The sequence below is a fragment of the Micromonospora sp. SD19 genome (assembly GCF_054462275.1).
Genome location: NZ_JBTLMN010000001.1, coordinates 914,166 through 970,875, shown reverse-complemented (window position 1 = coordinate 970,875; position 56,710 = coordinate 914,166). Strand labels below are relative to the sequence as shown.

Sequence of the window (56,710 nt, the reverse complement as noted above, 5' to 3'; positions counted from 1 at the left end):
ATGACGTCCCGGTAGGTCCACGGGGTGGTCAGGTCGTTGACCCGGACCACCCGGGTCTTTCCGGCCCAGTCACCCTCGTTGAGCGCGGCCACGATGTTCTTGCGCGCGTCCGGCTTGGCCAGCGGGGCGACGGCGTCCTCCAGGTCGAGGAAGACCTGGTCGGCCGGGAGCCCCTGGGCCTTGCCGAGCATCTTCACGCTGGAACCCGGTACGGCGAGGCAGGACCTGCGGGGGCGACCGACTGCGGCCATGGATGCGCTCCTTCCAGCGTCCGGCGGGCACGCCGACGCCACCTGACGACAGATCCGAAACCTTAACGATCCCAAAGGTCGTTGTGACGCCACGGTAACCTCGCGCCATGACCGGGGTGAATGGACCTGTGGAAGATCTCACTGGGCGTCGACTGGTGGTGGTGACCGGGGCCAGCTCCGGCATCGGGTTGGCCGCCGCCGTGCACCTCGCCTGCCGTGGCGACCAGGTGGTGCTGGTCGGGCGGGACCCGGCCCGGCTGCAGGCGGCGGCCGAACGGGTCCGGGAGACCTCCGGCGAGCGGCCGGAGCTGTTCCGGGCCGACTTCGCGGTCCTCGACGACGTACGCCGACTGGCCGCCCAGCTCCGGGCCGCGTACGACCGGATCGACGTGCTCGCCAACAACGCCGGCGCGATCGCGCTGCAACCACTGAGCACCGTCGACGGCTTCGAGATGTCGATCCAGGCCAACCACCTGGCCCCGTTCCTGCTGACCAGTCTGCTCGCCGACCGGGTGGGCCGGGTGGTGGTGACCGCCTCCGGCGCGCACCGCTTCGGCGCACTGGACCCGGACGACCTCAACAGGCCGCTGCGTGACTACCGGCCGATGGGCGCGTACGGCACCAGCAAGCAGGCGAACATCCTGTTCACCGCCGAGGCCGCCCGGCGCTGGCCGGACATCTCCGCGTACTGCTTCCACCCCGGGGTGGTTCGCACCCGGTTCGCCAACGACAGCAGGCTGGTCGCGTTCGGCATGCGTTTCATGCCCTTCCGCAGCCCGGAGAAGGGCGCCGAGACGCTGGTGTGGCTGGCCAACCAGGACCGCTCCCGGCTCATCAACGGGGGTTACTACGTCGACCGCCGGCCGCGTCGGCCCCTGCGGAAGGCGGCCGATCCACAGCTCGCCTCCCGGCTGTGGGCGGCGAGCGCCAAGGCCGTCGGTCTGGACACCTGAGGTGGCCGGCCGGCTGACACTCGTCGCGGTCGTTGAGTTCACCGTCGGGGCGGAGGCCGCCGGGCGGCGTTACGAGGATGCCGTGCTGGCCCTGCTGGGGCGGCACGGCGGTTGGTTGGAGCGGCGACTGCGCGGCACCGACGGCCAGACCGAGGTGCACGTGATCCGGTTCGACTCCCGGGCCGGGTACGAGTCGTTCCTCGTCGACCCGGACCGGGCGGCCCTGCGCGGCGAGCTGGGTGAGGCCGCCCCGACGACCCGGGTCATTGAGGTGCGGGAGGGCTAGCCAACCGCGCGGGAGACGCGCCCCGGCGCGCGGCCCGACCGCCGCCCAGCACCACCACCGCCACACCGGCCAGCAGCAACGCCATCCCGAGCAGCGCGTACGGGCGGGGCACCTGACCCAACCAGGCCCAGCCGAGCAGTGCGGCGCCGGGCGCTTCCAGCAGGATCAGCACGCTCACCGTGGTCGCCGGGATCTTCCGCAGGGCGTAGTTGAACATCGAGTGCCCGAGCAGTTGGGCACCGGCCACCAGAGCCAGGATGGCCAGCCAGGTACGCCCGTCGAACCCGGTCAGTCGTACGCCACCGACCAGGCACAGGGCCAGCAGGATCAGCGCGCAGATCCCGTAGCAGATGGTGGTGTAGGTGGTGGTGCTGATGCTGGTCCGGGCCCGTTCGCCGAAGGCGGTGTAGACGGCGGCGAACATGGCGCCGGTCAGCGCCAGCACGTCGCCGAGGACGGCCCGGCCGGAGACACCCACGTCCACACCGGTGGCGATCGCCGCGCCGCCGACCGCCACCGCGATGCCGACCCACACCACCCGGGGCAGCGGTCGCCCCTGAGCGCGGGCGATCAGCCCCTGCCAGACCGGCTGGGTGGCGACCAGCGCGGTGGACGTGGCGACCGTGGTGAGCTGGGCGCTCGGCACCCAGGTCGCGAAGTGCCCGGCCAACGCGACCCCGGACAGGACGCAGAACAGTCCCTCCCGTCGGCCCGCGCCCACCGCCAACCGGCGGAACTCGGCACGACGCCGGGCCAGCGCGACAGGGCTCAGTACGGCCACCGCGAGCAGGTTGCGCCAGAACGCGATGGCCAGGGCGGGGGCAGCGGCGTACGCGATCAGCGGCGCTGACGACGACACGGCGACCACGGCCAGTCCGACCGCGCCGGTGGTCAACGGATCCACTGTCGGTCGAGGTGAAGGTGGGGGCACGGGACGTAATCCTCACACGTATGACGGTCGACACGGAGGGTCATCACTCCGTTACGATCACGCGGGTCCGCGCCGGCGACCCTCGACCGCCCGGAGGCGTTCCCCCATGTCCAGCTACCAGGCGGTGCTGTTCGACTTCTTCGGCACCCTGACCCGTTCGGTGCAACGCGGTGCCGCGCACGCCGGCACCGCCGAGCTGCTCGGGTGCCCCACCGACGCGTTGTCCGAGGTGCTGAACCGCACCTACTACGAGCGGGCCAGTGGCCGGTTCGGCAACGCGGAGGCGACCCTGCGCTGGGTGTGCGCCCAGGTCGGCGTACACCCCAGTGACCAGGCGGTGCGGGCGGCCGTGGCGTCCCGGCACCTGGCGGTCCGCGCGGACACCTGGCTGCGGGCCGACGCGGTGCCGGTGCTGGCGGCCCTGCGCCAGCGCGGCCTGCGCACCGGCGTGATCAGCGACTGTACGCACGAACTGCCGGCCTTCCTGCCGCAGCTGGCGGTCGCCCCGCTGCTCGACGTACAGGTCTTCTCGGTGCAGCTCGGGCGGTGCAAGCCGGACCCGACGCTCTACCTGACCGCCTGCCAGCGGCTCGGGCTCACCCCGGGCGACTGTCTCTACGTCGGCGACGGTGGCAGCCAGGAGTTGACCGGCGCCGAGCGGGCCGGGATGACAGCCGTCCGGCTCGCCGCACCGGATCTGGCCACTCACATGGTGTTCAACGCCGACCGGGACTGGCGCGGCCCGACGCTCGGGACCCTGGGTGAGGTGCTCGCCCTGGTCGACCACGACGCGGCGGTGGCGGGCGTCGGCGGTCGGGCGGACTGATCCGTTGATCAGCGGCGGCGGACCCGGTGCAGCCGGAACGGCTTACGGGTGGCCCGCACCGCCGGAGTCGCCCGGGGCGGCTCGGCCTGCGCGTCGGCCGGCAACTCCGCGCCAGCCAGCGGTGTACCGGCCGGGACGAGGCGGTTCACCGCGCAACCGTCGGCGGCCCAGCGGGCCACCAGGTCGGCGGTCGGTCCGGGCGCGTTGAGACGCTTCGCCGCCACCAGCGGGGCGGTGGTGTCCCACGCCTCGGTGCCCGGCTGCAACCGGCTCACCCGGGCCGGCCAGGTGACGATCCGACCGCCGTGGTCGCCGCGCAGGGTGACCTGGGCCTCGGTCGCGTCGGCCAGACCCGGCGCGGCCTGCTCACCCGGCCCGCTGACCACCAGGAGCGCGCCCTCCAGCGGGGCGCACCAGAGCGCGAGCGCCGGCCCACCGGCAACGCTGACCCAGGCCACGGCGGCCTTCTTCATCGCCTCGTCGACCAGTGGGGTGCCCCCGGGGGCGTCCTTGTCCGTCACACCCGCATCCTCCCGCATCGGCGCCTGCGCTCAGCCCACGAACGGCGGCACGGCGATCTCGCCGCGGGCCACCGGCATCACCTGACCGGTGACCGTCGCACCGACCGCCGCGCCGTCCGCCGCGGTGACCGTGCAGGCCAACGCGGACGGGCGGTTCATCTCCACGCCCTGGCGGACCGCGTACTCCGACCGCCCCTCGCCGGGCAGCAGACCACTCGCCACCAGCCAGACACCCAGGCCGAGCGCCGCCGAACCGGTCGCCGGGTCCTCCGGAACGCCCATCCCCGGCACGAAGACCCGGGCGTGCACGGTTTGCGCTGCCGCGTCCCAGGAGAAGACGCTGACGTGCGACACCCCGTACCGTTCCGCCGCCGCCGCGTTCACCCGGGCGCGGGCCACCGACTCCGGCCGCACCGGCAGGTACGGAAACTCCAGCCCGCAGCCGGCGACCCGGGGCGCGGGCCCGACGTGGTCGTCGGCGGCCAGCCCGGCGATCTCCAGCAACGGCTCCGGATCCAGCTCCGGCCCGAGGGTCGGGGTGCCACCGGTCAACGTCGCCCCGGACGCGGTCACCTCGATCGGCAGCACACCGGCCCCGCATTCCTGGGTGACCTGCCCCACACCGAACATCCCCCGCCGGCACGCGGTGACCGCCGCGCCGACGCTGGGGTGCCCGGCGAACGGCAACTCCTCCACCGGGGTGAAGATCCTGGCGCGGTAGGTGGCGCCGACCTGGGTCGGTGGCAGCACGAACACCGTCTCGGAAAGGTTGAACTCCAGCGCGAGCGCCTGCATCTGCTCGGTGGCCAGCGCCTCCGCGCCGAACACCACCGCCAGCGGGTTGCCGGCGAAGGGGCGATCGGTGAAGACGTCCACGATCTCGTAGGCCAAGGTCGACATGTTGATAAACAGTAGGCGCTTAGGCTGGTGCGCGTGAGCACGCCGACCCGGGTCTACATCGCCCGTCTCGCCGGAGTCGCCGTCTTCGACCCGAACGGTGACCAGGTGGGACGGGTCCGTGACGCCGTGGCACGGCTCCGGGCAACCAAGCGTCCACCGGAGGTGGTGGGGCTGGTCGCCGAGATGCCGATGCGTCGTCGGATCTTCCTGTCCATCAACCGGATCACCTCCATCGACGCGGACGCCGTCGTGCTCGGCTCCGGCACCCTCAACCTGCGCCGGTTCGAGAAGCGACCGAACGAGCTGCTGGTGCTCCAGGAACTGCTCGACCGGCGGGTGCAACTGGACCCGGGCGGCCAGCCGGGCGCGGTCGTGGACGTCGCCATGGAGTGCACCAGGGGTGGCGAATGGTCACTGACCCGCGTCGCCGTCCGCGAGCAGACCGGTCGGCTCAGCCGCCGCGGCCACCTGCACCAGGTCGAGTGGGACCGGGTGCGCGGGCTCAGCGGCATCGCCGACAACCGGGGTACGGCGAACCTGCTCGCCGTACTGGAGGACATGCGCCCCGCCGACCTGGCCAACGCGTTGCAGGACCTGCCCGACGCGCGGCGCAACGAGGTCGCGGCCGCGTTGAACGACGAGCGACTGGCCGACGTGCTCAGCGAACTGCCCGAACACGACCAGGTGGAGATCCTCGCCGCCCTCGACCGGGAGCGGGCCGCCGACGTCCTGGAGGAGATGGACCCGGACGACGCCGCGGACCTGCTCAACGAACTGCCCCCACCCGAGCAGGACGTGCTGCTGGACCTGATGGAGCCGGACGAGGCCGACCCGGTACGTCAGCTGCTGAAGTACACCCCCGGCACGGCGGGCAGTGTGATGACCTCGGAGCCGGTCATCCTGCCGCCGGACGCCACCGTCGCCGAGGCACTGGCCCGGATCCGGGAGCCCCAGCTCTCCCCCGCCGTCGCCGCGCAGGTCTTCGTGACCCGGGCGCCGCAGAACACCCCGACCGGCCGCTACCTGGGCATGGTGCACTTCCAGGCGCTACTGCGCGAACCGCCGGCCGACCTGCTGGGCAAGGTGGTGGTCAACGACATCGACCCACTTCGTCCCACCACCCCGCTGCCGGAGATCACCCGTCGGATGGCCACCTACGACCTGGTCGCCATGCCGGTGATCGACCGCAACAATCGGCTGGTCGGCGCCGTGACTGTCGACGACGTGCTGGACCACTCGCTACCCCGCGACTGGCGGGACCGTGACGCGCTGACCGCCTCGGGCAGCACCGACACCGCGCTGGACGGCACAGATGGCTGACCAGCGGCGGACGGAGCGTCTCGACCAGCCACGCGAGCCCCGGGGTGTCAAGCTGCCCCGGTTCGACGCGGAGGCGTTCGGCCGGTGGTCCGAGGGCATCGCCCGGGGCATGGGCACGGCGAACTTCATCGTCGTGATGACCGTGGTGATCACGATCTGGTTCGTCTGGAACACCCTCGCCCCGGCGGACCTGCGCTTCGACCCGTACACCTTCACCTTCCTGACCCTGGTGCTGTCGTTGCAGGCCAGTTACGCGGCCCCGCTGATCCTGCTGGCCCAGAACCGGCAGGCCGACCGGGACCGGGTGGCCCTGGAGGAGGACCGGCGGCGGGCCACCGCGCAGAAGGCGGACACCGAGTACCTGGCCCGGGAGATCGCGGCCCTGCGGATCGCCCTGGGTGAGGTCGCCACCCGCGACTTCCTCCGCTCCGAGCTGGCCCGGCTGGCCGAGGAGCTGGACGAGATGGGCCAACGCCGGCAGCGCCTGGAGCGCCGCCAACAGGAGAAGGACAACCGGCAGGAGCGGCGTGCGCACCGCCCGAACGACGGTGTCGGCCTGGACGAACCCCGCGACGACCTGGACGGCGACCTCACCCGGGACGCCCGGCCGGACGGCACCGCCCCGCGCCGGTCGGAGGGCTGACCAACGGGTCATCGATTGGCTCACACCGCCCCGGGCAGCGGCGGCAACGGATGCCCCTCGACGTAGCATTGCGGGCATGTCAGCACCCGTGAGCACCGTCGAGGACGCGATCCAGGCCGCCCTGGCCACCGTCAACGACCCGGAGATCCGCCGGCCCATCACCGAGCTGGGCATGGTCCGCTCCGCCACGATCGGCGCCAGCGGTGTCGTACGCGTCGAACTGCTGCTCACCGTCGCCGGCTGCCCGCTGAAGGACAAGCTGCGGACCGACATCACCGCCGCCGTCGCCGCGGTGCCCGGCGTCACCGGCGTGGAGATCGACTTCGGTGTGATGACCCCGGAGCAGCGGCAGTCGTTGCAGTCGCAGCTGCGTGGCGGCGGCGCCACCGAGGAGCCCGTCATCCCGTTCGCCCAGCCCGGGTCGCGCACCCGCGTGTACGCGGTGGCCAGCGGCAAGGGTGGCGTCGGCAAGTCCAGCGTGACTGTCAACCTGGCGGCGGCGCTCGCCGCCCGGGGGCTCTCCGTCGGGGTGGTCGACGCGGACATCTACGGCCACTCGGTGCCCCGGATGCTCGGTGCGGACGGCCGACCCACCCGGGTCGAAGACATGATCATGCCGCCGCAGTCGCACGGCGTGAAGGTCATCTCCATCGGCATGTTCACCTCCGGCAACGCCGCCGTCGTGTGGCGCGGCCCGATGCTGCACCGGGCGCTGCAGCAGTTCCTGGCCGACGTCTACTGGGGCGACCTGGACGTGCTCCTGCTCGACCTGCCGCCGGGCACCGGTGACGTGGCCATCTCGTTGGCCCAGCTGCTGCCCAACTCGGAGATCCTGATCGTCACCACCCCGCAGACCGCCGCCGCCGAGGTGGCGGAACGGGCCGGGGCGATCGCCCTGCAGACCCACCAGCGGGTGGTCGGCGTCATCGAGAACATGTCCTGGCTGGAGCTGCCGGACGGTTCGCGGATGGAGATCTTCGGCGCCGGCGGTGGTGCGGCGGTGTCCGAGTCGCTGAGCCGGACCATCGGCGCGCAGGTGCCGCTGCTCGGTCAGATTCCGCTGGACACCCGGGTCCGCGAGGCCGGCGACGCCGGCAACCCGGTCGTGCTGGCCGAGCCGGAGTCCCCGGCCGCGCAGGCACTCGGCGCGATCGCCGACCGGCTCGCCGTGCGCCGCGAGTCGCTGCTCGGCAAGCCCCTCGGCCTCAAGCCCGCCGGTCGCTGACCAACCACGACCACCGCCAGCCCGTCGGCCGCTGTTGGCCGGCGGGCTGAGTCGTCTCCACGGACATGGCCAGCGGGGCAGCCGGCGGCGGGCGGCCGGCGGGCCGGGGGCGCACATGATCGACTCGGTTTTCCGGAAGTCGCGGTATCCGGCGCCGGTTGACGGGCCGACTTCCGGAAAACCGAGTTGATCAGAGCAGCTGTCCGGCCCGGGCGGACATCAGCCGGCCGAGCCCTGGCAGCGCGGGTACCAGCCGGTCAGGTGGCGTCGTCGTAGCTGACGCGGGGGGCCGGCGCGGAGGGGCTGCTGGTGGCCGTGCCGGAGCGGGACCCGTCGGACCGCAGGTCGGCGGCGTTGGCCACGTCCTTCAGGTCGTCGTGTACGCCGCTGACGTCCGCGCGCAGGTTGTCGTAAACGCCCTGCAGCGGCTTGCGGATGGCCGCCTCGTCCTCCTCGCTGAGGAGGTGCTTGCGGATGAACGCCTTCGGGTGCAGGTCTTCCAGCTGGATGTCGGTGCCCAGCTCACGGCTCAGGTCGCCGGTGGCGTTGCGGGCCATGTTGCGCAGGTTGCGCACCAACCGCAGGCCGTCGGTGATCACGGCGGGGAGCCGGTCGCCGAAGATCAAGAGCGCCAGGAGCAGCAGCGCACCGATCTCCCACCAGTTCAGGTTGTCGAGCATCCCGCGGGCCTCCTCACGGCGTCAGCAGCAAGACTACGCACGCCAGACGGCTTTCGGGCAAGGGGTACACCGCTGTTCACTTCGCATCCGCAGCGAGAGTTACCGAGGTGTTCTGCCGGGCGGAGCCCCGCCGATACTCGACCGTCACGACCGATCCCGGCGCGTACTTGCGGACCAACGCGGTCAGGTCCGTCGGCTCGGTCATCGGCCGTCCGTTGATCTTGAGGATCACGTCGCCGACCTTCAAGCCGGCACCGTCCGCTGGCCCGGACGGCTCCACCTCGGCCAGCCGCAGGCCACCCCCGACGACCCCGGTCGGGCCGTCCGCCCGGGCGCCGATCACCGTACGGCGGGCCTTGCCGGTGCCGATGATGTCCTGGGTCACCCGCTTGGCCTGGTTGATCGGGATGGCGAAGGCGAGCCCGATGTTGCCCGCCTCCTGCCCCTCGGCGACGAGCGACTTGATGGTGGAGTTCACCCCGACCACCCGGCCCGCGCCGTCGACGAGTGGGCCGCCCGAGTTGCCGTGGTTGACGGCGGCGTCGGTCTGGATGGCGGCGTAGTAACGCACCGGCCCGCCCGGCTCGCCGGCCTGCATCGTCCGGTCCAGGGCGCTCACGATGCCGGCGGTCACCGTGTTGGCCAGCGACAACGGCGAACCGATGGCGAGCACGGGGTCGCCGACCGCCAGCGCGTCGGAGTCGCCGAACTCCACGGGCCGCAACCCGGGACGACTCACCTTGATCACGGCGATGTCCGACTCCGCGTCCTGCCCCACGATGGTCGCCGGCGCGGTGCTGCCGTCGTTGAAGACCACCGAGGCCTTGCCGGTGCCGCCGGCCACCACGTGGTCGTTCGTGATCACATGGCCGTCGGCGGTGGCGATGAATCCGGAGCCCTCACTGGTCCCGCCGAGGCTGCTCACCCGTACGGTCACGACGCTGGGCAGGACCCGTTCGGCGACCCCGGCCAGCGACTCCGGTTTGCGCTGCGCCAGTGCCGGCGCCTCGGCGGGCGCAGCACCGAGAACCGCGGCACCGGCGCCGCCGCGCACCGCGAACGCGTAGCCCAGCGCACCGCCGAGGGTGCCGGCCAGGAGCGCGGTTATCACGGGAATGAGCAGCAGCTGGCGCACCGTCGGCCGGCCCGGCGCATCGGGGTCGGTGACCGGCTCGGGCTCGGTGCCGGGGGCGACCATTCCGGGCACCACCACAGCTGTCGGTGCCGCCGGGTCGCGCCACGGGTCGGCGAGGGCGTCGGACCACCAGGGCGACGCGTCGGCCGGGTTGGGCCCGCCCGCAGCCGGTGCCGGCCAGCCCGGTGCCGGTCCGACCGAGGCCGCCGGCACCGCAGAAGACGCCGGCCAACCCGCAGCCGGTCCAGCCGAGGACGCCGGCCCCACGGGAGCGGGTGACCAGCCCGGTGCCGGCCCCACGGGAGCCGCCGGCCAGCCCGGTGCCGGCCCCACGGGAGCCCCCGGCCAGCCCGGTGCCGGCCCCACGGGAGCCCCCGGCCAGCCCGGTGCCGGCCCACCTCCCGGCGAGGCGAGGGGCGCGCGGTCAGCCCCCGGCATGGTCGGCCCCACCGGCGGGGCTCCTGCCCCGGGCGGTCGCGCCGGATCCGGAGTCTCACCGCCCCGGCGCCAGTCCCAGCCGTCGGTCACGTCGGTGCCTCCCAGTCCGTCCCCGGATCCCGCGCCGCGTCGCCCGGCCACGGGCCGGTCTGGTCGCGGCTGACGGGATACCGCCTCCAGGATTGCACGGATGGGCGCGGTGCAGTCAGCGGTTGCCCCGGTGATCGCTTCCGGCGGAGGCGCGGCTGCGCCCCACGACGGTCGCCTCTACGCTCACAGTGCCAACCCGCCCTCGCACCACGCACCGCCCCCGGAGGTGCCCCATCGCCACGGTCGCCGGTTCCGGCAGTTCGACGACGCACGCTCAGCAGTTCGCGGAGTCGTACGTCACCGAGGATCTCGTCCTGCGTACCGCCCGCAGCCTGGCCCGGGAAGTGGGCCTCGACGCGGTCACCCCCGGCGCAGGAGCGGCGTTGCGGCTGCTGGCCGCCGCCGGCAATGCCCGTGCGGTGGTGGAGATCGGCACCGGTACCGGGGTGAGCGGCGTCTGGTTGCTACGCGGCATGCGTGCCGACGGCGTGCTCACCACGATCGACGTCGAGGTGGAGCACCAGCGGATCGCCCGGCGCATCTTCGCCGAGGCGGGCTTCGCGGCCGGGCGTACGCGGATCATCACCGGTCGCGCGCTGGACGTGCTGCCCCGGCTCGCCGACGGCGCGTACGACCTGGTCTTCGTGGACGCGGAGGCGACCGGCTTCCACGCCTGCGTGGAGGCGGCGCTGCGGCTGTTGCGGCCGGGGGGCGTGCTGGCGCTCAACGGCGTGCTGGCCAGCGACCGGATCGGCGACCCGGCCGCCCGGGACGCGGAGACGGTGACGGTTCGCGAGACGATCAAGGCGGTCCGGGAGTCGGAGCACTGGATCCCCGCGTTGCTTCCGGTCGGGCACGGGCTGCTCGCCGCGGTGAAGTGCTGACCCAGGCCCGCGCCGGATCGAGCCGGGTCTCCGACCTCACGCCCTAGGGCCTGTTTCATAAGGACTGGCCGGCCTGCGGCGGGCCCGGACGACGACCGGCGGCGTTGCGGTTTCGTCTGGATACGACACCGGTATCCGGACGAAACCGCGCCTTGCCGGATCGCCGCCCGGACTCCGCCTCGGCTCGGCCGCCCTTATGAAACAGGCCCTAGTTGACGTCGGCGAGCCAGCGCAGCAGCGACCGGACGCCCCAGCCGGTGGCGCCGCGGCTGACCTCGGCCTGGTCGCCGTCGGCCCAGGACGGGGCCGACATGTCCAGGTGCAGCCAGCGGTCGCGGAGCTCGCCGGTGAACTCGCGCAGGTAGAGCGCGGCCAGCACCGAGCCGGCACCCTGTGCCGGTGCGCTGTACAGGTCGGCGATCTCGCTGCCGAGGTACTCGACGTAGTCGGTGTGCAGCGGCATCCGCCACGCCGATTCGCCGGCCGCCTCGGCCGCCGCCAGCACGCCGGCGGCCAGCTCGTCGTTCTCGCTGTACAGGGCGGCGGTGCGCTTGCCCAGCGCCACCGAGTTAGCGCCGGTGAGCGTGGCCAGGTCGAGCAGCAGGTCCGGTTTGAACTGCTGCACCGCGTACGCCAGCGCGTCGGCGAGGACCAGTCGACCCTCGGCGTCGGAGTTGGTCGTCTCGCTGGTCGTGCCGCCGTAGTGCCGGATGACGTCCCCCGGGCGGAACGCCGAGCCGCTGACCATGTTCTCGGCGAGCGGGGCCAACGTGGTGACCCGGACCGGCAGTCGCAGCGCGGCGGCACCCAGGGTGGCGGCGACGACAGCGGCCGCGCCGGCCATGTCCTTGCGCATCAGCTTCATCGACGCGACCGGCTTGATCGAGATGCCGCCGGTGTCGAAGGTGATGCCCTTGCCGATCAGCACCACGTGCGTACGCGCGTTGGCGGGGTGCCAGTCCAGTTCGACGAGCCGGGGTCCGCTGGCGGAGCCACCGCCGACGGCGAGGATCCCGCCGAAGCCCTCGGTGGTCAGCTCGGCCGGGCCACGGACCCGCAACCGCAGATCCGGAAGATCGGCCGCGGCGGAGGCCACCTGGTCGGCGAACCACTGCGGGGTCTTCACCGAGGAGGGGGTGTTGGTCAGGTCCCGGGCGAGATGGGTCATCGCGGCGGTGGTCCGGGCCGTGGCGACGCTGTCCTCGTACCGGGTCGGATCGCTGACCAGCAGGTCGACGCCGGTGAGCGCCGGCCGGTCGCCGGCCTCGGTGAGCCGGAACCGGTACGCGGCGAGCAGCAGACCCTCGGCCAGTCCGCGCACGGCGGCCTGGGTCACCTCGGCCGGCAGCGCGATGGTGATATGCGTCTCAGCCGAGGCGGCGCGGGCCACTGTCGCGCCGGCCGTCCGCCAGGCCGCCTCGTCCCCACCACCGATGCCGAGCAGCACCAGCCGGCCGGGGGTACGCCCGGGGCGCAGCTGGGTGTGAATCTCGCCGGCTCGGCCCGTCAGTCGGGCCGCTGGCGCCAGCGCGGCGGCCTCCTCGGCAGTGCCGTCCGGGGGTGCCACGGCGGTCGACAGAGGCGCGGCCGAGGTGTCACCGCCCGCCGTCGAGTCGGCGGGTCGGACAGGCAGGACGAGAGCGTCGAGCCGGTCCGGCTCGGCGATCAGACGGATGGCGAGCACGCGGAACCGAACCTCCAGGAAAATGTCGCGGACCGGAAGCGAACCCACCTGCCCGCAGCGTTGAAGACCCTGAGCCACCGGCGATTCCGGTGGCTCAGGGTCCGAAGAACGGTCCGGGCGGCTCACGCCGCCCGGAGCACTCCTTACTCAGCCGGCCGCTGCCTTCAGTGCGTCACCGAGCGCGTTGGCCTCGTCGGGAGTCATCTCGACGACGAGCCGGCCACCGCCCTCCAGCGGGACCCGCATGACGATGCCCCGCCCCTCCTTGGTGACTTCCAGCGGACCGTCGCCCGTCCGCGGCTTCATCGCCGCCATGTTGTCTCCCCTCAGACCTACACCAGGGTCGGTGGGTTGCCCCACAGCCACTTCGTCACGACCACCCGCAACGGTCACGGGGGTGTCGACAAACGATTTTCCCTGATGAACACCGCCGGACCCAAACCGGAGCAGCATTGATGTAACAGCATCTAGCTTATCTTGAGAAGGCCTGTCACAATGTGCGGTCATGCAGGCACGGTCGGCACTCTTCGACCTGTACGGCGACCACCTCCGTCCCAGGGGTGGCCGGGCACCGGTTGCTGCCCTGGTCAAGCTGCTGGCGCCGCTGGGAATCGCGCCGCCGGCAGTTCGCACCGCCGTGTCCCGGATGGTGCGCCAGGGTTGGCTCGAGCCACTCCGGTTGGTCTCCGGTCCGGGATATTCGATCACACCGAAAGCCGCCCGGCGACTCGACGAGGCAGCCGCCCGGATCTACCGGACCGGCCGGGTCACCTGGGACGGCCGGTTCGATCTGCTGGTGTTGGAGGCCCCAGGCTCCCGACGTGACCGCCAGCGGCTCGCCGCCAACCTGAGCTTCCTCGGCTACGGGACGCTCGACGAGCAGACCTGGGTCGCCACCCGCCCCGGCGAGGATGTCGACCTGCTCCTCGCCGAGACGGGCATCCGGTTCGAGCGGTTCACCGCCTCGCACTTCTCCGGCACCCCCGGCGCGATGGGCGTGGTCCGACGAGCGTGGAACCTGACCGAGATCGGCCACGCGTACGAACGGTTCGTCGCGGACCAGCGCCCGCTGCTCGCCCAGATCACCGTGCGCAGCACCGACGAGGAGGCGTACGCGGCGCGGTTCCGCCTCGTGCACGCGTGGCGTACGTTCCTCTTCCAGGATCCGCAGCTGCCCCCGGCGCTGCTGCCCGAGCGGTGGCCTGGCACCGCCGCGGCCAGTTTCTTCGACCGGCACGCGGCCCGCCTGCGGCCGGCCGCCGACCGGTACGTCGAGCAGTGCCTCGACGCCGGCAACCGCATCGTCCGACAGAAGGGTCGTTAGACACGTGACCGAGCCGCTGCTGGTCGACCGGACCGACTCCGTCGTCACCCTCACGCTGAACCGGCCGAACGCGATGAACGCGCTCGACGTGGCGCTCAAGGAGGCGCTGCGGGACACGCTGGCGCAGTTGGAGACCGACAGGTCCTGCCGGGCGGTCGTCCTGGCCGGGGCGGGCGGGTCGTTCAGCGCCGGCCAGGACCTGCGCGAGCACGTGTCGACGCTGGAGAACAGCTCCGCCGACCCGCTGGGCACCGTTCGGGCGCACTACAACCCGATCGCCGCCCGGCTCGCCAACCTGCCCAAGCCGGTGATCGCCGCGGTCCGTGGGATGGCCGCCGGAGCGGGCGCGTCGCTGGCGTTCCTGGCCGACATCCGCATCGGTGGTCCGACCACCAGTTTCCTGATGGCCTTCGCCAAGGTCGGTCTGGCCGCCGACACCGGCGCGTCCTGGACGTTGCCCCGGCTGGTCGGGCACGCCAAGGCGGTGGAGCTGCTGATGCTGGCCGAACCGGTCCGCGCCGAGGAGGCCTGCCGGTTGGGTCTGCTCAACCGGTTGACCGACGACGACGAGCAGGTGCTGCCCGTCGCCCAGGAACTCGCCGCCCGCCTCGCCGCCGGCCCGACCGTCGCGTACGGGGCGATCAAGCGGCAACTCTCCATCGCCGATGCCGGCACTCTCGCCGACGCCCTCGCCGCCGAGGCGCAGGCCCAGTCGATCTGCGGTGCCACGGCCGACCACCGAGCGGCCACGCTCGCGTTCGTCGCGAAGCAGAACCCGGTCTTCGAGGGACGCTGACCCGCCCCGCTAGTCGTCCTCCTCCGGGTCCTGGTTGGCCTGCTCGCCCAGCACGAACGCCTGCATGGCCAGCTCGTCACCGGCCGGCGAGACGAAGGCGGGCAGCTCACGCGGCCCCAGCTCCTGCACGTAGGACCAGAACAGTCGGACCGCCTCGGCGGGCGTGTCGGCCTCGATCGGCAGGTCGAGGCTGACCAGCCAGGTGCGCCGCGCCGGGGGCGGGCCGAGCTGGTCGGTCAGCGCCCGGAAGGCCGCCGGCTCCAGTGCGGTGACCGGCCCGTCGAGGGTCAGCAGGTCGGCCGGCACCGGCTCGTCGAAGGCCCGTCGGGTGTACGCGACGACGAGCGTCCCCGGCTCGCTCGGCGACTGCGGGTCGTCCGGGTCCTCGCGGTGGCGTTGACCCGGCGCGGTGACCCGACCGAGGGCCACCAGCCGGGGCGGCGCGTCGACAAGCACCGCCACCTGGTCTCCCGGCCCCGGCCGGACGGCGTCGGTCAGCCCGGTCAACTCCAGCGTGTCGTGGTGCACGAGCCGCTCGGCGTCGTACCGCTCGGCGGGCAGCAGCACGGCCCAGGTGCCCACCCCGTCGGCGTTGCCGGCCGCACCGGCCCGGTACGCGGTCTCGGTCGTCATGTCTGCCATCTCATCACGCCGTCGGTGCGACGGTGACGTGACAGCCGACGATGTGATCGTCGACCATTCCGGTGGCCTGCATCAGTGCGTACGCGGTGGTGGGGCCGACGAACCGGAAGCCGCGCTTCTTGAGCGCCTTGGCCATCGCCGTCGACTCCGGGGTGATCGGTGCGAGCTCGGCGAACGAGGCCGGGCGGGCCGGGCGGGGCTCCGGCGCGAAGGACCAGAGCAGCGCGGACAAGCCCTCGGGCAGCTCCAGGGCGGCGCGGGCGTTGGCGATCGCCGCCTCGATCTTGGCTCGGTTGCGGACGATGCCGGCGTCGGCGAGCAGCCGGGTCACGTCGGCGTCGCCGTAGCCGGCGACGCTCGGGAGGTGGAACTCGTCGAAGGCCAGCCGAAACGCTGGACGCTTGCGCAGGATGGTCAGCCAGGACAACCCGGACTGGAACGCCTCCAGCGTCATCCGCTCGTAGAGCGCGTCGTCGCCGTGCAGCGGTCGCCCCCACTCGGTGTCGTGGTAGACGGCGTAGTCGGGGGTGCTCGACCCCCAGGCGCAGCGGGCCAGCCCATCAGCGCCGATCACCAGGTCAGTCACCTCGTACACGCTAGGGCATCGGTCCGACACCCCATTGCCACCGGCCGTCCGGCTGCCTATCGTGCTTGTTACCGACCGGTAGGTCGAGGTCGCCCGACGGTGCGCCCCCGACCGGTGACGGCGAGCGGAGGCCACGGTGAAGGAATTCCCGGACATCATCGCCTGGTCGATCCCGGCCTTCGTGCTGCTCATCGTGCTGGAACGGGTCTCCTACCTGCTGCACCGCGACGACGACGAGGTCGGCTACGGCGGCGCCGACACCGCCACCAGCCTGACGATGGGGCTGGGCAGCCTCGTCGCCGACCTGCTCTGGAAGGTGCCGATCGCCGCCGCGTACGCGCTGCTCTACGCACTCACCCCGCTGCGGGTCGCCGAACTCTGGTGGACCTGGCCGCTGGTCCTGCTCGCGCAGGACTTCTGCTACTACTGGTCGCACCGCAGCCACCACGTGATCCGCATCCTCTGGGCCTCCCACGTGGTGCACCACTCGTCGCAGCGGTTCAACCTCTCCACCGCACTGCGCCAGCCGTGGACCGGCCTCACCAGCTGGGTGTTCTACCTGCCGCTGATCGTGGTCGGCGTCCACCCGGCCGTGGTCGCGTTCTGCGGCTCGGTCAACCTGCTCTACCAGTTCTGGATCCACACCGAACGGATCGACAAGATGCCGCGCTGGTACGAGGCGGTGTTCAACACCCCGTCGCACCACCGGGTGCACCACGCGTCACAGGGCAGCTACCTGGACCGCAACTTCGGCGGCATCCTCATCGTCTGGGACCGGCTCTTCGGGTCGTTCGCGCCGGAACGGGAGCGCTGCGTGTACGGCCTGACCAAGAACGTCGGCAGCTACAACCCGGTCCGGGTGGCCTTCCACGAGTACGCCTCGATCGCCCGCGACCTGCGCGCCGCGGCGAGCTGGCGGCAGCGCGCCGGGTATCTCTTCCGGGCCCCGGGCTGGCAACCGGCACCGGGCCGCACAGTCAGGGCAGCCGGCCCTGCTCGACCAGACGGGCAAACCTCTTCAGTGCCTGGGTGAGGCCGAGCTTGGAGCCGGGCCAGAGCACCGGCCAGGCCAGTCGACCGGCCCGCCCGCCCGGCAGGTGGAACCACTCGTGCCAGACGACCTGGGTGCGGTCCCGGCCCAGCTGGGTGCAGCGCAGCACCCCCGGGCCACGCAGCAGCTGGCCGTGGTGCACCACGCCGATCTCGTACGGCTCGTCGACCCGGATCACCCGCATCTCGTCGCGCAACGTCGCCCGGCCGAGCGCGGTCACCGCCTCGATCCGGCTGCCCTCACGCCCGTCGCCCTCGACCACCCGGACCCGGGTGAACGGGATCCAGTCCGACTGCCGTTCCCAGGCGAGCAACGCGGCGAAGACCCGCTCCGCCGGGGCGTCCACGATCACCGTGGCGGTCACCTCGCCGGCACCCGGCTGGGCCGCCTCCCGAAGATCGTCAGCGCCCGCCGGGTCGGTCACGCCGACTCCGACCGAACCACCGCGTCGCGCTGCTCGGTGCCGTCGGCGGACGCGGCGGCGGTCTGCCCACGATCGGCCGACTCGTCGACGGCGGGCGCCACCCCGTCGGAGTCCGTCGCGGACGAGGTGGCGGCGGGCACCGGGCCGGGGGCCGTCGAGCCGACCGGGGCCGAGCCGGCCTCGGCGGTCAGCGGCGCGTCCTTACCCGGCTCGGCGGTCTCACCGGGCTCGGCAGCCTCGGTCGGCTCTGCCGCGTCGGCGGTCGCCACCTTGCTGGTGGACTGTTCGCGGGCCTGGCGCAGCGCGTCCGCGTCGTCGGTGCGTCCCTCACGCAACGCGATGACCTCCGACTCCAGTACGCCGATCAGCTCGGACTTGTAACCGATGTCGTAGGCGGCACGGCGCATCGCCTGATCGACCTGGTCCATCCGGTACCCGCGCAGCCCGGTGTCGAAACGGACCGCCCCCACGTCGGATTCGCGTAACGGGCGAGTGCCGGGCAGCGCCACGGCCTGCGAATCCGGCTCGGCCGGCACCAGGCCGGGATCACGGCCGCTGACCAGCACCGTCACGCCGAAAATCACCGCCGCGACGGTCAACGCCACGACCAGGAGGAGCAGAAGCTGACCCATGTACTGATCGTGGCATGGCAGCCGGCCCGGAGCGACCCCGCCACCCGCCTCGATCACGATCGACGCCGCCGCCCGCCCGGAATCGCGCACGGGCGACCGACTAGCGTCGGGACCGGCCGACGCGGCGGCGACGGCGCGAACTTCCAGGAGGCGGGCATGGCCGGGGCGCTTCGGCTCGGTGGGCACATGTTCGCCCCCGGCGAGCTGGTGGTGATGGCGATCATCAACCGCACGCCGGACTCGTTCTTCGATCGAGGGGCCACCTACGCCGCCGACAGCGCGCTCCGCGCCGTGGAGCGGGCGGTGGACGAGGGCGCGGCCATCATCGACATCGGCGGGGTCAAGGCCGGCCCCGGCGCGGAGGTGGGCGTCGCCGAGGAGATCCGGCGCACGGTGGACACCATCGCCGCCGTCCGGGCCGCGTTTCCGCAGGTGGTCATCTCCATCGACACCTGGCGTGCCGAGGTGGCGACGGAGGCCGTGGCGGCCGGCGCCGACCTGCTCAACGACACCTGGTCGGGCGCCGACCCGGCCCTGGTGCGGGTGGCCGCGCAGACCGGCGCCGGCCTGGTCTGTTCGCACGCCGGCGGCCTGACGCCGCGGACCAGGCCGCACCGGGCCGCCTTCACCGACGTGGTCGCCGACGTGGTCGCGACGGTGACCGGGCTCGCCGAGCGCGCGGTGGCGGCAGGGGTACGCCCCGACGGCATTCTCATCGACCCGGCGCACGACTTCGGCAAGAACACCCGGCACTCGTTGGAGATCACCCGTCGGCTGGACGAGCTGACCGGGACCGACTGGCCGGTGCTGGTGGCGCTCTCCAACAAGGACTTCATCGGCGAGACGTTGGGGCTGCCGGTGGCCGAACGGCTGGAGGGGACGCTCGCCGCGACGGCGGTCTCGGCCTGGCTGGGCGCCCGGGTCTTCCGGGCCCACCAGGTCGGCCCGACCCGCCGGGTGCTGGACATGGTGGCCTCGATCCGGGGCGACCGGCCGCCCACCGCGACCCGCCGAGGGCTCGCCTGACCGGTTGTCGCCGTAACCGACCTCGTTCGGGCGGACGGGCCGACACGATCGCCGGAGGCCGGTGCGCTCAGGTCCAGCGCAGGATGTTCCTACGCCAGGCGTAGAGGATGCCGAGCGCGAGCACCGCCACGAACACCGCCATCTCGACCACCGTCACCAGACCGAAGCCCGGCCGGTCGAAGACCACCGCCCAGGGGAAGAGGAACACCGCCTCGACCGCGAACAGCACGTACAGGTAGGCGTACACGTAGTAGCGGATCTGCATCTGCGCCCAGTCGGCGCCGACCGGATCGAGCCCGCACTCGTAGCTGGCCCGCTTGCCCGGCGGGTCGGCCGGACGCGTCGGGCGTAACACCCGGTTGGCGGAGAACGCCGTAACGAAGAAGAGGACGCTGGCGAGCAACAGCAGCCCGAGCGTCGCGTACGAGCCCAGGTATCCGGTCACAGTCGGCAGCCTACCGCCCGCCCCGGACGCGCTGTCCCCAACACGTTACGGATTTGTTTCCGGATGGGACTAGTGCACTGTGGCAACTGTTACCGAATATTGGACACCCCACCCACGGCACCGGAGGACAGATGGCCCGCGTGAAGGCACCGCCCGGCAAGCGGGCGGAGGGGCGGCGCCGCACGCCAGTGCTGGCGCTCGCGCTCGGCCTGTTCGCGGCGCTCGCCCTGGGACCTGCCGGCGCCAGTGCGGCCACACCGGACACGGAACCGGTCCTCAGCTCGGCCGGCCCGGTCAACGAGCCGGGAGACGGGCCCCCGACCACGCCGGCGCAGGAGCCCACCCCGACCGAGGATCCGGGCGGTGAACCGGGGCCGACCGAGCCGGCCCCGGAGACCACCGCGCCACCACCGGAGACGACGCCACCAGCACCGGTGACCACCCCACCGGAGGTCCCGCCGGTGCCGACCACCGTCGCACCCGCGCCGGGCGGCACCACCCGACCGCCCAGCCCGGCTCCCCCGGTGCCACCGACACCTGTGGCCCCGCCAACGCCGCCGGCTCCCGCGACACCCCCGGCTCCGCCGGTCCACCCGTCCGCGCCGGGTTCGGCGGCACCACCGCGGAGCCCGCTGGGCGTGCAGGTCACCACCGGTGACGTCACCCTCGGCGAGGCGTACTGGAACGCGGCGCGCACGGCGGCCACCCTGCAGGTCACCGTGCGGAACACGGGTACCACCACGCAACGGATCCGGCTCTCGTACACGCTGCCCGTCGGGCTGAGCGACGCCGGCACCAAGGGCTGCGTCGCCGCCGGTGGTGGCGCGTACCGCTGCGGGGCCTGGACGGCGGAGGCGGGCGTCCGGTTCAGCACGGTGCTGCGCCTGCGGGTCGCCGGCACGGCGTGGAAGCAGATGCCGCTCAGCGGCTCCGTCCGGGTCATCGCGGACGCACCGGGAGTCGCCGGCGAGGCGACCGACGACCAGGGCTTCGCGGTGCTCTTCCCACCCGGTCCGCCGGTGCCCGGGATCGCGCTCGCCGCCGACGAGGTGGCCTTCGACATCAGCGGCAGCCCCGGCACCCTCACGCTCCGGCTGGGCAACACCGGCACGGTGGACGCCGCCGGACGGGTCGAGGTCGTCCTGCCGGCCGGGGTGACGGTGCCGACCCCGCCGTCCGGTTGTGTGGCGGTCGACCCGTCGCGTACCCGCTGTGACGCCGGGATGGTGCTGGCCGGCACGACCGCCGAGGTGCGGCTGCCGGTGGAGGCGACACCGCAGGCCCAGCGGGAGGCTCCGCTGTCCGGTGCCGTGATCGGTCAACTCGATCCCCGCAGCGGCCCGACCCGTCGGGTGCAGATGAGCTTCCGGATCACCGCGGCGGCCGCCCTGGCCACGCCGGTGGTCTCCCCTCCCGCACCGACCGGCTCGCAGGGCGTCCTGCCGGCCGGCGCCGCGAGCGGAGACGGCGGGTTGACCTCGGTGCAGCGCACCGCTGTCATCCTGATCGTGGTCTCCACGCTGTTGGTGGTGCTGGCCCTCACGCTGGCCATGACCTCGCTGCGCCGCCGGTTCGGCGGCCCGCCGCCCGAGCCCGCCACCAACCCCGCCGACTGATCGACGGACGACCCCGGCCCCGCCCGGCCGGGGTCATCGACGTGTCCGGGGGTGATCTGAATTACGGCGGGCGGGGCGTAATACCGCAAAGGCGGGCATTTTTTACCACCGTCTGGTCCCAGTCGGCGGACCTCCGGCGATAGTTAGGGCTCCCTTAGACGTAGGCTCTCAGGTGAGGAACGACAGCGGCCGGACCAGCCTGGGGCGGTGCGGTGAAGCGTTGCGTCAAGGAGGTTCCGTGGCCGGGCAAGCCCCGCAGTCGCGAACGAAGGTGGCACAGTGACCAAGCAGATCCGTCAACTCGACCGGGTCGTCATCCGGTTCGCCGGGGACTCCGGCGACGGCATGCAGCTGACCGGCGACCGGTTCACCTCGGAGACGGCGCAGCTCGGCAACGACATCTCCACGCTGCCAAACTTCCCCGCCGAGATCCGGGCTCCCGCCGGGACCCTGCCGGGTGTGTCGAGCTTCCAGGTGCACTTCGCCGACTACGACATCCTCACGCCGGGTGACGCGCCCAACGTGCTGGTGGCGATGAACCCGGCGGCGCTCAAGGCCAACCTGGCCGACCTGCCGCGCGGCGCGGACATCATCGTCAACACCGACGAGTTCACCAAGCGCAACCTCGCCAAGGTCGGCTACCAGACCAGCCCGCTGGACGACGACTCGCTGGCCGGCTACGTCGTGCACCCGGTGGCGCTGACCTCGATGACGGTCGGCGCGCTCGCCGCCCACCAGGTGTCCAAGAAGGACGCCGAGCGGTCGAAGAACATGTTCGCGCTCGGCCTGCTCTCGTGGATGTACTCCCGGCCCTTCGAGTCGACCCTGCGCTTCCTGGAGCGCAAGTTCGCGGCCCGTCCGGAGCTGGTCGCCGCGAACGTCGCCGCCTTCAAGGCCGGCTGGAACTTCGGCGAGACCACCGAGGACTTCGCGGTCCGCTACGAGGTCAAGCCGGCGAAGATGCAGCCGGGCACGTACCGCAACATCACCGGCAACGCGGCCCTCTCGCTGGGGCTGGTCGCCGCCGGGGTCCGCTCCGGGCTGCCGGTCTTCCTGGGCGCGTACCCGATCACGCCTGCGTCGGACATCCTGCACGAGCTGAGCAAGCACAAGCGCTTCGGTGTCCTCACCATGCAGGCCGAGGACGAGATCGCCGCGGTCGGCGCCGCACTGGGCGCCTCCTACGGCGGATCGCTCGGCGTGACCACCACCAGCGGCCCCGGTGTGGCGCTCAAGAGCGAGACGATCTCGCTCGCGGTGGCGCTGGAGCTGCCGCTGGTGATCGTCGACGTGCAGCGCGCCGGCCCGTCGACAGGCATGCCGACCAAGACCGAGCAGGCCGACCTCAACATGGCGCTCTACGGTCGGCATGGTGAGGCGCCGATCGCGGTGATCGCGCCCCGCTCACCGTCGGACTGCTTCTTCGCGGCGCTGGAAGCGGCCCGGATCGCGCTCACCTACCGCACCCCGGTGATCCTGCTGTCCGACAACTACGTCGCCAACGGCTCCGAGCCCTGGCTGCTGCCCGACGTGGAGTCGCTGCCCGACCTGCGGGTCGAGTTCGCCACCAAGCCCAACGGCGAGGACGGCACCACCTTCCTGCCCTACCTGCGTGACCCGGAGACCCTGGCCCGGCCGTGGGCGATCCCCGGCACGGCGGGCCTGGAGCACCGGATCGGCGGTCTGGAGAAGGCCGACAAGACCGGGGACATCTCCTACGACCCGGCCAACCACGACTTCATGGTGCGCACCCGGGCCGCCCGGATCGAGACGATCCCGGTGCCGGACATCGAGGTGGAGGACCCGGACGGCGACGCCCGGGTGCTGGTCCTCGGCTGGGGCTCGACGTACGGGCCGATCGGCGCGGCGTGCCGCGGCGTGCGCCAGCGCGGTCTCTCCATCGCCCAGGCGCACCTGCGGCACCTGGCACCGATGCCGGCCAACCTCGGCGAGGTGCTGCGCTCGTACGACAAGGTGGTCATCCCGGAGATGAACCTGGGCCAGCTCGCCCACGTCATCCGGGCCCGCTACCTGGTCGACGCGATCAGCTACAACCAGGTCCGCGGCCTTCCGTTCACGGCCGCCGAGCTGGAGACGACGCTGGAAGAGGTGCTGAAGAATGTCTGAGCCCGTCGCCGTCAAGCTCACCGCGAAGGACTTCAAGTCCGACCAGGAGGTGCGCTGGTGCCCCGGCTGCGGTGACTACGCGATCCTGGCGGCCATCCAGCAGTTCATGCCGGAGCTGAACATCCCCCGGGAACGCACCGTCTTCGTCTCCGGGATCGGCTGCTCGTCGCGCTTCCCGTACTACATGAACACGTACGGGATGCACTCGATCCACGGTCGGGCCCCGGCGATCGCGACCGGCCTGTCGGTGTCCCGGCCGGACCTGTCGGTCTGGGTGGTCACCGGCGACGGCGACGCGCTCTCCATCGGCGGCAACCACCTGATCCACGCGCTGCGGCGCAACGTCAACCTCAAGATCCTGCTGTTCAACAACCGGATCTACGGTCTGACCAAGGGTCAGTATTCTCCGACGTCCGAGGTCGGCAAGATCACCAAGTCCACGCCGGCCGGCTCGGCGGACGCCCCGTTCAACCCGCTCTCGCTCGCCCTCGGCGCGGAGGCCAGCTTCGTCGGCCGGACCATCGACTCCGACCGCAAGCACCTGCAGTCGGTGCTGCGGGCCGCCGCAGAACACGAGGGCTCGGCCTTCGTGGAGATCTACCAGAACTGCAACATCTTCAACGATGGGGCGTTCGACCAGCTGAAGGACCCGTCCACCCGGGACGACTACCTGATCCGCCTGGAGCACGGGCAGCCGATCACCTTCGGTGCCGACGGGCGGTTCTGCGTGGTGCACCCGCCGGGCGGTTTCGGCCTCGAGGTTCGGGACACCAGCTCGGTGCGCCCGGAGGAGATCGTCGTGCACGACGCGACGGTGACCGACCCCGCGTACGCCTTCGCGCTGTCCCGGCTGCCCGGCCTGGACCTGCGCAACACCCCGATCGGGGTGTTCCGCTCGGTGGACCGGCCGTCCTACGACAGCGTGGTGCAGGGTCAGCTGGCGGCCGCCAAGGCGACTGTCACCGAGACCCCCGAGCAGCAGCTCGCCGGTCTGCTGGGCAGCGGCGACACCTGGACGATCGTCTGATCGTGCGACAACGGGAAGGGCCCGCAACCGGTTGGTTGCGGGCCCTTCCGTTTCGTTTACCGGTGGAACAACCGGATCAGAAGACCAGGTTGAAGGCGCCCCAGCCGGTGCCGACGACCTTGCCGCTCGAGTCGATCCACTGGCCGTAGCCGTTGGTCGTGTAGAGCCGCATGTCGCCCTTGCTGTTGACGCCCAGCATGTCCATCATGTTGTCGCCGCTCCAGTCGCCCGGAACCATGATGTTCTTGAAGCCCTGCCAACCGCTGCCGATCTTGGTGCCGAGCGGGTTGGTCCAGCCGCCCTTGCTGTCGGACTGGTACATCTTCAGGTCACCGGTCGAGGTGCGACCGATCAGCACCTCACGCCCGTCGCCCTTCCAGGCCCCGGGGGTGAGGAACAGGTTGAAGCCGTTCCAACCGTTGCCGATCTTGGTGCCGAGCGGGTTCTCCCAACCGCCCGCACCATTGCTGGTGTAGCGGATCAGGTCACCGTTGGACTTGCGCACCAGCAGGCTCGGCCGGTTGTTGCCCAGCCAGTTGTTCGTCACCATGAGCGCGGTGAAGCCCTGCCAACCGGTGCCGACCTTCTTGGCGCCTCCGACGAAGTTGCCCTTGCCATCGGTGTTGTAGAGGAACAGCTCACCGTTGGGCTTCATCGCCATGATGGAGGGCTTCTTGTCGCCGTTCCAGTTGTAGACCCGGAAGACGCGGCTGTAGATGTTCCAGCCCGTGCCGATCTGGCGAGCCATGTAGAAGCCGCCGTACCCGTTGTTGGAGAAGCCACTGCCGTAGTACAACCCCAGGTTGCCGGCGGAGTCGCGGGCGAGCAGGTCGGTGTGACCGTCGCCGGACCAGTCCGCGTTGACCAGCGCCGGACGGGTCAGGTCCGCCTTGATCGAGTTGTTGTAGTAGCTCAACCGCTCGTAGTAGCCGGGCGAGGAACCACACGGCTCGAAGCCCCAGTCGGTGATGCCGACCTGGACCCCGTTGACGAGCAGCGGACCGCCCGAGTCGCCAGCGCAGGTGTCGCTGCTGGGGGCGGCCTTGGTGCCCGAGCCGGCGCAGATCATCCGGTCGGCAAAGTAGAGCCCGTCGGCGTTGCAGTCCGCATCGGACCGCATCGCAACGGTCGCCTTGCGCAGCCGACTGTCCGGCTGCTGCTCACCCGACGTGGTGACGCCATAGCCCGCGATCTGGGCCGAGGTGCCGGCCGCGTACGGCTTCTGGTCGCCCTGGGCGCTCAGCGACACCGCGGTATACGCGCTGGGCAGGTTTTGCTTCAGCGTGAGGACCGAGACGTCGTCGACGATCGGCGCGTTGGGGTCGTTGTACTGCTGGGCGATGTTCCAGCCCGGGTGGGTCCAGGTTGAACTGACCTCGGCGACGTACCCGCTGCCACCGACGATCTGGCCATTGCTGTCGACCAGCCGGTCGTTGCCGGCGATGACCCGAGTGGTGCCGGGACCGTCGGCGGTGCAGTGCGCGGCCGTCAGCACCTTGTTACGGGCGATGATCGTGCCGGTGCACCAGTACCAGTAGAAGTCCGGGCCGTCCTGGAGGGTGGTGACGATACCCACGATGTACGGAAACTCGGAGGCACTGGCCAGGGTCCCCTGGAAGACCTTGGGAGAGGCACCCGTGCCGGACTGGAAGGCCCGGCCCTGGGCGCCCGGCTTGGGAAGCGTGAGCTTCCCCTTGTGCAGGTTCGGCAGCTTGCTCAACCGGTCCGGTCGCGAGCTGCTCGCCGCGTCGTAGACGCCGCCGGTGGGGGCGGCCTGAGCACTGGTCGTGGGTGCCACGGCCGCCACGCCCGTGAGGGCGAGGCCCGCCACGACACCGGCGTACCACCGCCGTCGGGCTCCTGCGGATGTTGCCACTTCAGCCACTGATTGCTTCCCGTCGTTCGATTAACGAGGCACTCGGAGCTGCCCGGGATGACCTGCGGGGGACGCGACGGGGTGAACGACGAAACACACATGGGCGAATCCGCCCGAACTGAAGATTTTCCCCGTCGTGCCTGCGCCAACGACGCTGCGCCGACACGTCCCGGCAGCGACACCCATTGACAGCTCTAAGCCGGGACACCGTAGCAAGGGTTCGGTCAGGAAGCTGCCCGGTAAGGGGTTTTCTCCATGATCCGAAACCGGACCGCGACGAAACCGATGGGGTCAGGGCAGCCACGACTCATCCGGACGGGTTGCGGCCCTCAGCCACCCGGTGCACAGAACTGGATGTCCTGGGCCGGAGGGTGGCCGTCCGGTGTGGACCGCCACCCTCCGCCGCGACGAGGCGACCGACAGTCAGCGGGTGGCACCGGCCGGCGGCCAGAGATTGTCGATCTCCTTCTCGGCCTGCGCGAGGCTCGCCTCGTGCAGCGGGATCAGCTCGGCCATCGCCGGCACCGACGGCGCCAGGGTCAGCTCGGCACTGATGAAGCGCGGCTGCAGGCCGGTCAGCGACAGGCCGTGCGGGAGCCACGGCTCCGCGTGGTCCCAGCCGTTGCGCGGGGCTCCCTCGCCGTATCCGCCACCTCGGCTGGCGAGCACCACGAACTCGCGGTCACCGAGCAGACCCTCCTGTGTCGTCGGGTCGTACGCCAGCCCAGGAACGATCAGGTGGTCGACCCAGGACTTGACGCTGCTGGGCGCACCGTAGTTGTAGAGCGGCAGCCCGAGCAGCACCACGTCGGCCTGCTTCACCTCGTCGACCAACCGCTCGCTGAGCTCCCAGGACTCGCGCTGGGCCGGCGTGTGCTGATCCGGCGGCGTCATCCGGGCCAGCCCGCCGGCCGCGTCCAGGTGCGGGAGCGGGTCGGCGCCCAGATCCCGGTAGGCCACGGTGCCGCCCGGGTGGGCCGCACGCCATGCGTCGACCGCGCGGGCGGTGAGCCGCCGACTGACGGACCAGTCACCTCGGATGCTCGAATCAATATGCAGCAGGTGCATTATTCCTCCTCCAGGAATCGTCTGCGAAGCACCAACTATTTATAGCAAGCCGATGTTCCGTCAGCTCGGTAGACTGGGTCACATGTCCGCCCAGCCGCTCGACTCCTCGGAGCACCGCTCGGGCGCCCTCCTGGACCACCTGGCCCGGCGGATACGACTGCGGTCGGAGTCGGTGCTGGCGCCGCTGGGGCTACGCCCCCGGCACCTGGTCGCGCTCACCGTGCTGCGGGCCGGCGGCGGCACCGGTCAACAGGCGCTCGCCGCCACCCTCGAGATGGACAGCACCAACATCGTCGGGCTGCTCAACGACCTCGAAGCAAAGCAGCTGATCGAGCGCCGACGCTCCCCCGAGGACCGCCGCCGACACGTCGTCGAACTCACCAAAGATGGGGCAAAACGCCTCAGTGAGGCCGAATGCGCCCTGGCCGGCGCCGAGGACGAGGTGCTGGGCGCGCTGAATCCCGTCGAGCGGGAGACGCTCTACGAGTTGCTCAACCGGGCCGCCACCGGCACGGTCAACTGCGCCGAGGTGATCTGCGGCACCGACGACCCCCGCTGACGCTGCGCCCCTGCTGACGGTGCCGCACCTCAGCGGCGCGGCTGTCCAGCAGCGGTCACGCCGACGGCGGGGCGGTCACACCGGCCAACAGCGGTGCCAGGATCAGGCGGTAGTGGCCGACTGCGGGCGGTCGTCGCGTACGTGCACCAGCATGTCGCCGGTCTCGATCACCGCTCCGGCCCGGTCGGCCAGGGTGACCACCTTGCCCCGCCGCACCAGGGCGATCACCAGCGATTCCAGCTCACGCGGTGAACGGCCCACCTCGTCCCGCTCGGCGGAACGCATCGCCAGCGCCATGCCCTGGCCGGGGGTGAGCAGGTCCTCCACCACGTCGATCAGCGGCGGCGCCGAGGTGGACAGGCCGAGCAGCCGGCCCGCCGTGGCCGAGGAGACGATCACGTGGTGCGCACCGCTCTGCTTGAGCAGCGGGGCGTTCTCCGCCTCCCGGGCCGCCGCGATGATCCGGACCTGCCCGGCGGTGAGCTGCCGTACCGTCAGCGCGACCAGCACCGACGCGTCGTCGCTGTCGGTCGCGATGATCACGGCCTTGGCGCTCTTGACGTGTGCCTCGTTCAGCACCGACGACCGGGTCGCCGAGCCCTCGATCGCCACCAGCCCGGCGGAGGTGGCCTGCCGCAGGGCGGCGGCGCTGCGCTCCACCACCACGATCCGCGAGCGGTCCAGACCGTTCTCCATCAGCGCGGAGACCGCGCTGCGCCCCTTGGTGCCGTAGCCGCAGATGATGACGTGGTCCTTCACGGCTCTCCTCCACCGCGACAGGCGACGGCCGGTCCGGTACTGCTCGGTCAGAACTTCCAGGGTGGTACCGACCAGGATGATAAGGAAGATCACTCGGGCCGGGGTGATGAAGAGGACGTTGACCAGCCGGGCCGACGGCGCAGCCGGGGTGATGTCCCCGTAGCCGGTGGTCGAGAGCGACACCACCGCGTAGTAGAAGCAGTCCAGGAGGGTGAGGCCGTCCTCATTGACATCGCGGTAGCCGTCCCGGCCGAGGTAGACCGCGGCGACCACGGCGAAGACCAGGCCCAGGGCGGCGGCGAGCCGGAGGCTCAGCGCGCTCAGCGGGCCCCGACGCTGCGCGGGAAAATGGATCACCGTCGAACCTGCTCCCCCGCCGTCGCCTGCACGCCCACAACATAGCGGGTACACCGGCGCCCGCACGTCGGGGTCGCAGCGGACAACCCGCGGCCCGCCCGCACCCGACTACCGGACGACAACGACGACCCGGTGCAGGCCGGCAGACGGAGGGGGCGCGACCCTCGTGACGACGAGCGGCGGACGGCGAACCGAGGCCGACGACGAATACACCGAGTACGTCCGGTCCCGGATGGCGCAGTGGCGACGCACCGCCTACCTGATGTGCGGGGACTGGGACCGGGGCGACGACATCCTGCAACGGGTGCTCACCGAGCTGTACCGAAACTGGCCCAAGGCCCGCCAGGCCGACCACCTGGACGCGCTGGTGCGCACCATGCTGCTGCGGCGGCTGATCGACGAACGGCGGTTGCGGTGGGCGCGGGTCCGCCTCGGCGGCGCGCTGCCCGACGCGTCCACCGCTTTTCCCGACCCGAGCGACCGGATCACGGTGGTGGGCGCGCTGCGCCAGGTACCGCCACGGCAACGCGCGGTGCTGGTGCTGCGGTACTTCCAGGACCTCAGCGTCGAGGAGACCGCCCAGGCCATGGGCTGCTCGACGGGGACGGTGAAGAGCCAGACCGCCAAGGGCCTGGCCACCCTGCGCACCCTGCTCACCCCCACCCTGACCGGCAACTGAGAGGAGCGACGATGCTCGACGAACGCCACATTGGCGACCTGATGCTGACCGAGATCGAATCGGCCGAGCGGCCGTCGGAGGTGCTGGACGTGCGGCGGGCGATGCGCACCGCACGGCGGCAACGCCGCCTCGCCCACGGAGCCGGCGCCGCGCTGCTGGCGGTGGCGCTGACCGTCGGCGGGCTCACCGTCCCCGACCTGCTGACCCCGGACCGGTCGCCGGCCCCCGCACCGGTGGGCACCGCGGCCGGCGAGGGCCGGACCGGGCTACCGGCCGCGCTCACCACGGTCGACCCCCAGCGGGCGTACGTCCGGTTCGGCTGGCTGCCGGACGGGCTGCGGAATCTCCAGTACCAGGCCGGACTGCTGCTCTCCGGTCCGGGCGTGTACCTCAGCGCGTCCAACGCCCCCGGCAGTGGCCAGTGGAAGGGCGTCGCTGTCACCCTCTATCCGAAGGGGCTGCAACCTCCGGCCCCACAGCGGGACAGCGGCGAACCGGCACAGCCCGGCAAGACCACGCCCGGCCCGGAACTGAACGGCGGCACCAGCACCTTCGCCTCCTACAGCGGGGCCGAGCAGCCGGAGGCGATCCTGCGCTGGCGGTACGCCCCGGACGGCTGGGCACAGCTCAAGGTGGTGGGCGTGGGAGCCGACGTCCGGAGCACCGCGGCCCAGGTGGCCAGGGCGCTGCGGTTCGGCGACGAGCCGACCCCGATGCCGGCCTCGGTGGCGGGTGTACCCGAATCGCTACAGGTGATCACGGTCGACGTGCAGGAGTCGCTGGACGAGCCGAACGACTGGTACGCGTCGACCACCTGGGCACCACGGTCGAGCACCGGCGATCCTGGCCAGCAGCGGGCTCGCACGATGACGGTGAGCGTCTCCCGCTACCGCAACATCACCGATCCCACCGACAACAGGTACGTCGAACCGAACACCACCGTCGCCGGACACCCGGCACGGTTCGGCGGACAGAACGGCAACGAGTCGCTGACCGTCTACGACGTGAACGGGGCGAACGTGACGATCGACGACAGTGCCCTGCTGCCCACCGGCGGCACCAGGGCACTGTTCCCGACGGTCACGCTGGTGCCCGAGCCGGCCAGCTGGCGCACCCACCTGGGTCGGTGACGTGTCGGGCCCGCGCCGTGCGGCGGCGCGGGCCCGCACGGGCAACCGTCGGGTCCGGCAGCGGGCATGATGGGGGTGTTCCCGGACGACGACCGCGAGAGTGAGGCCCGCATGTCGTTACTGCGACGAGTGATCGGTGGGGTGTTGCGCCGCCACCGCCAGCGTCAGGGCCGCACACTGCGCGAGGTGGCCGCGTCGGCCGACGTCTCAGTGCCCTACCTCTCAGAGGTCGAGCGGGGCCGCAAAGAGGCCTCGTCGGAGGTGCTGGCGGCGATCTGCCGAGCGCTCGGCATCAGCCTCGCCGACCTGCTCGGCGAGGCCCGCGACGACATGCGCCGAGTCGAGCCCCGCCTCCCGGCCGCGCCGCGCGCCGCGCTCACCCACCTGGAACGGGTCGATGCGACCCGGCGGGAGATCGGCAACGCCACCCTGCTGGTGGGTCCCCGTGTCAGTGGGTTCGTCCTGCACCGCGAGCCGATGGCGAGCGATCCGACCCTCAGCGTTCCCGAAAAAGCGTCCGCTGGTGGCTTCCGCCCCGGTCCGCGTACCCCCGCCCTGGCCGACGACGCGCGGACCCGGCTGGGCCTGCGGCAGCTGACCGCCGCGTAGGCCGCGCGGGTTCTGCCGTCGGCGGATCTGCCGCCGGCAGAATCACTGGGTCAGCCACCGCCGTCGTGCCCACGCTGAAGGGGCCGGTCCACCGGGCGGTCACCACCGCCCGCCGGCACCGTGGGAGGCGACGGCACATGATGAGGTACGGCGTACAGATGCTGGATGGTGGGCAACCGACCTTTGGTGATCACGTGTTCGAGCGGCTGCTGCGGGAGCGGATCGTCTTCCTCGGCACCGAGGTGACGGAGGAGTCGGCCAACCAGATCTGCGCGCAGATCCTGCTGCTCGCCGCCGAGGACGCCGACCGGGACATCTACCTCTACATCAACTCGCCGGGCGGTTCGGTGAGCGCGGGAATGGCGGTCTACGACACGATGCGCTACGTCCGCAACGACGTGGCGACGCTGGCGCTCGGGTTCGCCGGGTCGATGGGGCAGTTCCTGCTCTGTGCGGGCGCGGCCGGCAAGCGGTACGCGCTGCCGCACTCACGGATCATGATGCACCAGCCGTCCGGCGGGATGGGCGGAACCGCCTCGGACATCACCATCCAGGCGGAGAACATGCTGCACGTGAAGCGGACGATGCAGGAGCTGATCTCCCAGCACAGTGGACGCACGCTCGACGAGATCCAGCGCGACTGGGACCGGGACCGTTGGTTCACCGCCCAGCAGGCCCGGGAGTACGGCCTCATCGACCACGTGATCACCCGAGCCGAACAACTGCCGACGCTCTGATCGAGAGGACCTGCCCCGACAGGATTCGACCTGGGCCCGCGCCTGGCCACCCGGCCAGGCGAAGCCCCGGAACCAGTTCGAGCCCGCCCACCTCAGCCGGTACGATCGCGATCTTGTTCGTACTGCAGGGAGCCCGTGAGATCCTCGTGCGGCCGCCCCGGCAACTCCCATGCTGAGAGTAGGTGTCGTCAATGGCATGCCGTATCGGTGAGATCGTGCTCAAGTGCCGCGACCTCGACGTGCTGGCGCGGTTCTGGTCCGAGGTCCTGGACTTCGTCGAACTCGATCGCGAAGAGGGCGTCTACATCGAGATAGGCCCGCGCGAAGGGTTCGGCGGCCCGCAGCCGACGATCTTCCTCATCCGCAACGACGATCCGAAGAGCGGGCACGCCCGGCTGCACATCGACGTCAACCCCACCGACCGCGACCAGGCCGCCGAGCTTGAGCGCCTCCTGGCCGTCGGGGCCGTACCCGTCGACATCGGTCAGCCGGCCGATGCCTCGTGGCACGTGCTCGCCGATCCGGAGGGCAACGAGTTCTGCCTGCTCCGTAGCCGCCTCGACCCACTCTGACGGCGCTCGCCCGCGCCGCGCCACCCGGCGAGCGCCGACAAGCCCACCAAGAGGATCTACGTTTCGCCTGGTGCCCCCGGCAGGATTCGAACCTGCGACACACGGTTTAGGAAACCGATGCTCTATCCCCTGAGCTACGGGGGCGCGAGGGCCAAGTCTAGCGACCTGGGGGGTCACCTGGAGTGGCAGGGAGTGGCAGACGTTCACCCACCTCGCCCGGGCCCCTGTTTGCCCAGCCCAGCACCACATCCTGAGCACGCGAACCCTGACCTCGCCACCGGGGGCGGTCGGCTGCGGTGCCCGCCTGTGGCGGTGCCGACGATGACCGTTCCCCGCCCCGTGTCCGCTCACCCCGCTGGGTGCGGGTTCGACGCGGCCAGTGCGGATGTCGGCGGCCAGCACCACCTACGTGTTGAAATGGATCTACTCAATACCGAGTAGAGTCCATGGTTCGAACTACAGGATGAGGCCGAGGGATTTGATGAGCCCGAGCAGCACGACTCCTCGGATCGCAAGGGAAGACGACCTCGCGGGCTTCACGGCCGGCCAGTTCCTGGCCGTGACGAAAGCCCTCACGATGATTCTGGCTCTCCCGCCGTCAGCCGCCGACCACGTCGATGCGCTCGTCATCGCCAGTGGCCAGGGCGAGGAATGGCGCTTCACCCACGCGATCCGCAGCTGGGAGACGAACCTCGACCTCCGCTACCTCCTGGTGGCCAATGGCAACCCGACCGAGAAGACCTACGTCGACATCACACTCGGTTACCTGCGCAGCCTCGGCCTCCGCCGCGTCGGTGGAGTTCACGTCCAGGCCGAGCCGGCTCCCAACACCGCCCTGCAGGCCGCGTGGATCGTCGACCAGGTCAAGGCCCACGGCATCACGAGCCTGGCGCTCGCCGTCTCTCCCTACCACCTGCCCCGCGCCTACCTCACGCTCCTCAAAGCGTTCACCGAGTCAGGCGTTCGCCTTCCCATCATTCCGGTGCCGGTGGCGGTGCCCCCGGACCGGCTGGTCCCGGAAACCGGCGCCACCGCCTACGACCTCGTGCCCGGGGAGGTGAAGCGCATGCTGACGTACGCGGACCAGGGGTGGATCGCGACGCTTGAGGAGCTGCAGCAGTATCTGCAGTGGCTGTGGAGTCATCACGAGCCGCTTCTCCGTGGGGGCTCGCGACGGTCTGTCGAGGATGGCGTGTCGGCCTGACATCCACCGGGGCGCCCGGTGCAGCAGGCCGCCAGCCTACGAGCGCGGGGGCCGGGCGGCGCGGCGACGCTCGGTGAGCCGTCGCGCCTTCACCGCGTTGCCGCAGTCGGCCATCCGGCACCAGCGGCGGGAACCGTTGCGGCTCTGATCGAGGAACAGCCAGCCACAGCCACCTTCGAGCACCGGGCAGCGGCGCACCCGGGTCAGGTCGGCCGTCAGCATGACGTCGAAGGCGGCCTCGGCGATCCGGTCGGGCACCAACATGGCCGGCACCGTGCCGTACGCCAGCCGCACCCGTGACGGTTCGAGCACGAATCGCGCTCGGGCGGCCGCGCCGGACCAGCGCTGGTGCAGGGCGACGAGTGCGGCACCGGCCGCGATGGGGTCACCCGGCGTACCACCGTCCGGGTCGATGATCGCCGCAAGCAGCACGAGGTGCAGCCCTTCGCGGATGTCTCGCACGGCGGCCAACCCGGCGTGCGCCGCCGCGGGCTCGTCGCGCCACGCCTGAGCAACCTGGTCAGCCTCCGCGTCGCTGATCAGCCCCACCCGGCCCGACCAGCGCAGCAAGGCGGAGCTGTCGGACAGGAAGTCGTGCGGCGACTCGCCCCCTCGCTCGAGTGTGTTGACCAGATCGAGCACAGGGTGCCCGCCGACCAACGGCAGCTGACACACGTCGAGTGGCATGCCGACAAGGCTACCACCTAAACCGTCGAAGGAGGTTATGCTGCGGCTCGGCCCGGGGCCGGTGACGGCGGCGAGACCCCCGCCGTCATCCGGTCGGACCGCAGCGGGCGGCGCAGGCGATCGGCACATGACCAGTGCGGTGAGCGGACGCCTACGCCACTGCCCCGATCAGGCGGCATGGGCGCCGGCGGTGTCGAGCCGCTCGACGTGTGCCGCGTCGAGCTTGACGTCGATCGCCGACATGGCAGCCGCGTACTGGTCGAGGGTGCGCGGCCCGATCAGCGGCACGATGCTCGGCGACGTCTGGTGCATCAGCCACGCGAGCACCAACTGGTTGGGCTTGACCCCCAGCTCGGCGGCGAGCGCGGTGAGAGCCGTGAGCCGCGCCTCGGCATCCGGACCCTGGTACGGATCCATGATGTCGTGGTTCCGCCGCTTCGCCGGATCGTCGTAGACCCCCTTGAGGATCGGCGAGTACGCGACCAACGTCAGGTCGTCGTGCGTCCGCAGGTAGTCGAGCTGCTCGTCGTCGACGATGGACTTGTGGTCGAGCCCGGCGCGGCGACGGAGGTAGCTGTGTTGTTGCTGCACCGCTACCGGCGCGGGCCAACCATGGCGGTCACAAAGCTGCCGGATGCGTTCCAGTCGCCAGGTGCGCACGTTGCTCCAGCCGATGTACCGCGCCTTGCCGTCGCGGACGATCTCCGCCAGGGCGGCCAGCGTCTCCTCCAGCGGCGTCGACCGGTCGTCGACGTGCACGTAGAACAGGTCGACGTGGTCGGTGCCGAGCCGCCGCAGACTGTCGTCGATGCCCCGGCGTACGGTGTCGGCGCCGGCACCCTCGAAACGGGCCTGGACCTCTTCCCACGTCTTGCCACGCGCCTCTTCCGGATCGGCCAACCGCGCACCGCACTTGGTGGCGAGAAAGACCTTGTCGCGTCGACCGCCGTTGGCGAGCCAGCGGCCTATCAACTCCTCACTCTCGCCACCGGTGTTGCCCGGTGACGGCCACCACGCATAGCAGTTGGCGGTGTCGACGAAATTGCCCCCGGCATCGAGATAACGGTCCAGCATCTCCACCGACGACGCCTCGTCGGTGAGCGTTCCCATCAGCATGCACCCGAGAGCAATCTGACTGACCTGCTCACCCGTACGCCCCAATTCCACAGTCCTCATGGCGGGAAAGCTATATGTTCGGGCGTCCTCCACGTCAACCCGTTGCGCTACTCGAAAAGCGCGCCGGTCATACGCCTCCGCGGAACGGAAAAAGGGCGAGCTGCACCGCTGCCGGAGCCTGAGATTGGCCGATGCTCGCATACTGACGCATCGTGGTAGCCACCGGCGGCTACCACGATGACTCGGAACAACGGCGTCCGCGCCAATGGCGCGGTGGGACATGCCGACGGCGACGGGTTCCTGGTTCAGCAACTCGACGCCGTCAGGCACGTCCGTGACGCGGCACCGTCAGTTCTGCAGTGCGGGGCGGCCAGGCGCGACGTACTGCCACCCGGCCTGCTGCCACTCCTCGGCGTTGAGCAGGTGCCGCCCGTCCACGATGTTGCGGCTCTTGACCTCCTTGCCCAGCACCCGTGGGTCGAGGGTGGCGAACTCCTGCCAGTCGGTCAACAGGGCCACCGCGTCGGCGCCGCGGGCCGCGTCGAGCGGGCTGGTGGTGTAGGTCAGGTGGGGGAAGGCACGCCGCGCGTTCCCCATCGCCCGCGGGTCGTAGACAGCGGCGACACCGCCCTCACGGCTGATCAGCTCAGCCACGTACAGCGCGGGCGAGTCGCGGATGTCGTCGGTGTTGGGCTTGAAGGCGGCGCCGAGCACCGCCACCCGCCGTCCGCTGAACCCGCCGCCGCACTGCTTGCGGAGCAACTCCACCACCCGGTCGCGGCACCGCAGGTTCACCGCGTCGACCTCGGCCAGGAAGGCCAGGGCGTGGCCGACGCCGAGGTCGTGGGCGCGGGCCCGGAAGGCCCGGATGTCCTTCGAGATGCAGCCGCCGCCGAAGCCGAGGCCGGCCTTGAGGAACTGCTCGCCGATCCGCGGGTCGCGTCCGAGCGCTTCGGCGACGACTGTGACGTCGGCGCCGCTCGCGTCGCAGAACTCGGCGATCGCGTTGATGAAGGAGATCTTCGTGGCCATGAAGGAGTTGGCGGCGGTCTTGATGACTTCGGCGGTGGGCAGATCGGCCACCACCACCGGGACGCCCGCCTCGATCAGCGGCGCGTAGACCTCGCGGAGCACCGCCTCGGCGGACGTGTCGGCCACGCCGAGCACGAGGCGGTCCGGGCGCAGGGTGTCGGCCACCGCCGTACCCTCGCGCAGGAACTCCGGGTTCCAGGCGACCGCCACCTTCTCGCGGTCGGGCGCCAGAACGCGGAGCATCTCGGCCAGGTGAGCCGCGGTGCCGACCGGCACTGTGGACTTGCCGACGACCAGGCACCCGTCCGCCAGCGACGGTGCCAGACCCTCGATGGCCGCGTGCAGGTGGCTGAGGTCGGCTGCGCTGGTGTCACTGCGCTGCGGCGTGCCCACGCAGATGAAGTGCACGTCGGCGCTCGCGGCGTCCTCGTACGCGGTGCTGAACCGCAGACGCCCCTCGGCGAGATTGCGGGTGATCAGCTCGTCCAGCCCAGGCTCGAAGAACGGCACTCGGCCGTCCGCCAGCGCGGCGATCTTTTCCGGGTCGATGTCAATCCCGATGACCTGGTGCCCCAACTCGGCCATACCGGCGGCGTGTGTGACACCGAGATACCCGCAGCCCAGCACGGAGATCGTAAGCACTGTGCCTCCTAATTCCAGTCCGCTGATGGTTTGCTGGCGGCCGCTGCCGTCCGCCGTAGGCCTTCTTTGAGGGCGACCTGTGGCCGCCAGCCCAGTTCCCGCTCGGCTCGAGTGATGTCGGGGCAGCGCTGCCGAGGGTCGTCCTCGTCGGCCTCGATGAACTTCAGCGGTGAGCGGCTGCCCGTCACCTCGAGGATCATCTGAGCCAGGTCGCGGATGGTGACCTCGTGGACGTTGCCGATGTTGACCGGTTGCCCGTAGTCGCTCTCCGCGATCGCCAACAGGCCTCGCGCGGTGTCCTCGGCGTAGCAGGGCGAACGCGTCTGGTTGCCGTCGCCGTGGATCGTCAGGGGGACGCCGTCGAGGGCCTGGGCGATGAAGCCGGAGATCACCCGACCGTCCGGGCGCATCCGCGGGCCGTAGCTGTTGAAGATGCGCGCGATACCCACGCTCACGTCGTGCTTCTTGCCGTAGGCAGTGGTGAATGCCTCGGCGAACCGCTTCGCCTCGTCGTAGACGGATCGCGCGCCGATCGGGTTGACGTTGCCCCAGTACTCTTCGTCCTGCGGATGCTTCAGCGGGTCGCCGTACACCTCCGAGGTGGAGGCCAGCACGAAGCGGGCTCCGCATCGGTGGGCGATGCGCAGCGCGTTGTGGGTGCCGTAGCTACCGACGAGCATGGTCTCGATCGGCAGCCGATAGAATTCGGGAATCGACGCCGGCGACGCCAGGTGCATCACCAGGTCGACCGATCCCGGCGTGTCGAATTCCTCGGAGACATCCGCCTCCACGAGCGTGAAACCCGGTCGGCTCATCAGGTGCTCGATATAGCTACGGTGCCCGGTGGAGAAATTGTCGACGCCAATCACCTCCACGCCGGCGGAGAGGAGCTGCTCGCAGACGTACGAGCCGAGAAATCCTCCACCGCCGGTCACCAAGGCTCGTCGGAATCTGCTGGATTGCGACACGGGAACCTCCAATCCCTGTCGAAAGTGGGTTGGACCTCGGCTACGCGGAGCCTTATCGCACCGCCGCGTCAATGCTGCGACGGCTGAGCCCACTCTCCGGTGGGATGAACGTACTGTCGGCCGGGTACTCTGCACGCGGCTCGACCAGCACTCAACGGGCCCGCACGCCTACCGTTGCGACGGACTGGCGCTACCTCAGACAGCGGGCGGAAGAACAGCTTGTTCGCGCACGTCGTGCCGGCCGGCCGCCTCGTCGCGAATCTGCCCGAGTAGCTCGTCGGCCTCCAGGCGACCCAGCAGTGCGTGGAACTGGTCGAAGATCCCGAGCGCCTGGGAGGCCCACTCCAGTGCGGAGGAGTAGTCCCGTCGAGCCCGGTGCACCCGCGCGAGCGCCAGGCAGAATCGCGCGGTGGCGAGCCGGTCGCCGTTTCGGCGGGCGATCGCGTACCCGTGGTTCAGTGTCACCGCCGCCTGGTGATGCTGGTGTTGCCGCAGTTTCACGAGACCGAGCCCGTGCAGCACGTGCGCCTCGCCTGCCCGGTCGTGGCCGCCGCGTACCAGCTTCAGGGCCTTGGTCAGCTCTTCCTCGGCCCGGGTCAGGTCGCCGTCCTCGAAGTGCAGTTCACCCAGCCGATGCAGCACCATCGCCTGGACACGGGTGCTGTTGACCTCGGTCACCTTCCGCAGCGCCTCAGCCAGCAGCTCGGCGGCGGAGCCGCGCTCGCTCCATTCCAGCTTGATGCGCGCCATGCCGCTGAGGATGTGCGCGGTGCCCGCCGCGTCCCCGAGCGGATGCAACGCGGCAAGTGCCTCGCTGTAGCGCGCCCACGCTTGATCGAGGTCACCGTGCACCCGGTCGAGGAAGGCCAGGTGCCGCAGGGCGAGGGCGCGGCCGCGCGCCTCGCCGATCTCGTCAAACACCTCAAGCGCCTGGGTCAGCCGGGCGCGCGCGTCGTCGAAGCGCTGCTCGACGATGTCCACCGCGCCCAGCGAGTACAGCATCGCGGCAGTGCCGAGTCGGTCGTCAGCCTGCCGCGCGGTGAGCAGGGCGATTTCGTGCGTCGCTCGCCAGTCGTCGAGGTAGCTGCCGGTCTCGAAGAGCGCCACCATCGTGATCGCCAGGTCCCAGCAGTAGTCGGGAGCACCGGCCTGGGATGCCTGACCCACCGCGGCCACCGCGGCGGCTCGTTCGTTCTCGAACCACATCAGCGGATCGCGCAGGAGGTCGTGGACGAGGTGTCGTGGCAGACTCCAACGCTCCGCCCTGCTGTGAATCACGGTGTAGTCGCCGCCGTACAGGATGCGGTGCGCCTCGTCGGCGAGGAACAGCCACGCACCGAGGAGACGCCGAGCGGCCTCCAGCCGGACCGGCGCGGTCTCCTCGGCCGCGAGCCGCTCACGGGCGTAGACCCGAACCAGGTCGTGCAGCCGGTAGCGGGTATCGACGCCGAATCCACCCACGACCTCCAGCAGCTGCGCGTCCACCAGCGCGTCGAGCGTGTCGGACGCGGTGGCCACGTCGATGTCGAGCAGCGGCGCCGCGGTCCAGCTCGGGAAGTCGTGGGTCTCGAGCAGGCCGAGCCGCCGCAACAGCCGTTGCGCCTGCTCGTCGAGGCCCTCGTAGCTGATCGCGATGTTGGTTCGCACATCCAGGCCGCCGTGCGCCAGCTCGTCCAGACGCCGGCCCTCGTCCTCAAGTCGCTCGGTCAGCTGCGCCATCCGCCAGTGCGGACGGGCGATCAGCCTCGCGGCCGCGATCCGCAGCGCCAGCGGCAACCGACCGCACAGCTCGACCAGGCGTAGGGCCTCGCGCGGTTCGGCGGAGGCCCGTTCGGAGCCGACCATCCGGGTCAGCAGTTCGACGGCGTCGCGCTGTTCGAGTGCGCTCACCTCGACGAGCCGGGAGCCGGGGATGCCGGCCAGGCGGCGCCGGCTGGTCACGATCACACCGCAGCTGGGGCTGCCCGGCAGGAGCGGGTAGACCTGTCGCTCGTCGACGACGTCGTCCAGGACGATCAGCACCCGGGACGCGGCGATCTGGCTCCGAAAGGTCGCCGCGCGCGCCTCAAGCCCTTCGGGTATCGAGGACCCGGGCATGCCGAGCGCGCGGAGAAAACCGTCGAGGATCTGGGAAACACCGCCGCTGTGTGACCGCTCCGGACCCAACCGGGTGAACAGCAGCCCGTCCGAGAATTCGCCGGCCAACTCGTGGGCCAGGTGCACGGCGAGGGTCGTCTTTCCCGCGCCGCCGCGGCCGGTGATGGTCAGGACCGGCACGGAGTCGTGGTCGGAATGACCGCTGCCATAGCGCAAGAAGTCGCCCAACTCGGTCACGAGCTCGCCGTACCCGGTGAAGTCAGGTATGTCGGCCGGAGCCATTCGGGGCACCGGGGGCGCCGGCTCGATCGGATTCGGCCATTCCTGCTCCACTGCCGGGCCGGGCTCGAGGTCTCCGTTGAGGATGGCCCGCTCCAACAGCCGGAGCGGCTCACTCGGCTCCAACCCGAGGTCGTCGATCGAGGCCTGCCGCGCCGACCGGTATGCCGCCAGCGCCTCCGCCTGCCGGCCGGCCCGGTAGAGCGCGGTGATCAGCTGTTGCCACAGCCGTTCCCGCAGCGGGTGCTCGGTGACGAGCGCCATCAGTTCGTCAATGGTCTCGCGATGCCGGCCGAGGTGCAGCTCCAGTTCGAGGCAGTCCTCGACGACGGCGAGCCGTCGCTCGGCGATCCGGGTTGCCGCCGCCTCGACCAGCCGGCTGTCCACGCCGCTGAGCGGAGCCCCGCGGTACAGCGCCAGGGCCTGCCGAAAACCCGACGCGGCATCTTCCAGCCGTTGCTCCCGCAGCGCCGTGCGGGCTTCGCTCAGAAGGTCGTTGAAGATGTGCAGGTCCAGCTCACCCTCGGCGATTCTGATCTGGTAGCCGGCCGGGTTGGTGACGATCCGATCGTCGAGACCGGTGCCTCGGAGCGCACGTCGTACCGCCGATATACAGATCTGAATCTGACTTTTGGCTGTCGATGGCGGCGATTCCTCCCATACCGCCTCGATAAGCCGGCCGAGCGGGACCACATTATTGGCCTCCAGTAGCAGCATGGCGAGCACTGTCTGCTGCCGGGAGGCGGTGATGCTGGCGTTCACAACGTGCAAAGGTCCAAGTATGCGGAAAACCTGCAAATTTCCTCCCCGTCGACAAGCTTCCTCCCCGTCGACAACGACACATCGCCAGCCCAACGGCACCCCCCGGAGCCGGCCGGATGATCGTTTGACGCCCCGCATAGGAGAACGTTTTACATGGTAGCGAAGCATGCAGGCGGGCACCAGGCGAGATTCGGGATCGCCGATGTTTCAGAGCGTCTATGAGATGACGTGTTGGCCAGGCGCAGGTGAACGTACGACACGGCGATTCGACGGGTCATGCGGGCCGCACCAGCCCGACGGGCGTGAAGTCAACGTGCACCCGATGGCGCGCGCAGTTCCGAGCGAGCAGACGACGGCGGGCGCGTCACGCCGGGGCTCGCTCGGCGATCGTGAGTGGGGCGGCGAAGTCCCGCGAGGCCGAGGGCTCGCGGCCGCCAAGCTTTTCTCGGGGTCGCCGCCGCCGCTCTCCCTCGCAACCGGGACGGCGGGTCAGCGCGCGGAAAACGCCCCGGTCGACGCTGATCCAGCACCGTCGGGCCCAGGGGCAACCATGCGGCGCAGACACCGCGCCATCCCGCCGGCGGCGCCAGACCACGCACACCATCCACTGATGGCCCGCTCAGCCCGCTCCCGCCGGCGCGCTATGCACGTTCTCCGTAGACGGCGAAACCCGCAGCGTTGAGGTATACGGCCATCCGCAGGTCGAGCTCGATCTCGCGTACCTGGATGGACACCGAGAAGTCGCGGTATTCCGCGACAGTCCCGAGGCCGGCGAAGTAACTGGAGGGATCGAACGTGAGCTGATGGGCGCCGCGCTTCACCTGAAGCTCCTCCAGCGCCGGCAGTCGGCCGTCATTTGCCGTGAACCCGGACATCAATGGTGCCCAGCCTCGATCATCGCGGCTGTGCAGCCGCACCAGCACGCCCGGGACAGGTCTGCCCGACGCGCCATCAATAATGCGAACACCAATCATTTGACATCCAAGTCCCTCCATTTATGGCAGCGGCTCGCGTGAGCTTACAGCTGACCGCTTTCATCCCGCTATCAAGTCGGCAAGCGCTTTCGCCATCTTGCGCTAAGCGCATCGAGGACGGATCGACAGCCATCAGATATCAGGTCGACAGCGGACGCTGGTGGACTCGGTCCGTAGCCGAGATCGAAGGGGGAGCGAGATTATGAGCCGTGATACCAACTGGGGCTGACGACTTGGGCCGGGCGCCCACAACGAGAGGTGGTCCCTCGAGTCGGAAACCGATTCGAGGGACCACCTTCATGCTGCGCGGGACACGCCTAGAGGTCAGAGACCGCCCTCCGGACAGCCCTCGACAGCACCCGTTCGATCAGCGGGTCGAGGATCCGGTCATATATCGGCACCCCGACGTCGTACGTCAGCTCGAAGAGCACCTCACAGCCCTCGGCCGCGGGGATTGTCCGCCACACGCCGGACAGGCTGCGGAAATCGCCATCGGTCTGGGTGAACGAGATACGGCGCTCGCTCGGTGCCGGCTCGGACCGCTGCCGCCAGTGAATCGCCCCACCGCGGAACGGCACCGTCCACTCATCGTCGAACTGCCTGATCCGATCGAACGCGGCATCCGCCGACACCGCGCTTCCGGCTGTCACCCGAATCGTCCTCATGAGCCGCTCCTCAGTGAGACCGCCTGCAGATGCGTCGTCCGGATCATCATGTAGCTGGCTTCGCCGAAGACGCCGCCGGTGAGGCCGGTGCCGCCGTGCGAGGGCAGGTACGGGAAGAAGCCGGAGTGCGATTCGTCGTTCACCTTGATGACGCCGCCGTTGGTCACGCCACCCACGAAGCGCTCCACCACCGCTTCGTCAGCCGACCAGAACGAGTTGCGCAGGCCGTACGCGTTGGTGTTGACGAAGTCGAGCACATCCTCGAGCAGCGCGTCGTCACTGCGGCCCGGCTCGGGAACCACCACCGGTAGCAGCGGGAAGAACGTCTCGGCGCGGACCACCGACAGCTCGCGGCTGCGCGCCAGGCCGTCGACGCGCACCACAGTCGGTTCCAGGAAGTAGCCGGTGTCGGACGGCGACCCGTCCACCTCCAGCTGGCGTCCGCCGCACACCAGCTGGGCTCCACCGGCCAGTGCCTCCTCGAGCACCGCGAAGAAGCTCCGCTGGGCCAGAACCGGGGTGAGCTCCACGCCCTCGTCGTCGGGGTAGCCGGGTCGGATCTGCCCGGCGGCGACCCGGAGCCGGTCAAGCAGCTCGTCGGCGATCGCCGGATGCGCCACGACCTGGTTGGGCACGTTGCAGATCTGCCCCGAGGCGTTGAACGCCTCGGTCAGCGCGCGGACCGCCACGTCGAGATCAGCATCCCGCCAGACCACTGCGCAGTCGTTGCCGGCCAGCTCCAGGATGGGCTTCTTGCCGGCGGCGATGCAGTCGTTCTGGAAGGCCAGCCCCTTCTCGCTGCCGCCGAAGTAGATGATGTCGTTGACGTGCGGGCTGGCCAGCCAGTCGTCGAGCATCGGCGGTCCGCACACGACGTTGACGGTGCCCGGTGGCGCACCCACCTCGTCGAGGGCCGGGGCGATGATCTCCCGGATCGCGTACATCACGCCCAGCGGCAGACTGCGCGGCGCCCGGATCACCACGGTGTTGCCGGAGAGCAGGGCGGCAGCGCCGTAGATGGCGTTCGAGTGCGGCGCGTTCTGCGGCGGCGCCACGCAGACGACCCCGTCCGGACGGCGGCGCACCACGATCCGCCTGCCCTCGTGTGAGAACTCGCGGTGCAGCAGCTCGGCGCACCACGAGAGGGTCTGCTCGCTGAAGATGTGCAGCAACCCGTCGATCTCGGCGTACGACGGGGTGCGCGGCCGCCCCTCGGCGACCATCAGCTCCACGAACTCCTCGCGGGTCGCGACGAGCCGCCGGCGGATCGCCTCGCCCAGACGCAGCCGGGTACGCAGCGGCGTCCTGCCCCACTCCGGCTGGGCGGCGGCCGCCGCGGCCAACGCCTGCTGGACGGTCTGCGGGTCGGCCAACGCGCATCGTCCGACAACGCGCGGGTCGTCCTCGGCACCGGACTCACCGGCCTCCAGCCGCCGCTTCAGGCTCAACGCACCGAAGGTGTCCTCCAGCGCCGCGCGCGCCGAGATGCCGTAGACATGCCGGTCCGACTCGACGTCCTTGCCGGCCACATAGGACGGGAAGGTTCTCATGGCGCGTACTCCCGCCCGAGCAGTTCCCGTGCGACCACCAGCTTGGTGGCGTTGGCGGTGCCGTCGGCGAGCTGCGTGCCGATCAGGTCCCGGAGCCGCTGGGCGATCGGCTGCTCCTCGCTGTAACCGAAGTGACCGAGCGTCAGCAACGCCTGGTGCGTCGCCTCGACGGCCACCTTCGGCGCCCACCACTTGGCCATGTTCGCCGCCAGACGGTGCTCCAGCCCGGCGTCGTTGCGCCACAGCGCCTCGTACGCGACGAGCCGGGCCGCGTGCAGATAGGTGGCGCACTCCGCGAGCGGGAAGGCGATGCCCTGGAACTGGCCGAGCGGCTTCTCGAACGCCCGCCGGTGCTGAGCGTGCGAGATGGCGTCGTCCAGCGCGGCCTGTGCCACGCTGACCGCCATGAGCGCGATGAGCGCCCGCGAGTAGTCGAAGCCGCGCATGCCCTGGGCGAAGCCGAGTCCGGTTTCGCCGACCACGTCCGACACCTGGACCGGCAGGCCGTCGAAGACCAGAGTTGATCGGCCGCCGGACCGGCTGCCCAGGTCACGCAGGGTTGACCGCACGACGTGCTGGTCGTCCAACCGGGCGTAGAAGGCGGTGACCCCACGGGCACGTGGCGCGTCGCTGGTACGTGCAAAGATCATCCCGTGGGTGGCGTACGCCCCCAGCATGATCGAGGTCTTCTCGCCGACGAGCCGCCAGTCGTGCGGACCGTTCGGCTCGGCTCGCAGCTTGACGGCGGCCGCGTCGGTCCCGTGGCTGGGCTCGGTCATGCAGAACGCCACCACGGCGTCCCCGCGAGCGATCGCCGGCAGCCAGCGCGCGCGTTGCTCCGGGGTCCCGTTGGCGGTGATGATGCCGGCCACCAGGGCGGCGTTCAGCACCGGGTAGCACGCGGTGAGGTCGCCGCGGGCCAACTCCTCCAGGGCGACGCCGGTGCTGACCGCGTCCAACCCCAGCCCGCCGTACTCGACCGGGACGCGCAGGGCGAACAGGCCCTCGGCGGCCAACTCGGGCAGCAGATCGGGGCGGAACTGTCCCTCCCGGTCGCTGTCCTGATAGAACGGCGTTATTCGCTTCTCGGTGAAGGTGCGCACCCGTTCGGCCAGCGCGCGCTGATCAGCAGTAAGAGAGAAATCCATCACGTCGCCTTCAATCGTTCCCGCAGAACGAACTTCTGGACCTTTCCCGACGGCGTCTTCGGCAGTTCGTCAACCGCACTGATCCGCTCCGGCCAATACGGCTTGGCCATGCCCAGCTCGGTGAGATGGGCACGCAATTCGTCGAGGGAGGGCGCCTCGCCGTCCGGCACGATGACCGCGCACGCCCGTTCCCCGAGCCGTGGGTCCGGATAACCGACGACGGCCGCCTCCCGGATCGCCGGGTGACGCAGCAGCGCTGCCTCCACCTCGACCACTGGCACCTTCTCGGCTCCCCGGACGATGACGTCCTTCAGGCGGCCGACCATGCGGATGCCGCCGTGTCCGTCGTCGCGCGCCAGGTCGCCGGTGTCGAACCACCCGTCGGGTGTCAGCGACTGGCGGTACAGGTTCGGACGGCGGTAGTAGCCCAGGCACTGGTTGTCGCCCCGTACCTGGAGCCGCCCGACCTCACCCTTCTCGACAGGTCTGCCGGTCTTCTCGTCGACGATGCGGATCTCCATGCCGGGCACCGGTGTGCCGTCGCTCTCCGCGGCCCGCATCGGTGGGTCCTCCGGGCGGGTGACAGTGACGCAGCCGTTCTCCGTCATGCCCCAGACGGCGTAGACGCGGCAGCCGAGGACCTCCCGCGCCTCCTCCACGAGGACCGGTGGCACCGGCGCGCTGCCGGTGCCGAACGCCTTGAGGGCGCCGACGTCCCGCCCACTGCGTCGCTGCTCGTGGATCAGGTCGCTGAGGAACGTCGGCGCGCCGTAGAAGAACGTCACCCGCTCCGCCTCGAAGATCCGCAGCATCAGCGCCGGATCCCAGGTGTCCAGTTGCACCGCGCTCGCGCCCAGCAGCAGCGGCATGACGAAGTTCCAGGTGTATCCACCCTGCAGGGTGGTGGGCGAGCCCATCGCCGTCACCTCGTCGCTGGTCAGCCCCAGCACCTCGATCTGCCGTTGGTTGATCGCGTAGAGCGTCCGGTGACTGTGCATGACGCCCTTCGGCTCACCGGTGGTGCCGGAGGTGAACATGACCTGGGCCAGGTCGTCGGGGCCGGCTTCGCGGCCGTCCAGCTCACCGGGCGGCACCTCGTCTTCCCAGGCCCGGTTGAGCAGGTCGGCGTCGAAGTCGAGGGCACCCGGAGTGCTCGGCTCACCGATGAGGACGCGATGGCGGAGGGAGGGCACCGCCGCCGCCACCTCCGCGCTCATCTCGTCGTACGAGAAGCCACGGTAGGAGGCCGCCCCCACGTACACCGGGCTCTCGGTGAGCCGGGTCATGAATTCCAGCTCACGCCGGCGCATAATCGGCGCCACCGGACCGGCGACGGCGCCGATCCGCGCGCAGGCGAGGGCGAGGGCCACGAGCTGCCACGAGTTGGGCAGTTGCAGCGTCACCACCTCGCCGCGCCGGACGCCGAGCTTCGCCAGCCCGGCCGCCAACCGCTCGACCGTCGCACCCAACTGTGCGTAGGTCAGCCGTTCGGTCGCCCGGCCATCGGCGTGCCAGCAGATCACCGCCGACCGCTGCGGATGCCGGGCCACGGCCTCCCGGAGATGGTCGAGCATGGTCCTGTCGTCGTGCGGTCCGGCGGGTTGGAGTAGCCGGACCGCCGTACTTGTCTCTGTGGTCACGCCGTCCTCCGAACGTTAGACGCTGGCCGGGGCGAACTGGTCGAGCTGACCGATCGGCCGGGTCGGCTGCCAGCTGCCCGGCACGAGGTGCGCGTTGATCAACTTGCCGTCACCGCGAAGCTCGGAGTAGGACGGGTGCCGCATGTGCAGCAGCGGCTCGTCGAAGGCGTCGTACGCCGCGTCGAAACCGAAGCGGTAGTTGAACTCGATGTCCTCGCCGCCCCAGCCCTGGAAGCGCTCGTCCATGCCGCCGGTCCGGTAGTACAGCTCGGCACGGGCGAAGAAGCACAGCCCCGGACCACGGCGCAGCGTGAAGGCGCGCAGCCGCCGCGGGTCGGGCGCCGCCGCGCCGCCGTGCAGCCGCTCGCGGATCGCCCGCCAGGTGGCGGGGTAGTCCATCGCCACCATGTCCCGGTACGGCAGGTGCCCCATCGTGCCGGGTTCGCGCATGCGGTCGACGTTGCGCGCCAGGAAGTCACGGTCGGCCAGCACGTCGGCGTCCATGTGGCAGATGATCTCGGTGTCTCCGGGCGTGTTCGCGACGCCGACGTTCATCGCCCAGGACTTGTTGAACACCCCACTCTTGGGGGCGAAGATGTAGTTGTCGGCGAAGCGGCTGATCACGTCACGCCAGCGGGACTGCTCGTCGCTCTCCACGACCGTCACCTGATACTGCTCGCGCGGCAACGACTGGTCACGCAGCGAACGCAGGCACGCCAGGAGGTTGCGCAGCCGCTCGCCGCCGCCCTCCAGCCGGCTGTGGAACGGGATCACCACGAGGACCTCCGGCGCGGCGCCGTCGGGCAGCCGCGGCCCCGGGTCGAACGCGGCCATCTCCTCCACCGTCACCGGGACGGCGTCGCTCGTGTAGTCCTCGTTCAGCACGTGGCCCAGGCGTGAGTTGCACTCCGCACGCCAGCCCAGGTGCATGATGTTGTCGATGGCGGAGTCGCGGCCGTGCCGCTCCGCCAGCGCCGCGTGCAGCGCCCAGTACCGTCGGTGGTCCGTCGGGTCGGCCAGCAGGCTCTCACCCAGCGTGCGGATCGCGTCGGCCCCACACGTCCGGACCGCGTCGACGACCTTGTCCCGCCAGGGCCGGGAGATCTCCCAGTAGTAGAGGCCCGAGGCGGGTGCGTCGGGGTCGGCCGCGACGACGAGGTTGTCAGCGACGGCCTTCGCCAGTACGGCAGGATCGGTCGGCTTCAGATACGACATTATCGCCCCAATTCACGAGAGCTGATTCTGGTCGGGCTTGCCGGCAGTGGCGACGATACTGGGAAACCTCTGCGGGAAAGGCTTCCTCATCGCTACCGGGTTATCGCGACGAAGTACTCAACCGGTCCGGCTGCTCGATACACAGGGGCCGCATTCGGTACTCAGGAGCGCGCTGGCCTCGCGGTTCGTCGATAGGCCGCCCGGGTGATGGTTTGACGAAAGCCGATCGATAGCGACCAATAAGACAGTGGGGTGGTGGATTCCACCGAGGTAACGATCAGGGACCGCCTCCGAGATGTTTTCGCTGGCCGGCACTCAGAGCTGCGGCGCATCTGCGCAGCGACCGACCGGCGCGGATCCGCCGGCATCGCGTTGATCGGCCCGGAAGGCGTGGGCAAGAGCCGGCTGCAGACCGAGGCCGCCCACCGGGCGGACCCGGCGCGACACCACGTCATCCGGGCCGTCACCACCGTGGCGACCGCCAACGTCCCGTTCGGCGCGCTCGCCGAACACCTACCGTCCGGGCTGCTCCGCTCACCGTTCACGGGCGACGCGCTCCGGGTCGCGGCCGAGGCGCTGCTCAAGCCGGCCGGCAAGCGCCGTCTGACGCTTCTCGTGGACGACGCTCCCCTGCTGGACGAGGCATCCGCCGCGCTGGCGGTGCAGCTCGCCCGGCGGGGCGAACTCTTCCTCCTCGCCGCGGTGCGTCCCGACCGGCGGCTGCCGCGCCCGATCGCGGACCTGTGGACCGACGGGCTGGCCGAGTGGATCGAGGTTGGCCCGCTCAGCCGCGACGACGTCCACCAGATCCTCGGTGAGGCGCTGTCCGGCCAGGTGGAAGGTGCTCTGGTTCAGCGGTTCTGGGAGGCCACCGCGGGCAACGCGTTGCTGGTACGCGAGCTGCTGACCGCTCAGTTGGAGGCGAACCGGCTGGTGACCGAGAACGGCATGTGGATGCTTCGTGGCCCGTTCGCCATCCCGTCCTGGCTCACCGGGCTGATCGACGAGCGGCTCGCGGCGGTGTCGCCGGAATGCCGTTCCGCCATGGAGCTCCTCGCCGTCACCGAGCCGATCGGCCCGAACGTGCTCGGCGAGCTGGTCTCCGCTGACGTGCTCGAAGCAGCGGAAGCGCACGGTCTCATCACTATCGAGCGAAGCGGTGGCCAGGACCTCGCCCGCCTGACGTACCCGATCTATGGAGATGTCCTGCGTGCCGTCACGCCGCGTCTGCGCGCGCGACGGTGGCTCGGTCAGTGCGCCAGCCTGATGGAGGCGAGCAGCCACGATCCGGTCGACCTCGCGCGGACCGTACGGTGGCAGCTGGCCTGTGGCCAGCGGCCGTCCCCGGAGAACACTGCGGTCGCCGCCAGGGCCGCACGGTCGGCACTGGATTTCGAGCTCGCCGGGCAGCTGGCCCAGCGCGAGCTGGCCGCCGGTCGGGGAACGGCGGTGATCGAACCGCTCGGCTACGGCCTGCTGTTCGCCGGCCGCCCGGCGGAAGCCGAGTCCGCGCTGTCCGGTCTCGGTCGGCTGGACTGCGACTTCGACCGGGCCCGGGTCGCCATGGTGCGCGCGTTCAACCTCTACTTCGGACTCGACCGGCAGGGGCCCGCCGAGGCGCTGCTGGCGGCGGCGGTCGACGAGGTCGTCGACCCGGTCGCCCGTCGGCGGCTGGTCGCCCGGCAGGCGCTGCTGCGTGCTCTCTCGGACGCCCCGAAGGACGCCCTGGAGTTCGCCGCCGGGGCGCCGGACGAGCCGGAAGCCCAGGTGGCCGCCGGCCTGGCCATGGTCTTCTCCGGCCGCCCACACGAGGGACTCGACCTGCTCGCCGGCGAGTGGCCGGACGAGGCACCGTGGCTCTCCGTTCTCGCCGACCTGGGCACCGTCCACGGCATGCTGTGGACCGCGCAGTTCGCCGATGCGGAGGAGCGGGCCCGCATCAGCTACGAACGGGCGCTCGCCAACCGGTGGCAGTTCGCGACCCTGGTGTCGTGCCTGCTGCGCGGCCTGGTCGCCCGGATGCGGGGGCAGCTGCGGGACCAGGCGTCCTGGTGCCGTGAGGGCATCTCGATCGCCCGTGAGCAGAGGTCGAACAACATGCTGGCGGTGTTGCTGGGGCTGCTCGCGCACAGCTACGCGCTGACCGGCGAACCCGACGCCGCGGCCAGCACGTTGGCCGAGGCCGACCGCTTGGACGGGGTGTCCCTGCGCCTGCTGAGCCCCTGGACGGAACTCAACCGCGCCTGGGTCATCGGCGCCCGGCACGGCGACGCCGCCGCGCACGCGCAGTGGACCGCGCGACTGGCCCGGGACCGGGGTTCGGCAGGTTTCGAGACGCTGGCCCTGCACGACGCGGCGCGCCTGGGCGCTCCGCGACCAGCCGCCGACCGGCTGCGGACGCTCGCGGGCCAGTCCGGGCGACTCCTCGGGAAGTCCTACGCCCTGCACGCCCGGGCGATGGCGGAGGGTGACGCGGCGGCGCTCGCGAAGGCCTCCGCCGACTTCGCCGAAATGGGTAGCCCGCTGCTGGCCGCGGAGGCCGCCGCCGAGGAGTCCGAGCGGCACCGGTCCGATGGCCGCCTGGCCCTGGCGTCCACCGCCGCCGCCCGCGCCCTCATGTTCATGCGCCACTGCGACGAGATCCCCCGCTCGCCCGCGTTGTCAGCGCTGGCGCCGCCACGCCTCACGCCCCGCGAGGGTGAGATCGCCGAGCTCGCCGCCGGAGGGCTGTCCAGCCGCGAGATCGCCCGAACCCTCGTGCTGTCGGTGCGGACGGTGGAGAACCACCTGCACCGGGTCTACCGCAAGCTCGGCATCACCAACCGGGGGGAGCTCGGCGCGCTGAGCGTGCTGCTCACCCGGCCGCAGACCTGAGACTGAGCCACCGCTCAGGTGACCGGAGCCGGTCGCGGTCCGAGCCCGCGGCCGTCCCCACCAGAGGTTTCCTGGTGGGGACGGCCGCGGGCTCGGACGATGTGTCGGGCGTCAGTTGATGACGCCGGCGCCCACCGTGTGATTCGTTTCCTCGTCGATGAGGATGAAGGAGCCGGTGAGCCGATTGCGGGAGTACGGGTCACACAACAGCGGCTGGGTCACCCGCAGCTGGAGCCGGCTGATCTCGTTGCACCGCAACTCGGTGGGATCGGGATCGCGCCGCAGTGTGTTGACGTCGAGCCGGTACTGCAGATCCCGGATGACCGCGCGCACGGTCCGGGTGGTGTGCTTGAGCAGCAGCCGAGCCGGCGGCCGGAGCGCCCGTTCGTTCATCCAGACCACCATGGCGTCGATGTCCTGGACCACGGCCGGCGCGTTGTGCGGCCGGCAGATCATGTCCCCACGGGACACGTCCAGGTCGTCGGCGAGCCGCAGCACCACCGACATCGGCGGCGTGGCCTCATCGACCGGCCCGTCCGGACCGTCAATGGCGGCGACCCGGGTGGTCAGCCCGGAGGGCAGGTGCATGACCTCGTCACCGGGGCGCAGCACCCCGCCGGCGACCTGACCGGCGTAACCGCGGTAGTCGGGGCAGGCACTGGACTGCGGGCGGATCACGTACTGCACCGGGAAGCGGACGTCGACCAGGTTGCGGTCCGAGGCGATGTGCACGTTCTCCAGGTGATGCAGCAGCGAGGTGCCTTCGTACCAGGGCATCTCGGTCGAGCGACTCACCACGTTGTCCCCGTGCAGCGCGCTGATCGGCACGAAGGTGACGTCCCGCGTGGCCATCCTCGTGGTGAACGCCGAGAACTCCGCCCGGATACTGTCGAACACGCCCTGGTCGTACCCGACCAGATCCATCTTGTTGACGCAGACCACCAGGTGCGGCACGCCGAGCAGGCCGAGCAGGAACGTGTGACGCCGGCTCTGCTCGACCATGCCCTTCGTGGCGTCCACCAGGACGATGGCCAGGTCCGCCGTGGAGGCGCCGGTCACCATGTTCCGGGTGTACTGGGCGTGGCCGGGGGTGTCGGCGAGGATGAACTTGCGCTTGGGCGTGGCGAAGTAGCCGTACGCCACGTCGATGGTGATGCCCTGCTCACGTTCCGCCCGCAGGCCGTCCATCAGCAGTGCGAGGTTGGTGTACTCGTCGCCACGCCGACGGCTGACGTCCTCGACCGCGGCGAGCCGGTCGGTGAAGGTGGACTTGGAGTCGTAGAGCAGCCGTCCGATGAGTGTGCTCTTGCCGTCGTCCACCGAGCCGGCGGTGGCGAACCGGAGGATGTCCATGATCAGAAGTACCCTTCCCGCTTGCGGTCCTCCATGGCGGCCTCGCTGGTCCGGTCGTCCGCCCGGGTCGCGCCGCGTTCGGTGATCCTGGTGGTCGCCACCTCCTGGATGATGTCGGCGACCGTCCGCGCGCCGGAGAGGACCGCCCCCGTGCAGGTCATGTCACCGACCGTCCGGTACCGCACGGTCTCCTCGGACACCACCTCAGTGGGGTCCGGCGCTTGGTACGGGTTCTCCGCCAGCAGCATGCCGTCCCGCTCGAACACCCGCCGCCGGTGCGCGAAATAGATCGGCGGCACGTCGAGCTCGTCGCGGGCGATGTAGCGCCAGACGTCGAGTTCCGTCCAGTTGGACAGCGGGAAGACCCGGATGTGCTCGCCCGGCCGGATGCGGGTGTTGAACAGGTTCCACAGCTCCGGGCGCTGGTTTCTCGGGTCCCACTGGCCGATCTCGTCGCGGAAGGAGAAGATGCGCTCCTTGGCCCGGGCCTTCTCCTCGTCGCGTCGGGCTCCGCCGAACGCCACGTCAAAGCGGTGCTCGGCGATGATGTCCAGCAGCGTGGTGGTCTGCAACCGGTTGCGGCTGGCCCGGCGTCCGGTCGGCTCGACCACCCGCCCGGAGTCGATCGAGTCCTGCACCGAGGCCACGACCAGCCGCACGCCCAGCTCGGCGACGCGCTTGTCGCGGTAGTCGAGGACCTCCGGGAAGTTGTGCCCGGTGTCGACGTGGACCAACGCGAACGGCATCGGCGCCGGCCGGAACGCCTTCTCCGCCAGGCGGAGCATGACGATCGAGTCCTTGCCGCCGGAGAAGAGCAGCGCAGGCCGCTCGAACTCGGAGGCCACCTCGCGGATGATGTGGATCGACTCTGCTTCCAGCATTTCCAGACTCATGTGACACCTCGCGTGTTTCCGCCGTCGACCAGCAGCACCGTGCCGGTCACGAAGCCCGCCTGCTCGCTGGCGAGGAAGGCGGCGAGCGCACCGAAGTCCGCCGGCTGCCCGACCCGGCCGAGCGGCACCTCGGCGATGATCTCCTTGAGCGCGGCCTCGCCGTCGATGGCGGACCGCGCCGCCACGAACCCGTCGAAGGCCGGCGTCTGATGTACGCCGGGGGCCAGCACGTTCACCGTGATGCCGCTGGCGCCGACCGCGTGGACCACACCCTTGGCGAAGCCGAGCACGCCCAACCGGGCGGTCGCGGACATCGCGGTGCCGGGCAGCGGTTGACGTACGGCCTCCGAGGTGATCAGCAGGATCCGTCCCCAACCGGCCCGGCGCAGGTGCGGCAGGGCCGCCAACGTGATCGAGATGTGGGGCAGCAACGACCCCTCGACGCCCTGCCGATAGTCGTCCACTGTGAACGTGTCGGCCTGGCCGTGCGGCACGCCGGGCGAGTTGGTGACCACGACGTGCAGCGCGCCGAACTCCTCGGCCGTCTGGTTCACCCAGCGCGTCACGTCCGCGTCGTCACGGACGTCCACCTCGACGGAGAGCACCCGCCCAGGACCGGCCTCGTCGACCAGCTTGTGCGCCGCGGCCAGTCGCTCCGGGTCGCGGGCCGCGATGGACACGTTCGCGCCCTCGGCCGCCAACGCGCGAGCGACCGCCAGCCCGAGGCCGCTGCTGGCGGCGGCCACCAACGCCGTCCGCCCGGACAGTCCGAGATCCATCACGCCACCTTTCGCGCCAGCGTCGGATACCCGTAGCGGCGTAGCAGGGGCAGGGCGAGCGCCGTGGTCGTGGCGGTGGGCAGCGCCGGCAGCTCCGTACGCCAACGGTCGTCCGGCCGGATCAACACGGTGCCCTGACCGAGCCGATCCGGGTTGCCGGTGACCGTGTGGTTGGTGCCGAGGGTCACCTTGCCCTCCTCGGTCACCGGTGGCTCGTCGTCGAGCCCCGCGAAACGCAGCACATCGGCCAGCACCTCACGGGGCTGCCGGGTCAGGTCCTCGTGTCGGATTCGGAGATAGCGGCCCGCCGCGGCCCGGCCGACGTACTCGGAGGCCACGTTGAAGCCCACCCAGTTCGCCGTGCTCTGGGCCGGGCTCATCGGCTCGATGTACCGCTTGCCGCGCTGGTACGAGTAGGTGGTGGCCCGCGGGTCACGGACGATGTGCAGCACCCGCACGTCCACATCGGAGCGTCGCAGCAGGGCGGCCGCCTCGGCCGGGTACTTGGAGCTGTCCACCACCGCCCGCTCCGCGCCCCGCCGCGCCAGCTCCCGGTAGACGGCGACGGTGCGGTCCAGGACCTGGGTGACGTGCGGGGGCGTGCTGGCCAGGCGGGCGCGGGTGTGCCGGGTCCGCAGGCCGGCCTGCTGCGACGACATCATCTGGCGGGCGAGCTTGGTGGGCTCGGCGTTGCCGAACGTGGCGATCACCGACGACCACAGCGTGCACTGCCGGATCTGCTCGCCGCACCCGCACAGCGAGTTCGTGCCGCTGTCCAGCAGGCCGTTCTTCCACAGGTAGTGCAGTTCGCCCGCGTGCAGCACGCCGGGCAACTCGTTGAGGACGTTGCCGAGGATGGTGCTGCCGCTGCGCAGCCAGCCGGTGATGTAGATGACCTTCATCGCTGACCGTCCGTCAACAGGAGGAAGTGCTGGGGCAGGTGCACGGCCAGGCCCACGGAGGTGCGGGCCTCCACGACGTCGCCGAGCAGCGTCAGCGACGACCGGCTGGGGTCGAGCAGCGTCACGGCGGCCCGGAAATCCCCGAGCAGCGCCTGACCGCGCGGCATCATCCGGGTACGCGAGACCTTGATTCCGGCCTCGGCGAGTCGGCCGAGCAGCCCGTCGCGGACCAGGTCCCAGTAGTGGGCGGGGTGCACGACGATGCCGTCGCAGGAACCACCGGTCTCCTCGACCGCCCCCGCCGCGGCGGTCAACGCCGCACCGAGGTCGCCGCCAATGGTCGACCTGCGCATCTCGGGCAGCTTGAGCAGCCCCGCGATCCGACCGTCGGCGGTGCCGTGCAGCAGGGCCTGGTTCTCCACCACGCCCATCCGGACCAGCACCCGGTAGTCGATGAACGCGGCGAGCAACGCGGGCTCGTGCCGCAGGTCGGCGGGCAGGGGCACGGACACGCTCAGCTCGGTCAGCTCGGCGTACTCGACGGTGGGCTCGAAGGTGGCCTCCGGGGTGCTGGCGTACGCCGTGCCCGCGTTCGCGTACTCGCTCTTCGGAGCCTCGCGTACGTAGGCGAGCGTCTGATCGGAGACCGAGGCCACCTTCAACAGGTGCCGCACGGTGTAGCGCGGGCGGCTCTTGAACAGCGGGAACGAGGCGGTCAGGTGTGCCCGGATCGGCACCACCACGTCGTCGCCGTTCTGCACCCGGGCAACCGACATGGCGAATTCCTCACCCGGGCTGCGTCGGGCGAGCGTGGGGTCCGCAAGCGTCTGTCGGGTCACTTCCAGCGCGCTGGCGCTGGGTTGCATCGTGGTGGTCATCATTTCCCCTTCAGAACAGCGCTGAGAACCGCGGATGTCGTGAGCCCCAACGCGGCGAGTGTCTCGTCGTGGTTGCCGCCCTCGGCCGGCCAGTCGGCGCCGGCGTTCACACTCAGCACCTCGCGGTCGGGCAGCAGCAGCGCGAGGGTGGAGGCCACGCTGCCGGCGGCGCGGTGCTCCTCGACGACGACCAGCCGTCGCGCGTCGGCCAGCTGCGGCAGGGCGAGCGTCAGGCTCTCCTCG

General features: G+C 70.9%; 55 protein-coding genes and 1 tRNA gene (2 of these 56 only partly in view). 22 read left to right on the top strand and 34 right to left on the bottom strand.

Features of this window, described 5'->3' with window-relative positions:
- Positions 1–251 carry the 5' end (the start) of an HpcH/HpaI aldolase/citrate lyase family protein gene (locus ACX27O_RS04490; RefSeq protein WP_030329214.1) on the bottom strand. 706 nt of this gene lie to the left of the window's left edge, so only the first 251 of its 957 coding nucleotides appear in the window; it begins with the start codon at positions 249–251; its stop codon lies beyond the left edge, outside the window.
- A gap of 128 nt (positions 252–379) precedes the next feature.
- Here ACX27O_RS04490 and ACX27O_RS04485 point away from each other — a divergent pair, with 128 nt between their 5' ends.
- Both ACX27O_RS04485 and ACX27O_RS04480 read left to right on the top strand, forming a co-directional pair.
- Entirely contained in the window at positions 380–1,204 is an 825-nt protein-coding gene (locus ACX27O_RS04485) for an SDR family NAD(P)-dependent oxidoreductase (protein ID WP_030329216.1), read from the top strand.
- Between the two features lies 1 nt (position 1,205).
- A complete protein-coding gene (locus ACX27O_RS04480; protein WP_210863933.1) occupies positions 1,206–1,490 on the top strand; it encodes a hypothetical protein in 285 nt (94 codons plus the stop codon).
- Here the strand turns inward: ACX27O_RS04480 and ACX27O_RS04475 are convergent.
- Complete coding sequence (locus ACX27O_RS04475; protein ID WP_458938977.1) at positions 1,468–2,421, bottom strand: DMT family transporter; 954 nt, start codon at positions 2,419–2,421, stop codon at positions 1,468–1,470. The genes ACX27O_RS04480 and ACX27O_RS04475 overlap by 23 nt on opposite strands.
- A 106-nt stretch (positions 2,422–2,527) precedes the next feature.
- Between ACX27O_RS04475 and ACX27O_RS04470 the strand changes: the two genes are divergently transcribed.
- Positions 2,528–3,247, top strand: coding sequence for an HAD family hydrolase (locus ACX27O_RS04470; protein WP_210863449.1), 720 nt, complete (start codon positions 2,528–2,530; stop codon positions 3,245–3,247).
- Positions 3,248–3,255: 8 nt separating this feature from the next.
- Here ACX27O_RS04470 and ACX27O_RS04465 read toward each other — a convergent pair whose 3' ends face one another.
- Together ACX27O_RS04465 and ACX27O_RS04460 are read right to left on the bottom strand one after the other, a co-directional pair.
- Positions 3,256–3,786: a hypothetical protein gene (locus ACX27O_RS04465; protein ID WP_051708197.1), complete on the bottom strand. Its 531-nt coding sequence runs from the start codon at positions 3,784–3,786 to the stop codon at positions 3,256–3,258.
- A gap of 12 nt (positions 3,787–3,798) precedes the next feature.
- Positions 3,799–4,668 (bottom strand): PhzF family phenazine biosynthesis protein, encoded by an 870-nt coding sequence (locus tag ACX27O_RS04460; protein WP_458938976.1) that lies wholly within the window; start codon positions 4,666–4,668, stop codon positions 3,799–3,801.
- 33 nt (positions 4,669–4,701) lie between these two features.
- Here ACX27O_RS04460 and ACX27O_RS04455 point away from each other — a divergent pair, with 33 nt between their 5' ends.
- The 3 genes from ACX27O_RS04455 to ACX27O_RS04445 all read left to right on the top strand — a co-directional run bounded on the left by ACX27O_RS04455 (position 4,702) and on the right by ACX27O_RS04445 (position 7,856).
- Positions 4,702–5,988 carry a magnesium transporter MgtE N-terminal domain-containing protein gene (locus ACX27O_RS04455; RefSeq protein ID WP_030329229.1) on the top strand — a complete coding sequence of 429 codons (1,287 nt, stop codon included), beginning with the start codon at positions 4,702–4,704 and terminating at the stop codon, positions 5,986–5,988.
- Positions 5,981–6,631 (top strand): DUF1003 domain-containing protein, encoded by a 651-nt coding sequence (locus ACX27O_RS04450; protein WP_030329231.1) that lies wholly within the window; start codon positions 5,981–5,983, stop codon positions 6,629–6,631. Before ACX27O_RS04455 ends, ACX27O_RS04450 begins: the two co-directional genes overlap by 8 nt.
- A gap of 76 nt (positions 6,632–6,707) precedes the next feature.
- A complete protein-coding gene (locus ACX27O_RS04445; protein ID WP_030329233.1) occupies positions 6,708–7,856 on the top strand; it encodes an Mrp/NBP35 family ATP-binding protein in 1,149 nt (382 codons plus the stop codon).
- A gap of 257 nt (positions 7,857–8,113) precedes the next feature.
- Here the strand turns inward: ACX27O_RS04445 and ACX27O_RS04440 are convergent, their stop codons facing one another.
- On the bottom strand, positions 8,114–8,536 hold the full coding sequence (locus ACX27O_RS04440) for a Sec-independent protein translocase family protein (protein ID WP_458938975.1): 423 nt from the start codon (positions 8,534–8,536) through the stop codon (positions 8,114–8,116).
- 76 nt (positions 8,537–8,612) lie between these two features.
- The gene (locus ACX27O_RS04435; protein ID WP_051708198.1) at positions 8,613–9,884 is read right to left on the bottom strand and encodes a S1C family serine protease; all 1,272 of its coding nucleotides are present in this window, start codon (positions 9,882–9,884) and stop codon (positions 8,613–8,615) included.
- Between the two features lie 503 nt (positions 9,885–10,387).
- Here ACX27O_RS04435 and ACX27O_RS04430 point away from each other — a divergent pair.
- On the top strand, positions 10,388–11,083 hold the full coding sequence (locus ACX27O_RS04430) for an O-methyltransferase (RefSeq protein WP_280940598.1): 696 nt from the start codon (positions 10,388–10,390) through the stop codon (positions 11,081–11,083).
- A 208-nt stretch (positions 11,084–11,291) separates the two neighbouring features.
- On the opposite strand, the gene ACX27O_RS04425 is transcribed toward ACX27O_RS04430, so the two are convergent.
- A complete protein-coding gene (locus ACX27O_RS04425; protein WP_458939105.1) occupies positions 11,292–12,767 on the bottom strand; it encodes a leucyl aminopeptidase family protein in 1,476 nt (491 codons plus the stop codon).
- Positions 12,768–12,914: 147 nt separating this feature from the next.
- The gene (locus ACX27O_RS04420) at positions 12,915–13,082 is read right to left on the bottom strand and encodes a DUF3117 domain-containing protein (protein WP_007455245.1); all 168 of its coding nucleotides are present in this window, start codon (positions 13,080–13,082) and stop codon (positions 12,915–12,917) included.
- A gap of 190 nt (positions 13,083–13,272) precedes the next feature.
- Here ACX27O_RS04420 and ACX27O_RS04415 point away from each other — a divergent pair, with 190 nt between their 5' ends.
- Entirely contained in the window at positions 13,273–14,091 is an 819-nt protein-coding gene (locus ACX27O_RS04415) for a PaaX family transcriptional regulator (RefSeq protein WP_030329243.1), read from the top strand.
- Positions 14,092–14,095: 4 nt separating this feature from the next.
- Complete coding sequence (locus ACX27O_RS04410) at positions 14,096–14,887, top strand: enoyl-CoA hydratase-related protein (RefSeq protein ID WP_030329244.1); 792 nt, start codon at positions 14,096–14,098, stop codon at positions 14,885–14,887.
- A gap of 9 nt (positions 14,888–14,896) precedes the next feature.
- On the opposite strand, the gene ACX27O_RS04405 is transcribed toward ACX27O_RS04410, so the two are convergent.
- Complete coding sequence (locus ACX27O_RS04405) at positions 14,897–15,520, bottom strand: hypothetical protein (protein ID WP_030329246.1); 624 nt, start codon at positions 15,518–15,520, stop codon at positions 14,897–14,899.
- A gap of 13 nt (positions 15,521–15,533) precedes the next feature.
- Entirely contained in the window at positions 15,534–16,115 is a 582-nt protein-coding gene (locus tag ACX27O_RS04400; RefSeq protein ID WP_030329248.1) for a DNA-3-methyladenine glycosylase I, read from the bottom strand.
- Between the two features lie 136 nt (positions 16,116–16,251).
- Between ACX27O_RS04400 and ACX27O_RS04395 the strand changes: the two genes are divergently transcribed.
- Entirely contained in the window at positions 16,252–17,148 is an 897-nt protein-coding gene (locus tag ACX27O_RS04395; protein WP_036410865.1) for a sterol desaturase family protein, read from the top strand.
- Here ACX27O_RS04395 and ACX27O_RS04390 read toward each other — a convergent pair.
- Positions 17,093–17,590: an SRPBCC family protein gene (locus tag ACX27O_RS04390; RefSeq protein WP_210866504.1), complete on the bottom strand. Its 498-nt coding sequence runs from the start codon at positions 17,588–17,590 to the stop codon at positions 17,093–17,095. The genes ACX27O_RS04395 and ACX27O_RS04390 overlap by 56 nt on opposite strands.
- The gene (locus ACX27O_RS04385; protein WP_210866505.1) at positions 17,587–18,222 is read right to left on the bottom strand and encodes a DivIVA domain-containing protein; all 636 of its coding nucleotides are present in this window, start codon (positions 18,220–18,222) and stop codon (positions 17,587–17,589) included. The genes ACX27O_RS04390 and ACX27O_RS04385 overlap by 4 nt, the downstream gene beginning before the upstream one ends.
- A gap of 156 nt (positions 18,223–18,378) precedes the next feature.
- Here ACX27O_RS04385 and folP point away from each other — a divergent pair, with 156 nt between their 5' ends.
- Positions 18,379–19,248, top strand: coding sequence for a dihydropteroate synthase (gene folP / locus ACX27O_RS04380; RefSeq protein ID WP_458938974.1), 870 nt, complete (start codon positions 18,379–18,381; stop codon positions 19,246–19,248).
- A 67-nt stretch (positions 19,249–19,315) separates the two neighbouring features.
- On the opposite strand, the gene ndhC is transcribed toward folP, so the two are convergent.
- Positions 19,316–19,693, bottom strand: coding sequence for an NADH-quinone oxidoreductase subunit A (gene ndhC / locus ACX27O_RS04375; protein WP_030329256.1), 378 nt, complete (start codon positions 19,691–19,693; stop codon positions 19,316–19,318).
- Between the two features lie 131 nt (positions 19,694–19,824).
- Between ndhC and ACX27O_RS04370 the strand changes: the two genes are divergently transcribed.
- The 3 genes from ACX27O_RS04370 (at position 19,825) to ACX27O_RS04360 (ending at position 24,463) form a co-directional block, all read left to right on the top strand.
- Positions 19,825–21,309, top strand: a complete 1,485-nt coding sequence (locus ACX27O_RS04370; RefSeq protein WP_210866507.1) for a hypothetical protein — start codon at positions 19,825–19,827, stop codon at positions 21,307–21,309.
- Positions 21,310–21,588: 279 nt separating this feature from the next.
- Positions 21,589–23,436: a 2-oxoacid:acceptor oxidoreductase subunit alpha gene (locus ACX27O_RS04365; protein WP_030329258.1), complete on the top strand. Its 1,848-nt coding sequence runs from the start codon at positions 21,589–21,591 to the stop codon at positions 23,434–23,436.
- On the top strand, positions 23,429–24,463 hold the full coding sequence (locus ACX27O_RS04360; RefSeq protein ID WP_030329260.1) for a 2-oxoacid:ferredoxin oxidoreductase subunit beta: 1,035 nt from the start codon (positions 23,429–23,431) through the stop codon (positions 24,461–24,463). Before ACX27O_RS04365 ends, ACX27O_RS04360 begins: the two co-directional genes overlap by 8 nt.
- Positions 24,464–24,539: 76 nt before the next feature.
- Here ACX27O_RS04360 and ACX27O_RS04355 read toward each other — a convergent pair whose 3' ends face one another.
- Both ACX27O_RS04355 and ACX27O_RS04350 read right to left on the bottom strand, forming a co-directional pair.
- A complete protein-coding gene (locus tag ACX27O_RS04355) occupies positions 24,540–26,294 on the bottom strand; it encodes a trypsin-like serine protease (RefSeq protein WP_458938973.1) in 1,755 nt (584 codons plus the stop codon).
- 468 nt (positions 26,295–26,762) lie between these two features.
- Positions 26,763–27,407 carry an FMN-dependent NADH-azoreductase gene (locus ACX27O_RS04350; RefSeq protein ID WP_247681027.1) on the bottom strand — a complete coding sequence of 215 codons (645 nt, stop codon included), beginning with the start codon at positions 27,405–27,407 and terminating at the stop codon, positions 26,763–26,765.
- 82 nt (positions 27,408–27,489) lie between these two features.
- Here ACX27O_RS04350 and ACX27O_RS04345 point away from each other — a divergent pair, with 82 nt between their 5' ends.
- Positions 27,490–27,966 (top strand): MarR family winged helix-turn-helix transcriptional regulator, encoded by a 477-nt coding sequence (locus ACX27O_RS04345; protein WP_458938972.1) that lies wholly within the window; start codon positions 27,490–27,492, stop codon positions 27,964–27,966.
- Between the two features lie 102 nt (positions 27,967–28,068).
- Here ACX27O_RS04345 and ACX27O_RS04340 read toward each other — a convergent pair whose 3' ends face one another.
- The gene (locus tag ACX27O_RS04340) at positions 28,069–29,082 is read right to left on the bottom strand and encodes a potassium channel family protein (RefSeq protein ID WP_030329269.1); all 1,014 of its coding nucleotides are present in this window, start codon (positions 29,080–29,082) and stop codon (positions 28,069–28,071) included.
- A gap of 166 nt (positions 29,083–29,248) precedes the next feature.
- On the opposite strand from ACX27O_RS04340, the gene ACX27O_RS04335 reads away from it, so the two are divergent.
- From ACX27O_RS04335 to ACX27O_RS04315, 5 genes are all read left to right on the top strand, one after another.
- Complete coding sequence (locus ACX27O_RS04335; RefSeq protein WP_030329271.1) at positions 29,249–29,761, top strand: SigE family RNA polymerase sigma factor; 513 nt, start codon at positions 29,249–29,251, stop codon at positions 29,759–29,761.
- Positions 29,762–29,772: 11 nt separating this feature from the next.
- Entirely contained in the window at positions 29,773–30,891 is a 1,119-nt protein-coding gene (locus ACX27O_RS04330) for a hypothetical protein (RefSeq protein ID WP_357640849.1), read from the top strand.
- Positions 30,892–31,002: 111 nt separating this feature from the next.
- Positions 31,003–31,500, top strand: a complete 498-nt coding sequence (locus tag ACX27O_RS04325) for a helix-turn-helix domain-containing protein (RefSeq protein ID WP_030329275.1) — start codon at positions 31,003–31,005, stop codon at positions 31,498–31,500.
- Between the two features lie 137 nt (positions 31,501–31,637).
- Entirely contained in the window at positions 31,638–32,237 is a 600-nt protein-coding gene (locus ACX27O_RS04320; protein WP_030329277.1) for a ClpP family protease, read from the top strand.
- A gap of 191 nt (positions 32,238–32,428) precedes the next feature.
- Positions 32,429–32,809, top strand: coding sequence for a VOC family protein (locus tag ACX27O_RS04315; protein WP_030329280.1), 381 nt, complete (start codon positions 32,429–32,431; stop codon positions 32,807–32,809).
- 68 nt (positions 32,810–32,877) lie between these two features.
- Here the strand turns inward: ACX27O_RS04315 and ACX27O_RS04310 are convergent.
- A tRNA-Arg gene (locus ACX27O_RS04310) sits at positions 32,878–32,953 on the bottom strand.
- Positions 32,954–33,290: 337 nt separating this feature from the next.
- Between ACX27O_RS04310 and ACX27O_RS04305 the strand changes: the two genes are divergently transcribed.
- The gene (locus ACX27O_RS04305) at positions 33,291–34,013 is read left to right on the top strand and encodes a YdcF family protein (protein WP_358124580.1); all 723 of its coding nucleotides are present in this window, start codon (positions 33,291–33,293) and stop codon (positions 34,011–34,013) included.
- A 36-nt stretch (positions 34,014–34,049) separates the two neighbouring features.
- Here ACX27O_RS04305 and ACX27O_RS04300 read toward each other — a convergent pair whose 3' ends face one another.
- The 11 genes from ACX27O_RS04300 to ACX27O_RS04250 all read right to left on the bottom strand — a co-directional run bounded on the left by ACX27O_RS04300 (position 34,050) and on the right by ACX27O_RS04250 (position 48,788).
- A complete protein-coding gene (locus ACX27O_RS04300; RefSeq protein ID WP_400448167.1) occupies positions 34,050–34,700 on the bottom strand; it encodes a CGNR zinc finger domain-containing protein in 651 nt (216 codons plus the stop codon).
- Between the two features lie 168 nt (positions 34,701–34,868).
- A complete protein-coding gene (locus ACX27O_RS04295; protein ID WP_210857506.1) occupies positions 34,869–35,876 on the bottom strand; it encodes an aldo/keto reductase in 1,008 nt (335 codons plus the stop codon).
- A 288-nt stretch (positions 35,877–36,164) separates the two neighbouring features.
- Positions 36,165–37,490 (bottom strand): UDP-glucose dehydrogenase family protein, encoded by a 1,326-nt coding sequence (locus ACX27O_RS04290; protein WP_209444497.1) that lies wholly within the window; start codon positions 37,488–37,490, stop codon positions 36,165–36,167.
- A gap of 8 nt (positions 37,491–37,498) precedes the next feature.
- The gene (locus ACX27O_RS04285) at positions 37,499–38,458 is read right to left on the bottom strand and encodes a GDP-mannose 4,6-dehydratase (RefSeq protein WP_030329290.1); all 960 of its coding nucleotides are present in this window, start codon (positions 38,456–38,458) and stop codon (positions 37,499–37,501) included.
- Between the two features lie 195 nt (positions 38,459–38,653).
- Positions 38,654–41,596 carry an AfsR/SARP family transcriptional regulator gene (locus ACX27O_RS04280; RefSeq protein ID WP_051708202.1) on the bottom strand — a complete coding sequence of 981 codons (2,943 nt, stop codon included), beginning with the start codon at positions 41,594–41,596 and terminating at the stop codon, positions 38,654–38,656.
- Between the two features lie 641 nt (positions 41,597–42,237).
- Positions 42,238–42,570 (bottom strand): hydroxyisourate hydrolase, encoded by a 333-nt coding sequence (locus tag ACX27O_RS04275; RefSeq protein ID WP_167337272.1) that lies wholly within the window; start codon positions 42,568–42,570, stop codon positions 42,238–42,240.
- 317 nt (positions 42,571–42,887) lie between these two features.
- Entirely contained in the window at positions 42,888–43,235 is a 348-nt protein-coding gene (locus ACX27O_RS04270) for a type II toxin-antitoxin system RatA family toxin (protein ID WP_051708203.1), read from the bottom strand.
- On the bottom strand, positions 43,232–44,785 hold the full coding sequence (locus ACX27O_RS04265) for an aldehyde dehydrogenase family protein (protein WP_358124565.1): 1,554 nt from the start codon (positions 44,783–44,785) through the stop codon (positions 43,232–43,234). Before ACX27O_RS04265 ends, ACX27O_RS04270 begins: the two co-directional genes overlap by 4 nt.
- Positions 44,782–45,933 (bottom strand): acyl-CoA dehydrogenase family protein, encoded by a 1,152-nt coding sequence (locus tag ACX27O_RS04260; protein WP_358124562.1) that lies wholly within the window; start codon positions 45,931–45,933, stop codon positions 44,782–44,784. Before ACX27O_RS04260 ends, ACX27O_RS04265 begins: the two co-directional genes overlap by 4 nt.
- On the bottom strand, positions 45,933–47,573 hold the full coding sequence (locus tag ACX27O_RS04255; protein ID WP_458938971.1) for an AMP-binding protein: 1,641 nt from the start codon (positions 47,571–47,573) through the stop codon (positions 45,933–45,935). The genes ACX27O_RS04260 and ACX27O_RS04255 overlap by 1 nt, the downstream gene beginning before the upstream one ends.
- A gap of 15 nt (positions 47,574–47,588) precedes the next feature.
- Positions 47,589–48,788 (bottom strand): glycosyltransferase, encoded by a 1,200-nt coding sequence (locus ACX27O_RS04250; protein ID WP_030329305.1) that lies wholly within the window; start codon positions 48,786–48,788, stop codon positions 47,589–47,591.
- A 372-nt stretch (positions 48,789–49,160) separates the two neighbouring features.
- Here ACX27O_RS04250 and ACX27O_RS04245 point away from each other — a divergent pair, with 372 nt between their 5' ends.
- Entirely contained in the window at positions 49,161–51,662 is a 2,502-nt protein-coding gene (locus tag ACX27O_RS04245) for a LuxR C-terminal-related transcriptional regulator (protein ID WP_458938970.1), read from the top strand.
- A gap of 111 nt (positions 51,663–51,773) precedes the next feature.
- Here the strand turns inward: ACX27O_RS04245 and ACX27O_RS04240 are convergent, their stop codons facing one another.
- The 6 genes in view from ACX27O_RS04240 to ACX27O_RS04215 are tightly spaced (at most 2 nt apart) and all read right to left on the bottom strand, a layout consistent with a single transcriptional unit that may run on beyond the window.
- Entirely contained in the window at positions 51,774–53,015 is a 1,242-nt protein-coding gene (locus ACX27O_RS04240; RefSeq protein WP_030329308.1) for a sulfate adenylyltransferase subunit 1, read from the bottom strand.
- A 2-nt stretch (positions 53,016–53,017) separates the two neighbouring features.
- Positions 53,018–53,908: a sulfate adenylyltransferase subunit CysD gene (gene cysD / locus ACX27O_RS04235; RefSeq protein WP_210858228.1), complete on the bottom strand. Its 891-nt coding sequence runs from the start codon at positions 53,906–53,908 to the stop codon at positions 53,018–53,020.
- The gene (locus ACX27O_RS04230) at positions 53,905–54,687 is read right to left on the bottom strand and encodes an SDR family oxidoreductase (protein WP_458938969.1); all 783 of its coding nucleotides are present in this window, start codon (positions 54,685–54,687) and stop codon (positions 53,905–53,907) included. Before ACX27O_RS04230 ends, cysD begins: the two co-directional genes overlap by 4 nt.
- Positions 54,687–55,589: a sulfotransferase gene (locus ACX27O_RS04225; RefSeq protein ID WP_210858227.1), complete on the bottom strand. Its 903-nt coding sequence runs from the start codon at positions 55,587–55,589 to the stop codon at positions 54,687–54,689. Before ACX27O_RS04225 ends, ACX27O_RS04230 begins: the two co-directional genes overlap by 1 nt.
- A complete protein-coding gene (locus tag ACX27O_RS04220; RefSeq protein ID WP_458938968.1) occupies positions 55,586–56,467 on the bottom strand; it encodes a family 3 encapsulin nanocompartment shell protein in 882 nt (293 codons plus the stop codon). Before ACX27O_RS04220 ends, ACX27O_RS04225 begins: the two co-directional genes overlap by 4 nt.
- A protein-coding gene (locus tag ACX27O_RS04215; RefSeq protein ID WP_030329319.1) for a transketolase family protein crosses the window boundary here: on the bottom strand, positions 56,467–56,710 show its 3' portion. 662 nt of this gene lie beyond the right edge of the window; the window shows 244 of its 906 coding nt (coding positions 663–906); its start codon lies beyond the right edge, outside the window; it ends in the stop codon at positions 56,467–56,469. Before ACX27O_RS04215 ends, ACX27O_RS04220 begins: the two co-directional genes overlap by 1 nt.

Bases quoted from the DNA above. Each gene is read 5' to 3' on its own strand.
- ACX27O_RS04470 (WP_210863449.1), top strand. From the start codon at position 2,528: ATGTCCAGCTACCAGGCGGTGCTGTTCGACTTCTTCGGCACCCTGACC.
- ACX27O_RS04465 (WP_051708197.1), bottom strand. From the start codon at position 3,786: ATGCGGGAGGATGCGGGTGTGACGGACAAGGACGCCCCCGGGGGCACC.
- ACX27O_RS04460 (WP_458938976.1), bottom strand. From the start codon at position 4,668: ATGTCGACCTTGGCCTACGAGATCGTGGACGTCTTCACCGATCGCCCC.
- ACX27O_RS04450 (WP_030329231.1), top strand. From the start codon at position 5,981: ATGGCTGACCAGCGGCGGACGGAGCGTCTCGACCAGCCACGCGAGCCC.
- ACX27O_RS04445 (WP_030329233.1), top strand. From the start codon at position 6,708: ATGTCAGCACCCGTGAGCACCGTCGAGGACGCGATCCAGGCCGCCCTG.
- ACX27O_RS04440 (WP_458938975.1), bottom strand. From the start codon at position 8,536: ATGCTCGACAACCTGAACTGGTGGGAGATCGGTGCGCTGCTGCTCCTG.
- ACX27O_RS04420 (WP_007455245.1), bottom strand. From the start codon at position 13,082: ATGGCGGCGATGAAGCCGCGGACGGGCGACGGTCCGCTGGAAGTCACC.
- ACX27O_RS04415 (WP_030329243.1), top strand. From the start codon at position 13,273: ATGCAGGCACGGTCGGCACTCTTCGACCTGTACGGCGACCACCTCCGT.
- ACX27O_RS04405 (WP_030329246.1), bottom strand. From the start codon at position 15,520: ATGACGACCGAGACCGCGTACCGGGCCGGTGCGGCCGGCAACGCCGAC.
- ACX27O_RS04385 (WP_210866505.1), bottom strand. From the start codon at position 18,222: ATGGGTCAGCTTCTGCTCCTCCTGGTCGTGGCGTTGACCGTCGCGGCG.
- folP (WP_458938974.1), top strand. From the start codon at position 18,379: ATGGCCGGGGCGCTTCGGCTCGGTGGGCACATGTTCGCCCCCGGCGAG.
- ACX27O_RS04370 (WP_210866507.1), top strand. From the start codon at position 19,825: ATGGCCCGCGTGAAGGCACCGCCCGGCAAGCGGGCGGAGGGGCGGCGC.
- ACX27O_RS04360 (WP_030329260.1), top strand. From the start codon at position 23,429: ATGTCTGAGCCCGTCGCCGTCAAGCTCACCGCGAAGGACTTCAAGTCC.
- ACX27O_RS04350 (WP_247681027.1), bottom strand. From the start codon at position 27,407: ATGCACCTGCTGCATATTGATTCGAGCATCCGAGGTGACTGGTCCGTC.
- ACX27O_RS04345 (WP_458938972.1), top strand. From the start codon at position 27,490: ATGTCCGCCCAGCCGCTCGACTCCTCGGAGCACCGCTCGGGCGCCCTC.
- ACX27O_RS04330 (WP_357640849.1), top strand. From the start codon at position 29,773: ATGCTCGACGAACGCCACATTGGCGACCTGATGCTGACCGAGATCGAA.
- ACX27O_RS04325 (WP_030329275.1), top strand. From the start codon at position 31,003: ATGTCGTTACTGCGACGAGTGATCGGTGGGGTGTTGCGCCGCCACCGC.
- ACX27O_RS04320 (WP_030329277.1), top strand. From the start codon at position 31,638: ATGATGAGGTACGGCGTACAGATGCTGGATGGTGGGCAACCGACCTTT.
- ACX27O_RS04315 (WP_030329280.1), top strand. From the start codon at position 32,429: ATGGCATGCCGTATCGGTGAGATCGTGCTCAAGTGCCGCGACCTCGAC.
- ACX27O_RS04305 (WP_358124580.1), top strand. From the start codon at position 33,291: ATGAGCCCGAGCAGCACGACTCCTCGGATCGCAAGGGAAGACGACCTC.
- ACX27O_RS04300 (WP_400448167.1), bottom strand. From the start codon at position 34,700: ATGCCACTCGACGTGTGTCAGCTGCCGTTGGTCGGCGGGCACCCTGTG.
- ACX27O_RS04295 (WP_210857506.1), bottom strand. From the start codon at position 35,876: ATGAGGACTGTGGAATTGGGGCGTACGGGTGAGCAGGTCAGTCAGATT.
- ACX27O_RS04275 (WP_167337272.1), bottom strand. From the start codon at position 42,570: ATGATTGGTGTTCGCATTATTGATGGCGCGTCGGGCAGACCTGTCCCG.
- ACX27O_RS04270 (WP_051708203.1), bottom strand. From the start codon at position 43,235: ATGAGGACGATTCGGGTGACAGCCGGAAGCGCGGTGTCGGCGGATGCC.
- ACX27O_RS04265 (WP_358124565.1), bottom strand. From the start codon at position 44,785: ATGAGAACCTTCCCGTCCTATGTGGCCGGCAAGGACGTCGAGTCGGAC.
- ACX27O_RS04260 (WP_358124562.1), bottom strand. From the start codon at position 45,933: ATGGATTTCTCTCTTACTGCTGATCAGCGCGCGCTGGCCGAACGGGTG.
- ACX27O_RS04250 (WP_030329305.1), bottom strand. From the start codon at position 48,788: ATGTCGTATCTGAAGCCGACCGATCCTGCCGTACTGGCGAAGGCCGTC.
- ACX27O_RS04240 (WP_030329308.1), bottom strand. From the start codon at position 53,015: ATGGACATCCTCCGGTTCGCCACCGCCGGCTCGGTGGACGACGGCAAG.
- cysD (WP_210858228.1), bottom strand. From the start codon at position 53,908: ATGAGTCTGGAAATGCTGGAAGCAGAGTCGATCCACATCATCCGCGAG.
- ACX27O_RS04230 (WP_458938969.1), bottom strand. From the start codon at position 54,687: ATGGATCTCGGACTGTCCGGGCGGACGGCGTTGGTGGCCGCCGCCAGC.
- ACX27O_RS04225 (WP_210858227.1), bottom strand. From the start codon at position 55,589: ATGAAGGTCATCTACATCACCGGCTGGCTGCGCAGCGGCAGCACCATC.
- ACX27O_RS04220 (WP_458938968.1), bottom strand. From the start codon at position 56,467: ATGACCACCACGATGCAACCCAGCGCCAGCGCGCTGGAAGTGACCCGA.